Origin of the sequence: Tissierella simiarum (assembly GCF_018917865.1) — a bacterium.
In the GTDB taxonomy this organism is placed as follows: Bacteria; Bacillota; Clostridia; order Tissierellales; family Tissierellaceae; genus Tissierella_C; species Tissierella_C simiarum.
Genome location: NZ_JAHLPM010000009.1, coordinates 57,672 through 114,417, shown reverse-complemented (window position 1 = coordinate 114,417; position 56,746 = coordinate 57,672). Strand labels below are relative to the sequence as shown.

Annotated in this window: 73 protein-coding genes, 1 tRNA gene and 1 other annotated feature (2 of these 75 only partly in view); of the genes, 72 read left to right on the top strand and 2 right to left on the bottom strand. The window is 33.0% G+C overall.

Annotation, left to right across the window (positions count from 1 at the left end; genetic code table 11):
* The 59 genes from KQI42_RS11630 to rpsI all read left to right on the top strand — a co-directional run.
* Positions 1-322: the 3' portion of a Mini-ribonuclease 3 gene (locus tag KQI42_RS11630; protein WP_216519941.1), read on the top strand. Its footprint begins 104 nt before the window's first position; the window shows 322 of its 426 coding nt (coding positions 105-426); the start codon falls outside the window, past its left edge; the stop codon is at positions 320-322.
* 20 nt (positions 323-342) lie between these two features.
* Positions 343-1,104, top strand: coding sequence for an FAD-dependent thymidylate synthase (thyX, locus tag KQI42_RS11625; RefSeq protein ID WP_216519940.1), 762 nt, complete (start codon positions 343-345; stop codon positions 1,102-1,104).
* Positions 1,105-1,150: 46 nt separating this feature from the next.
* Positions 1,151-2,242, top strand: a complete 1,092-nt coding sequence (locus KQI42_RS11620) for a glycerol dehydrogenase (protein ID WP_216519939.1) — start codon at positions 1,151-1,153, stop codon at positions 2,240-2,242.
* Between the two features lie 10 nt (positions 2,243-2,252).
* Complete coding sequence (rlmB, locus tag KQI42_RS11615) at positions 2,253-2,999, top strand: 23S rRNA (guanosine(2251)-2'-O)-methyltransferase RlmB (RefSeq protein ID WP_216519937.1); 747 nt, start codon at positions 2,253-2,255, stop codon at positions 2,997-2,999.
* On the top strand, positions 2,983-3,516 hold the full coding sequence (locus tag KQI42_RS11610; RefSeq protein WP_216519935.1) for an NYN domain-containing protein: 534 nt from the start codon (positions 2,983-2,985) through the stop codon (positions 3,514-3,516). Before rlmB ends, KQI42_RS11610 begins: the two co-directional genes overlap by 17 nt.
* A gap of 80 nt (positions 3,517-3,596) precedes the next feature.
* Positions 3,597-4,241, top strand: a complete 645-nt coding sequence (sigH, locus tag KQI42_RS11605; RefSeq protein ID WP_216519934.1) for an RNA polymerase sporulation sigma factor SigH — start codon at positions 3,597-3,599, stop codon at positions 4,239-4,241.
* 58 nt (positions 4,242-4,299) lie between these two features.
* Positions 4,300-4,375: transfer RNA gene (locus KQI42_RS11600), tRNA-Thr, on the top strand.
* Positions 4,376-4,456: 81 nt separating this feature from the next.
* Complete coding sequence (gene tuf / locus KQI42_RS11595; protein WP_216519933.1) at positions 4,457-5,650, top strand: elongation factor Tu; 1,194 nt, start codon at positions 4,457-4,459, stop codon at positions 5,648-5,650.
* A 229-nt stretch (positions 5,651-5,879) separates the two neighbouring features.
* Complete coding sequence (gene rpmG, locus KQI42_RS11590; protein WP_216519932.1) at positions 5,880-6,029, top strand: 50S ribosomal protein L33; 150 nt, start codon at positions 5,880-5,882, stop codon at positions 6,027-6,029.
* A 30-nt stretch (positions 6,030-6,059) separates the two neighbouring features.
* Entirely contained in the window at positions 6,060-6,266 is a 207-nt protein-coding gene (gene secE, locus KQI42_RS11585; protein WP_216519931.1) for a preprotein translocase subunit SecE, read from the top strand.
* A 36-nt stretch (positions 6,267-6,302) separates the two neighbouring features.
* Entirely contained in the window at positions 6,303-6,854 is a 552-nt protein-coding gene (gene nusG / locus KQI42_RS11580) for a transcription termination/antitermination protein NusG (protein WP_216519930.1), read from the top strand.
* Between the two features lie 95 nt (positions 6,855-6,949).
* Complete coding sequence (gene rplK / locus KQI42_RS11575; protein ID WP_216519929.1) at positions 6,950-7,375, top strand: 50S ribosomal protein L11; 426 nt, start codon at positions 6,950-6,952, stop codon at positions 7,373-7,375.
* Positions 7,376-7,435: 60 nt separating this feature from the next.
* Positions 7,436-8,134 (top strand): 50S ribosomal protein L1, encoded by a 699-nt coding sequence (gene rplA, locus KQI42_RS11570; protein ID WP_216519928.1) that lies wholly within the window; start codon positions 7,436-7,438, stop codon positions 8,132-8,134.
* Between the two features lie 38 nt (positions 8,135-8,172).
* Positions 8,173-8,310, top strand: a sequence feature (ribosomal protein L10 leader region).
* Between the two features lie 17 nt (positions 8,311-8,327).
* Complete coding sequence (gene rplJ, locus KQI42_RS11565) at positions 8,328-8,855, top strand: 50S ribosomal protein L10 (RefSeq protein ID WP_216519927.1); 528 nt, start codon at positions 8,328-8,330, stop codon at positions 8,853-8,855.
* 38 nt (positions 8,856-8,893) lie between these two features.
* Positions 8,894-9,277 (top strand): 50S ribosomal protein L7/L12, encoded by a 384-nt coding sequence (rplL, locus tag KQI42_RS11560; protein WP_216519925.1) that lies wholly within the window; start codon positions 8,894-8,896, stop codon positions 9,275-9,277.
* A 271-nt stretch (positions 9,278-9,548) separates the two neighbouring features.
* On the top strand, positions 9,549-13,253 hold the full coding sequence (gene rpoB, locus KQI42_RS11555; protein WP_216519924.1) for a DNA-directed RNA polymerase subunit beta: 3,705 nt from the start codon (positions 9,549-9,551) through the stop codon (positions 13,251-13,253).
* A 45-nt stretch (positions 13,254-13,298) separates the two neighbouring features.
* The gene (gene rpoC, locus KQI42_RS11550) at positions 13,299-16,841 is read left to right on the top strand and encodes a DNA-directed RNA polymerase subunit beta' (protein ID WP_216519923.1); all 3,543 of its coding nucleotides are present in this window, start codon (positions 13,299-13,301) and stop codon (positions 16,839-16,841) included.
* Between the two features lie 110 nt (positions 16,842-16,951).
* Positions 16,952-17,194 carry a ribosomal L7Ae/L30e/S12e/Gadd45 family protein gene (locus tag KQI42_RS11545; protein WP_216519922.1) on the top strand — a complete coding sequence of 81 codons (243 nt, stop codon included), beginning with the start codon at positions 16,952-16,954 and terminating at the stop codon, positions 17,192-17,194.
* A 27-nt stretch (positions 17,195-17,221) separates the two neighbouring features.
* Positions 17,222-17,638, top strand: a complete 417-nt coding sequence (gene rpsL / locus KQI42_RS11540) for a 30S ribosomal protein S12 (protein ID WP_216519921.1) — start codon at positions 17,222-17,224, stop codon at positions 17,636-17,638.
* 121 nt (positions 17,639-17,759) lie between these two features.
* Entirely contained in the window at positions 17,760-18,230 is a 471-nt protein-coding gene (rpsG, locus tag KQI42_RS11535; RefSeq protein ID WP_216519920.1) for a 30S ribosomal protein S7, read from the top strand.
* 54 nt (positions 18,231-18,284) lie between these two features.
* Entirely contained in the window at positions 18,285-20,354 is a 2,070-nt protein-coding gene (fusA, locus tag KQI42_RS11530) for an elongation factor G (RefSeq protein WP_216519919.1), read from the top strand.
* A gap of 26 nt (positions 20,355-20,380) precedes the next feature.
* Positions 20,381-21,574, top strand: coding sequence for an elongation factor Tu (tuf, locus tag KQI42_RS11525; RefSeq protein ID WP_216519918.1), 1,194 nt, complete (start codon positions 20,381-20,383; stop codon positions 21,572-21,574).
* 334 nt (positions 21,575-21,908) lie between these two features.
* Positions 21,909-22,226, top strand: a complete 318-nt coding sequence (rpsJ, locus tag KQI42_RS11520) for a 30S ribosomal protein S10 (RefSeq protein ID WP_216519916.1) — start codon at positions 21,909-21,911, stop codon at positions 22,224-22,226.
* Positions 22,227-22,281: 55 nt separating this feature from the next.
* Positions 22,282-22,908, top strand: a complete 627-nt coding sequence (rplC, locus tag KQI42_RS11515) for a 50S ribosomal protein L3 (RefSeq protein ID WP_216519914.1) — start codon at positions 22,282-22,284, stop codon at positions 22,906-22,908.
* Between the two features lie 27 nt (positions 22,909-22,935).
* The gene (rplD, locus tag KQI42_RS11510) at positions 22,936-23,559 is read left to right on the top strand and encodes a 50S ribosomal protein L4 (protein ID WP_216519911.1); all 624 of its coding nucleotides are present in this window, start codon (positions 22,936-22,938) and stop codon (positions 23,557-23,559) included.
* Entirely contained in the window at positions 23,559-23,852 is a 294-nt protein-coding gene (rplW, locus tag KQI42_RS11505; protein ID WP_216519909.1) for a 50S ribosomal protein L23, read from the top strand. The genes rplD and rplW overlap by 1 nt, the downstream gene beginning before the upstream one ends.
* A gap of 26 nt (positions 23,853-23,878) precedes the next feature.
* Positions 23,879-24,709 carry a 50S ribosomal protein L2 gene (rplB, locus tag KQI42_RS11500; protein WP_216519907.1) on the top strand — a complete coding sequence of 277 codons (831 nt, stop codon included), beginning with the start codon at positions 23,879-23,881 and terminating at the stop codon, positions 24,707-24,709.
* A gap of 29 nt (positions 24,710-24,738) precedes the next feature.
* Entirely contained in the window at positions 24,739-25,023 is a 285-nt protein-coding gene (gene rpsS / locus KQI42_RS11495; RefSeq protein ID WP_216519905.1) for a 30S ribosomal protein S19, read from the top strand.
* Between the two features lie 21 nt (positions 25,024-25,044).
* Positions 25,045-25,380, top strand: coding sequence for a 50S ribosomal protein L22 (gene rplV / locus KQI42_RS11490; protein WP_216519903.1), 336 nt, complete (start codon positions 25,045-25,047; stop codon positions 25,378-25,380).
* A 17-nt stretch (positions 25,381-25,397) separates the two neighbouring features.
* The gene (rpsC, locus tag KQI42_RS11485; protein WP_216519900.1) at positions 25,398-26,072 is read left to right on the top strand and encodes a 30S ribosomal protein S3; all 675 of its coding nucleotides are present in this window, start codon (positions 25,398-25,400) and stop codon (positions 26,070-26,072) included.
* A gap of 34 nt (positions 26,073-26,106) precedes the next feature.
* Positions 26,107-26,550, top strand: coding sequence for a 50S ribosomal protein L16 (gene rplP, locus KQI42_RS11480; protein ID WP_216519898.1), 444 nt, complete (start codon positions 26,107-26,109; stop codon positions 26,548-26,550).
* Positions 26,540-26,746: a 50S ribosomal protein L29 gene (gene rpmC / locus KQI42_RS11475; protein WP_216519896.1), complete on the top strand. Its 207-nt coding sequence runs from the start codon at positions 26,540-26,542 to the stop codon at positions 26,744-26,746. Before rplP ends, rpmC begins: the two co-directional genes overlap by 11 nt.
* 6 nt (positions 26,747-26,752) lie before the next feature.
* On the top strand, positions 26,753-27,007 hold the full coding sequence (gene rpsQ, locus KQI42_RS11470; RefSeq protein WP_216519894.1) for a 30S ribosomal protein S17: 255 nt from the start codon (positions 26,753-26,755) through the stop codon (positions 27,005-27,007).
* Positions 27,008-27,035: 28 nt separating this feature from the next.
* A complete protein-coding gene (gene rplN, locus KQI42_RS11465) occupies positions 27,036-27,404 on the top strand; it encodes a 50S ribosomal protein L14 (RefSeq protein ID WP_216519892.1) in 369 nt (122 codons plus the stop codon).
* Between the two features lie 15 nt (positions 27,405-27,419).
* Positions 27,420-27,734: a 50S ribosomal protein L24 gene (gene rplX / locus KQI42_RS11460; protein WP_216519890.1), complete on the top strand. Its 315-nt coding sequence runs from the start codon at positions 27,420-27,422 to the stop codon at positions 27,732-27,734.
* Positions 27,735-27,760: 26 nt separating this feature from the next.
* Complete coding sequence (gene rplE, locus KQI42_RS11455; protein WP_216519888.1) at positions 27,761-28,303, top strand: 50S ribosomal protein L5; 543 nt, start codon at positions 27,761-27,763, stop codon at positions 28,301-28,303.
* Between the two features lie 18 nt (positions 28,304-28,321).
* Positions 28,322-28,507, top strand: a complete 186-nt coding sequence (locus tag KQI42_RS11450) for a type Z 30S ribosomal protein S14 (RefSeq protein ID WP_216519886.1) — start codon at positions 28,322-28,324, stop codon at positions 28,505-28,507.
* 32 nt (positions 28,508-28,539) lie between these two features.
* On the top strand, positions 28,540-28,935 hold the full coding sequence (gene rpsH / locus KQI42_RS11445; RefSeq protein ID WP_216519884.1) for a 30S ribosomal protein S8: 396 nt from the start codon (positions 28,540-28,542) through the stop codon (positions 28,933-28,935).
* A 36-nt stretch (positions 28,936-28,971) separates the two neighbouring features.
* Complete coding sequence (gene rplF / locus KQI42_RS11440; RefSeq protein ID WP_216519883.1) at positions 28,972-29,511, top strand: 50S ribosomal protein L6; 540 nt, start codon at positions 28,972-28,974, stop codon at positions 29,509-29,511.
* A 16-nt stretch (positions 29,512-29,527) separates the two neighbouring features.
* The gene (gene rplR, locus KQI42_RS11435) at positions 29,528-29,890 is read left to right on the top strand and encodes a 50S ribosomal protein L18 (RefSeq protein ID WP_216519881.1); all 363 of its coding nucleotides are present in this window, start codon (positions 29,528-29,530) and stop codon (positions 29,888-29,890) included.
* Between the two features lie 17 nt (positions 29,891-29,907).
* Complete coding sequence (rpsE, locus tag KQI42_RS11430) at positions 29,908-30,414, top strand: 30S ribosomal protein S5 (protein WP_216519880.1); 507 nt, start codon at positions 29,908-29,910, stop codon at positions 30,412-30,414.
* 11 nt (positions 30,415-30,425) lie between these two features.
* Entirely contained in the window at positions 30,426-30,602 is a 177-nt protein-coding gene (rpmD, locus tag KQI42_RS11425; RefSeq protein ID WP_216519878.1) for a 50S ribosomal protein L30, read from the top strand.
* Between the two features lie 19 nt (positions 30,603-30,621).
* The gene (rplO, locus tag KQI42_RS11420; RefSeq protein WP_216519876.1) at positions 30,622-31,071 is read left to right on the top strand and encodes a 50S ribosomal protein L15; all 450 of its coding nucleotides are present in this window, start codon (positions 30,622-30,624) and stop codon (positions 31,069-31,071) included.
* The gene (secY, locus tag KQI42_RS11415) at positions 31,072-32,346 is read left to right on the top strand and encodes a preprotein translocase subunit SecY (protein ID WP_216519874.1); all 1,275 of its coding nucleotides are present in this window, start codon (positions 31,072-31,074) and stop codon (positions 32,344-32,346) included.
* Between the two features lie 21 nt (positions 32,347-32,367).
* The gene (locus KQI42_RS11410) at positions 32,368-33,012 is read left to right on the top strand and encodes an adenylate kinase (RefSeq protein WP_216519872.1); all 645 of its coding nucleotides are present in this window, start codon (positions 32,368-32,370) and stop codon (positions 33,010-33,012) included.
* A gap of 66 nt (positions 33,013-33,078) precedes the next feature.
* Complete coding sequence (locus KQI42_RS11405; RefSeq protein WP_216519870.1) at positions 33,079-33,360, top strand: KOW domain-containing RNA-binding protein; 282 nt, start codon at positions 33,079-33,081, stop codon at positions 33,358-33,360.
* Positions 33,361-33,390: 30 nt separating this feature from the next.
* The gene (infA, locus tag KQI42_RS11400; RefSeq protein WP_216519868.1) at positions 33,391-33,609 is read left to right on the top strand and encodes a translation initiation factor IF-1; all 219 of its coding nucleotides are present in this window, start codon (positions 33,391-33,393) and stop codon (positions 33,607-33,609) included.
* Between the two features lie 16 nt (positions 33,610-33,625).
* Positions 33,626-33,739: a 50S ribosomal protein L36 gene (rpmJ, locus tag KQI42_RS11395; protein WP_004833592.1), complete on the top strand. Its 114-nt coding sequence runs from the start codon at positions 33,626-33,628 to the stop codon at positions 33,737-33,739.
* Positions 33,740-33,808: 69 nt separating this feature from the next.
* Positions 33,809-34,177: a 30S ribosomal protein S13 gene (gene rpsM, locus KQI42_RS11390; protein WP_216519866.1), complete on the top strand. Its 369-nt coding sequence runs from the start codon at positions 33,809-33,811 to the stop codon at positions 34,175-34,177.
* 18 nt (positions 34,178-34,195) lie between these two features.
* The gene (gene rpsK / locus KQI42_RS11385; RefSeq protein ID WP_216519863.1) at positions 34,196-34,594 is read left to right on the top strand and encodes a 30S ribosomal protein S11; all 399 of its coding nucleotides are present in this window, start codon (positions 34,196-34,198) and stop codon (positions 34,592-34,594) included.
* A gap of 18 nt (positions 34,595-34,612) precedes the next feature.
* Complete coding sequence (gene rpsD, locus KQI42_RS11380) at positions 34,613-35,236, top strand: 30S ribosomal protein S4 (protein WP_216519861.1); 624 nt, start codon at positions 34,613-34,615, stop codon at positions 35,234-35,236.
* Positions 35,237-35,305: 69 nt separating this feature from the next.
* The gene (locus tag KQI42_RS11375) at positions 35,306-36,253 is read left to right on the top strand and encodes a DNA-directed RNA polymerase subunit alpha (RefSeq protein WP_216519859.1); all 948 of its coding nucleotides are present in this window, start codon (positions 35,306-35,308) and stop codon (positions 36,251-36,253) included.
* A gap of 24 nt (positions 36,254-36,277) precedes the next feature.
* The gene (rplQ, locus tag KQI42_RS11370; RefSeq protein WP_216519858.1) at positions 36,278-36,619 is read left to right on the top strand and encodes a 50S ribosomal protein L17; all 342 of its coding nucleotides are present in this window, start codon (positions 36,278-36,280) and stop codon (positions 36,617-36,619) included.
* A gap of 130 nt (positions 36,620-36,749) precedes the next feature.
* The gene (locus KQI42_RS11365) at positions 36,750-37,571 is read left to right on the top strand and encodes an energy-coupling factor transporter ATPase (RefSeq protein WP_216520099.1); all 822 of its coding nucleotides are present in this window, start codon (positions 36,750-36,752) and stop codon (positions 37,569-37,571) included.
* On the top strand, positions 37,568-38,431 hold the full coding sequence (locus KQI42_RS11360; RefSeq protein ID WP_216519856.1) for an energy-coupling factor transporter ATPase: 864 nt from the start codon (positions 37,568-37,570) through the stop codon (positions 38,429-38,431). The genes KQI42_RS11365 and KQI42_RS11360 overlap by 4 nt, the downstream gene beginning before the upstream one ends.
* Complete coding sequence (locus KQI42_RS11355; RefSeq protein WP_216519854.1) at positions 38,424-39,224, top strand: energy-coupling factor transporter transmembrane component T family protein; 801 nt, start codon at positions 38,424-38,426, stop codon at positions 39,222-39,224. Before KQI42_RS11360 ends, KQI42_RS11355 begins: the two co-directional genes overlap by 8 nt.
* Positions 39,225-39,233: 9 nt before the next feature.
* Positions 39,234-39,968 carry a tRNA pseudouridine(38-40) synthase TruA gene (gene truA, locus KQI42_RS11350; RefSeq protein WP_216519853.1) on the top strand — a complete coding sequence of 245 codons (735 nt, stop codon included), beginning with the start codon at positions 39,234-39,236 and terminating at the stop codon, positions 39,966-39,968.
* Positions 39,969-40,085: 117 nt separating this feature from the next.
* On the top strand, positions 40,086-40,514 hold the full coding sequence (gene rplM, locus KQI42_RS11345) for a 50S ribosomal protein L13 (protein ID WP_216519852.1): 429 nt from the start codon (positions 40,086-40,088) through the stop codon (positions 40,512-40,514).
* A gap of 25 nt (positions 40,515-40,539) precedes the next feature.
* Positions 40,540-40,932 carry a 30S ribosomal protein S9 gene (rpsI, locus tag KQI42_RS11340; RefSeq protein ID WP_216519851.1) on the top strand — a complete coding sequence of 131 codons (393 nt, stop codon included), beginning with the start codon at positions 40,540-40,542 and terminating at the stop codon, positions 40,930-40,932.
* A gap of 386 nt (positions 40,933-41,318) precedes the next feature.
* Here rpsI and KQI42_RS11335 read toward each other — a convergent pair whose 3' ends face one another.
* The gene (locus tag KQI42_RS11335; protein WP_216519850.1) at positions 41,319-42,404 is read right to left on the bottom strand and encodes a M23 family metallopeptidase; all 1,086 of its coding nucleotides are present in this window, start codon (positions 42,402-42,404) and stop codon (positions 41,319-41,321) included.
* Positions 42,405-42,835: 431 nt separating this feature from the next.
* Between KQI42_RS11335 and cwlD the strand changes: the two genes are divergently transcribed.
* From cwlD to KQI42_RS11310, 5 genes are all read left to right on the top strand, one after another.
* Positions 42,836-43,570 (top strand): N-acetylmuramoyl-L-alanine amidase CwlD, encoded by a 735-nt coding sequence (cwlD, locus tag KQI42_RS11330; RefSeq protein WP_216519848.1) that lies wholly within the window; start codon positions 42,836-42,838, stop codon positions 43,568-43,570.
* A gap of 259 nt (positions 43,571-43,829) precedes the next feature.
* Positions 43,830-44,075, top strand: coding sequence for a (2Fe-2S) ferredoxin domain-containing protein (locus KQI42_RS11325; RefSeq protein ID WP_216519846.1), 246 nt, complete (start codon positions 43,830-43,832; stop codon positions 44,073-44,075).
* 22 nt (positions 44,076-44,097) lie between these two features.
* Positions 44,098-44,601 carry a PAS domain S-box protein gene (locus KQI42_RS11320; protein WP_216519844.1) on the top strand — a complete coding sequence of 168 codons (504 nt, stop codon included), beginning with the start codon at positions 44,098-44,100 and terminating at the stop codon, positions 44,599-44,601.
* 2 nt (positions 44,602-44,603) lie between these two features.
* Entirely contained in the window at positions 44,604-45,776 is a 1,173-nt protein-coding gene (locus KQI42_RS11315) for a SpoIIE family protein phosphatase (protein WP_216519842.1), read from the top strand.
* 18 nt (positions 45,777-45,794) lie between these two features.
* A complete protein-coding gene (locus tag KQI42_RS11310; RefSeq protein WP_216519840.1) occupies positions 45,795-47,261 on the top strand; it encodes a 4Fe-4S dicluster domain-containing protein in 1,467 nt (488 codons plus the stop codon).
* Between the two features lie 77 nt (positions 47,262-47,338).
* Here KQI42_RS11310 and KQI42_RS11305 read toward each other — a convergent pair whose 3' ends face one another.
* Positions 47,339-48,475: an aldo/keto reductase gene (locus tag KQI42_RS11305; RefSeq protein WP_216519838.1), complete on the bottom strand. Its 1,137-nt coding sequence runs from the start codon at positions 48,473-48,475 to the stop codon at positions 47,339-47,341.
* Positions 48,476-48,620: 145 nt separating this feature from the next.
* On the opposite strand from KQI42_RS11305, the gene gcvT reads away from it, so the two are divergent.
* The 8 genes from gcvT to KQI42_RS11265 all read left to right on the top strand — a co-directional run.
* The gene (gene gcvT, locus KQI42_RS11300) at positions 48,621-49,715 is read left to right on the top strand and encodes a glycine cleavage system aminomethyltransferase GcvT (protein WP_216519836.1); all 1,095 of its coding nucleotides are present in this window, start codon (positions 48,621-48,623) and stop codon (positions 49,713-49,715) included.
* Positions 49,716-49,734: 19 nt separating this feature from the next.
* A complete protein-coding gene (gene gcvH, locus KQI42_RS11295; protein WP_216519834.1) occupies positions 49,735-50,118 on the top strand; it encodes a glycine cleavage system protein GcvH in 384 nt (127 codons plus the stop codon).
* A gap of 3 nt (positions 50,119-50,121) precedes the next feature.
* Positions 50,122-51,468, top strand: coding sequence for an aminomethyl-transferring glycine dehydrogenase subunit GcvPA (gcvPA, locus tag KQI42_RS11290; protein WP_246566427.1), 1,347 nt, complete (start codon positions 50,122-50,124; stop codon positions 51,466-51,468).
* Positions 51,465-52,919 carry an aminomethyl-transferring glycine dehydrogenase subunit GcvPB gene (gcvPB, locus tag KQI42_RS11285; RefSeq protein ID WP_216519832.1) on the top strand — a complete coding sequence of 485 codons (1,455 nt, stop codon included), beginning with the start codon at positions 51,465-51,467 and terminating at the stop codon, positions 52,917-52,919. Before gcvPA ends, gcvPB begins: the two co-directional genes overlap by 4 nt.
* A gap of 10 nt (positions 52,920-52,929) precedes the next feature.
* Positions 52,930-54,342, top strand: a complete 1,413-nt coding sequence (lpdA, locus tag KQI42_RS11280) for a dihydrolipoyl dehydrogenase (RefSeq protein ID WP_216519829.1) — start codon at positions 52,930-52,932, stop codon at positions 54,340-54,342.
* Between the two features lie 253 nt (positions 54,343-54,595).
* Entirely contained in the window at positions 54,596-55,000 is a 405-nt protein-coding gene (locus KQI42_RS11275; RefSeq protein ID WP_246566424.1) for a ribosomal maturation YjgA family protein, read from the top strand.
* Between the two features lie 226 nt (positions 55,001-55,226).
* Positions 55,227-56,201 carry a metal ABC transporter solute-binding protein, Zn/Mn family gene (locus tag KQI42_RS11270; RefSeq protein ID WP_216519827.1) on the top strand — a complete coding sequence of 325 codons (975 nt, stop codon included), beginning with the start codon at positions 55,227-55,229 and terminating at the stop codon, positions 56,199-56,201.
* Positions 56,194-56,746 carry the 5' portion of a metal ABC transporter ATP-binding protein gene (locus KQI42_RS11265; RefSeq protein ID WP_216519825.1) on the top strand. It continues 185 nt past the right edge of the window, so only the first 553 of its 738 coding nucleotides appear in the window; the start codon lies at positions 56,194-56,196; its stop codon lies off the right edge, out of view. Before KQI42_RS11270 ends, KQI42_RS11265 begins: the two co-directional genes overlap by 8 nt.

The following is a 56,746-nucleotide window of genomic DNA, read 5'->3' as shown; positions in this document are numbered from 1 at the left end:
ATACGAATTGTTTATCCGTACTTATTTATTGAAAAAAGGATTGCCAGTAAAGAATCTTCATAAAGAAGCGACAAAATATGTAAAAGCTAAAGCACAATCGCAAATTGTCCATATATTAGAAGATAATCTTAGTGAAGAAGAAAAAAATATAGTGAAAAGAGGAAGAAATGCAAAAACTAACTCTATGCCCAAAAATGCAGATATGATAGATTATAAATATGCTACAGGTTTAGAAAGTTTAATGGGATATCTATATTTAACAGAACAAGATCAACGATTGGGACAATTGTTTGAAAAAATAGCACACATAGAACTAGACTAAAGATAAAAAGGGGGATAAGTATGGCTAAAGTAGAACTTCTAAGATATACTCCAGATGGAGAGAAACTAATAGCTGCAGCAGCAAAACTTTGTTATTCACCTACTGGTATAAGTCAAATAGAAGAAAACCTAGATGAAGAAAAAACAGAGAAATTTTTAAAAATATTAATAGATTTAGGACATGAAAGTCCCATAGAGCATGTAACTTTTACCTTTGGAGTTGAAGGAGTTTCACGAACTCTAACCCATCAATTAGTAAGACATAGAATTGCAAGCTTTTCACAACAATCTCAGAGATATGTAAAGCTAGATCAATTTGAATATATAATTCCTCCATCTATTAATAACAATCCAAAGGCAAAAAAGTTATTTATTGAAGCTATGGAAGAAGATCAAAAATATTATAATGAAATTACAGACTTGTTATTTAAAGAACATTTTGATAAATATATTAAAGAAGGTTTAGGAGAAAAAGAAGCTAAACTTAAAAGTGAAAAGGAGTCTATAGAAGATTCTAGATACATCTTTCCTAATGCTTGTGAAACCAAAATAGTATTTACAATGAATACAAGGAGCTTGATGAACTTTTTTAAACTTAGATGTTGTAATAGAGCCCAATGGGAAATAAGAGAATTAGCAGTAGAAATGCTTAAAGAAGTTAAGATAGTTTATCCAATTCTGTTTAAAAATGCAGGTCCTAGCTGTTTAAGAGGACCTTGTCCAGAAGGTAAAATGACTTGTGGAAAGATAATAGAAGTTAGAGATAAGTTTAGTAAATTATAAATATAAAAACAAAAAATAAAAAGATAAAAACAAAGGAGTGGTATAAATGGCTAAAATAGTTATTTCACCAAGTAAATATATACAAGGAAATGGAGAATTAAATAGAATTAAGGATCATGTTAACCATTTAGGGAACTCATTTTTTGTTATTATAAGCAAAAGTGGGATGGAAAGATTTGGTCAAAAGATAAAAGAAAGTTTTGGTAATGAAGGAAATTTATATTTTGAAATATTTAATGGTGAATGTTCAAAAAATGAAATAAATAGATTGAGAAAGATATTAGAAGAAAAAAAATCTGATGTTGTAATAGGCATTGGAGGAGGAAAAATTCATGATACAGCTAAAGCGGTTGCTTATTATGAAAAAATGCCTGTTGTTATAGTACCTACAATAGCTAGCACAGATGCACCTTGTAGTGCTTTATCTGTTTTATACACTGATGACGGCATGTTTGAAGAATACTTATTGTTACCAAAGAACCCTGATATAGTTCTTATTGACAATGAATCTGTTGCTAATGCTCCTGCAAGATTATTGGTAGCAGGAATGGGAGATGCTTTAGCCACTTATTTTGAAGCTAGAGCTAGTAAAAGTTCAAATTCTAAGACCATGGCAGGAGGATATACTACAGAAGCTGCTATGGCTTTAGCTAAACTATGCTATGATACATTATTAAATGAAGGATTAAAAGCTAAATTGGCTATTGAGCAAAAAGTGCCTACAAAAGCAGTAGAAAATATAATAGAAGCTAATACTTATTTAAGTGGAATTGGATTTGAAAGTGGAGGATTGGCTGCAGCTCATGCTATTCATAATGGATTTACAGCCATAGAAGAAACTCATAATTTATATCATGGAGAAAAAGTAGCTTTTGGTGTTCTTGTTCAACTAGTATTAGAAAATGCAGATTTAGATGAAATTGAAGAAGTTTTATCTTTCTGTGACTCTATAGGATTACCTATTACACTAGAAGAATTAAATATAAAGGAAGTTTCTAAGGAAAAAATTATGGAAGTAGCAGAATTAAGTTGTGTTCCAGGAGAAACTATTCATAATATGCCTTTTGAAGTAACTAAAGAAGAAGTATATGCTGCTATACTTACAGCAGACGCTTTAGGCAGAGAGTATAGAAAGTAGGAACGAGAAAATGAATGAGCAATATATTGTAGGACGAAATCCAGTTCTTGAACTTCTGAAATCTGATAAAGAGGTAGAGAAAATATATGTTTTAAATGGAGATAATAAAGGGTCCATAAATAAGATTATTGGTATTGCGAAGGATAGGAATATAGTTATTCAACAAGTAGATAAAAACAAGTTAGATAACTTGGCGGAAGGTAATTCACATCAGGGAGTGGCTGCTTTAGCCACTTCCTATAGTTATTCTTCTATTGAAGAAATTTTTTACAGTGCAAAAGAAAAAAATCAAGATCCTTTTATAATCATCTTAGATGGAATAGAAGATCCACATAATTTAGGAGCCATCATTAGAACAGCAGAATGTGGAGGCGCTCATGGAATAATTATACCAAAGAGAAGGTCTGCTTCTGTTACTCAAACTGTATATAAAAGTTCTGCTGGAGCAGTAGAGCATATGTTGGTTGCTAAAGTGAATAATATATCCAGTACCATAGATGATCTGAAGGAAAAGGGGTTATGGATATATGGTGCTGATATGGAAGGAAATGAATATCATTTTAATACCAATTTAACAGGATCATTAGCCTTGGTTATAGGGAATGAAGGAAAAGGAATATCAAGACTTGTTAAAGAGAAATGCGATGTTTTAGTTAAAATTCCAATGCTGGGTAATATATCTTCCTTAAATGCTTCTAATGCTGCCTCCATATTAATATATGAAGTTATAAGGCAAAAATATGGCAGCAAAAAATAAAAAACCTAAAGAGTATCTTTTTGTAGATGGCTACAATATAATAAACTCTTGGGAAAAACTTAAAGATTTAAGTAAAATGAGTTTAGAAGTGGCAAGAAATGAGCTTGTTGAAATAATGGCTGAGTATCAGCATTATTCTGGAATTAAAATTACAGTAGTTTTTGACGCTCATTTAGTAAAAGGGAATAGCGGAAAAAGATACGGTGTTAAAGGAGTAGAAGTGGTTTACACTAAAGAGAGTGAAACTGCAGATCAATATATAGAAAGAGTCTTAGATGAAATAGGCAGGATAAAAAAAGTAAGGGTAGCTACTTCGGATTGGATGGAGCAGCAAATAATATTAGGAAGAGGAGGCACTCGTATTTCTGCTAGAGAATTGGAGGTAGAAATATTTAATGAAAAAAAGCTTATGAAACGTAATCGAACAACCAATAATCAAAAAAATGACTTGTTGATTGGAAGATTAGATGAAGATACTTTAAATAAGCTTAATAATTGGGGAAATAACAGTGAATAAACTTGACTAATTCATAGGTTTTAATTATAATTTAATTAATTGTGTGGGGTGAATTAAATATAATTTGGAGGGGATGCTTGGTGGGGTTAGGCGTATACAATGAAGTAGATGTGATTATCTATGACAACATGGATGATGAAGACATTGTACAAGAAGCAAAAAGTGGCGTTCCTCTTGCGTTAGAATACTTAATCTATAAGTATAAGAATTTTGTAAGATGTAAGGCTAGATCATATTTTCTTATAGGAGCTGACAGGGAAGATATTGTTCAAGAAGGAATGATTGGTCTTTATAAAGCAATACGTGATTATGATAAGGACAAGCTTACGTCCTTCAAAGCTTTTGCAGAACTTTGTATTACTAGACAAATAATTACTGCCATAAAAACAGCCACAAGACAAAAGCATATTCCCTTAAATTCCTATGTATCTCTTAACAAACCTATATATGATGAAGAATCAGATAGGACTTTATTAGACGTAATATCAGGGGTTAAGATAACTGATCCAGAAGAGCTGATAATTAGCAGAGAAGAATTAGATTCTATGGAATCTAAAATTGGCGAACTTTTAAGCGATTTAGAATGGGAAGTTTTAATGGCTTACATAGACGGAAAGTCTTACCAAGAAATTGCAGAAGAATTGGACAGGCATGTAAAAAGCATTGATAATGCATTACAGAGAGTAAAAAGAAAACTCGAAAGATACTTAGAATTTAGAGAATAAAACTTAAGCTTGACAACCTAATAACTAAATAGTAAAATAATTAGCAGTGGTTAAAAATGCCCATGTAGCTCAGGCGGTAGAGCACTTGCATGGTAAGCAAGAGGTCACCGGTTCAAGTCCGGTCATGGGCTCCATAAAAGTTAACTAAAAGAAACACCCGGATGAGTTTTCTTATAACAAATTACTTATATATTTAATTAAGGAGGAGTAAGAAAATGGCAAAAGCAAAATTTGAAAGAAACAAACCACACGTAAATATAGGAACAATAGGTCACGTTGACCATGGTAAAACAACATTAACAGCAGCAATTACAATGGTACTAAACAAAAGATTTGGTTCAGGAGAAGCAATAAGCTATGACAACATAGACAAAGCTCCAGAAGAAAGAGAAAGAGGAATAACAATATCTACATCTCACGTAGAATATGAAACAGCAAACCGTCACTATGCACACGTAGACTGTCCAGGCCATGCTGACTACGTTAAGAACATGATAACAGGAGCAGCACAAATGGACGGAGCTATTTTAGTAGTATCAGCAGCAGACGGTCCAATGCCACAAACAAGAGAACATATATTATTATCAAGACAAGTAGGAGTACCAAAGATAGCGGTATTCTTAAATAAAGCAGATATGGTAGATGATGAAGAATTAATCGAATTAGTAGAAATGGAAGTAAGAGAATTACTATCCGAATATGAATTTGACGGAGACAACACACCAATCGTAGTAGGATCAGCATTAAAAGCAATAGAAGAACCAGACGGACCATGGGGAGACAAAATTGTTAAATTAATGGAAGAAGTGGATGCATACATTCCACAACCAGAAAGAGCAACAGATAAACCATTCCTAATGCCAGTAGAAGACGTATTCAGTATAACAGGAAGAGGAACAGTAGCAACAGGAAGAGTAGAAAGAGGAGTAGTAAAGACTGGAGACACAGTAGAAATTGTAGGATTATCAGAAGAATCCAGACAAGTAGTAGTAACAGGAGTAGAGATGTTTAGAAAACTACTAGACGAAGCTCAAGCAGGAGATAACATAGGAGCGTTATTAAGAGGAGTACAAAGATCAGAAATCGAAAGAGGTCAAGTATTATCTAAACCAAAGAGTATAACACCACATACAAAATTTGAATCAGAAGTATACGTATTAACAAAAGAAGAAGGTGGAAGACATACTCCGTTCTTTAACGGATACAGACCACAATTCTATTTCAGAACAACAGACGTAACAGGAGATATTCAATTAGATGAAGGCGTAGAAATGGTAATGCCAGGAGATAACGCTAAATTTACAATTGAACTAATTACACCAATAGCAATGGAAGAAGGATTAAGATTTGCTATTCGTGAAGGTGGTAGAACAGTAGGAGCTGGAGTTGTAACTAAAGTTATTAAGTAATAAAAAAGACTAGGTCTTTTGACCTAGTCTTTTTTAAGGTTTTATTTGGATAAAAATCTAGAAAACTACATAAAATTATAGAGACTGCCTAATCTGAAGGTATATTTTTTTATTGACATAGATTTTAATTTGTGATAGTTTATATTAAGTAATGTAGTTAATGGTGGGTTATTGTACCCGGAAGCAACTGCAATTAACATATATACTCTGTTGGTAGGAGGTGTTTTAAGTGAGAGATAGAATCACAATGGCTTGTACTGAGTGTAAACAAAGAAATTATATTTCGTCTAAAAACAAGAAGAAAAACACAGAAAGAATCGAACTAAAAAAATATTGCAAATTCTGTAAGACTCATACTGCTCATAAAGAAACAAAATAATAACTATAATTAGATAAGGATGTGAATTAGATGGCAGCTCAGACCGGTGCAAACAAAGGTAAGATGCGCACGTATTTTAGAGGTGTTAAGGCTGAGATGAGAAAAGTAATCTGGCCTACTAAAAATGAACTAGTAAGCTATACAGGAGTAGTTATTCTAATAAGTGTTATTATTGGTTTAGTAGTATGGGCCTTAGACCTTGGTATACACCGTGTTTTATCGTTAATTATTAAGTAATGTGAAGGAGGGAAGGACCATAAGGTCCCCAAGTATATGACGGATAAGGTTGAAAGTAGAGAAAAGAGGGCTATTAATGCTAAATGGTATGTAGTCCATACTTATTCAGGTCATGAGAACAAAGTTAAAGCTAACATTGAAAAAATGGTAGAAAACAGAGGAATGCGAGACGATATATTTGAAGTGGTTGTACCTACTGAAGAATATATGGAAGCTAAGGGCGGGAAAAAGAAGCTTAAAGAAAGAAAACTTTTCCCTGGATACGTTCTTGTGAAGATGATTATTAATGATGAATCATGGTATCTTGTTAGAAATACAAGAGGTGTAACGGGATTCGTAGGACCAGGTTCGAAGCCGGTTCCGTTGACGGATATAGAGGTAAAGGCTTTAGGAGTTCAAGAGACTATTTTACCATCCATAGATTTAAAAACAAAAGATGTGGTAAAAGTTATATCAGGACCTTTTGAGAATTTTATGGGAACTGTAGATAATATAAACTTAGAAAAGAGAAAAGTTAAGGTATATGTATCTATGTTTGGAAGAGAGACTCTTGTGGAATTGGATTTTGACCAAGTTGAAAAGTTATAGTTTTTAAAAGCTAATTAGCTTTTTAAATAGATATACAATTAAGTGGGAGGGTTTATCCCGCCAAACCACAATGGAAATGAGGAGGTGGAACTTTTATGGCAAAAAAAGTCATAGCGTTAGTTAAATTACAAATACCAGCTGGTAAGGCTACTCCAGCACCACCTGTAGGAACTGCATTAGGACCTCATGGAGTTAATATTATGCAATTTACAAAAGAGTTCAATGCAAAAACTGCAGATCAAGCAGGAATGATAATACCAGTTGTTCTTACAGTTTATCAGGATAGATCTTTTACGTTCATTACTAAAACACCACCTGTTTCAGTATTGATTAAAAAAGCTGTAGGACTTGAATCAGGTTCTGGTGAACCTAACAAGAAAAAAGTTGCTAAAATTTCTCAAGCTAAATTAAGAGAAATTGCAGAATTAAAGATGCCGGACTTAAATGCTAGTAGTGTTGAAACTGCTATGAGTATGATTGCAGGAACAGCAAGAAGCATGGGCGTTGTAGTAGAAGAATAATATATAAAGATTTGAAAAGTGGGAGGAGTTTCCGTTAGAACCACAAGGAGGTAATGAATTATGGCAAAAAGAGGTAAGAATTATCAAGATAGCATGAAGCTTGTTGATAGAACAACACATTATGATCCAGCAGAAGCTATTGAATTAGTACAAAAAACAGCGAAAGCTAAATTTGATGAAACTGTTGAGTTATCTGTAAGACTTGGTGTAGACCCAAGACATGCTGACCAACAAGTTAGAGGAGCAGTAGTACTTCCTCATGGTACAGGTAAGACAAGAACTGTATTAGTTTTTGCAAAAGGTGATAAGATTAAAGAAGCAGAAGCAGCAGGCGCAGATTTTATAGGTGGCGAAGAGCTAGTTGCTAAGATCCAAAATGAAGGTTGGTTAGATTTTGATGTAGTAGTTGCAACACCAGATATGATGGGTGTAGTAGGAAGAATTGGTAGAATTCTTGGACCAAAAGGATTAATGCCAAATCCAAAATCAGGAACTGTAACTTTTGAAGTAGAAAAGGCTGTTAAAGAAATCAAAGCTGGTAAAGTTGAATATAGAGTTGATAAAGAAAGTATTGTACACGTACCTATTGGAAAAGCATCTTTTGGAACAGAAAAACTAACGGAAAATTTCGATGCTATTGTTGATGCTTTAATAAAAGCAAAACCAGCAGCAGCTAAAGGTAGATACTTAAGAAGTATTTCCTTATCAAGTACAATGGGACCTGGAATTAAAATAAATTCACAAAAATTAATGGACTAATCTATTGACAACATATAGGTTTACTGATAGAATTATTATGTTAAATAAATAGGCTACCGTAGACAGTAGGGATCCTAAGGGGTTTAAATTTTCCTACCGAGGTGAGATTTAGACTAATCATTAAATTGAAATTAGGGTCTCTCTGTGTCTGCGGAGGGACCTTTATTTATTCGACCTATGGGAGGTGAAGTCGGTGAAGGAACAAACCCTTCAAGCTAAAAGTCAGATAGTTGATGAGATTAAAGAAAAAATTGGCAAAGCTCAAAGTGTTGTATTGGTTGATTATAGAGGATTAAATGTTGAAGAATTAACTGAGTTAAGAAGTCAATATAGAAAAGCTGGTGTTGAATATAAAGTTTATAAGAACACTATGATGAGGTTTGCTTTTAAGGATTCTGGATTAGAAGATTTTAATGAATTTCTTACAGGACCAAATGCTGTTGCATTTGGATATGATGATCCAGTTCAAGCAGCTAAGGTTACAAGTGAATTTGCTAAGGAACATGAAAAACTTGAAATCAAGGCAGGTATAGTAGATGGTAAAGTAATTGATATAAATAGCGTTAAAGACTTAGCTAACTTACCATCAAGAGAAGTACTTATAGCTCAAGTGCTTGGTGGATTCAATGCACCAATTCAAGGATTTGCAAATGTACTTCAAGGTACAGTTAGAAATCTTGTGTATGTATTAAATGCTATAGCTGAACAACAAGAAGCTTAATAATTTAAAAAGAAAATTACTATGGAGGGATATATAAAATGGCAAGTGAAAAAGTATTAAATTTAATTGAAGAAGTTAAAAATTTAACTGTTTTAGAATTATCAGAATTAGTTAAAGCTTTAGAAGAAGAATTCGGAGTAAGTGCAGCAGCTCCAGTTGCAGCAGTTGCAGCTCCAGCAGCAGGCGCAGCAGCTCCAGCAGCAGAAGAAAAATCAGAATTTGATGTTATATTAGCAAGTGCTGGAGGAGAAAAAATTAAAGTTATTAAAGTTGTAAGAGAATTAACTGGATTAGGATTAAAAGAAGCTAAAGAATTAGTAGATAATGCACCAAAAGCTGTTAAAGAAGGAGCTTCTAAAGAAGAAGCTGATCAATTAAAAGCTAAATTAGAAGAAGCAGGAGCAAGTGTAGAATTAAAATAGTTGTTAGAAAATAAAAAAAGGCTTTCAAAGAATCGAAAGCCTTTTTTAATGCCTAAAATTTATTGACTATAATTTAGAATAAATTAAAAAACAACTTGACATAATGATTGTACTATGGTAGTATATCTAAATGCATAATAACGAAATTATGTGCCTTTCTGTATAAATATTTAGTTATATGGCAATATTATAATATATTTAGCTTGGCAGAGTATTACCAAAAGTATTTTATGCTTTTGGATATTTTAGTTTAATAAGGGGTGAATTTTGAATGGTACATCCTGTTACATATGGAAAACGCGTCAGGATGAGTTACTCACGTATCGAAGAAGTACTAGATTTACCTGATTTGATTGAAGTACAAAAAAGTTCTTATGACTGGTTTTTGGAAGAAGGTTTAAGAGAAGTTTTTGAAGATATTTCTCCTATTCAAGATTATACGGGAAATTTAATATTAGAATTTGTTGATTATCACATCGGAGATTCGCCAAAGTATAGTCAAGACGAAGCTAGGGAAAGAGATGCGAACTTCTCAGCACCTTTAAAGGTAAAAGTGAGACTAATAAACAAAGAAACTGGTGAAGTGAAAGAACAAGAAGTATTTATGGGTGATTTACCTTTAATGACAGATAAAGGTACTTTTATAATCAATGGTGCTGAAAGAGTAGTGGTAAGCCAATTGGTTAGATCCCCAGGAGTTTATTTTGTAGAAGAAATCGATAAAGTTGGGAAGAGACTATATTCCTCTACAGTAATTCCAAATAGAGGAGCTTGGTTAGAATATGAGTCTGATTCCAATGATATTGTTTACGTAAGAATAGACAGAACAAGAAAATTACCTGTTACAACACTGTTGAGGGCATTAAAGATTAAAACTGATTCAGAAATAATGGAAGTCCTTGGAGAAACAGAGCAGGTATTAAGAACATTAGAAAAAGATAATACCAACACAGAAGAAGAAGCTTTAATAGAAATCTATAAAAGATTAAGACCAGGAGAACCGCCTACCGTTGATAGTTCAAGAACTCTTTTGAATAATCTATTTTTTGATCCAAAGAGATATGACTTAGCAAAAGTTGGAAGATATAAGTTTAATAAAAAGTTAGCTCTATATAATAGAATCTATGGAAAGAGAGCCGCAGAAGATATTCATAATTTAGAAACAGGAGAATTGTTTGTAGCTCAAGGAGAAAAAATTACTAGAGATCAAGCTATAGAAATTGAAAATAGCGGTATTAATGTAGTAGATTTATTATTAGACGATGGAAGAAAAGTTAGGGTACTAGGCAATAATTTTGTAGATTCAAAGGCTTTTGATTTACCCTTCTCTTTAGAAGAATTTGGACTTAAAGAAAAAGTATATTATCCTTTGATGAAAGAATTAATAGATACCTATGAAGATGCTGAAGATTTAAAAGAAGCTATAAAAGAGAGGATAAAAGAGTTATCACCTAAACATATAATAATTGATGATATTATTGCAAGTATTAACTATGAATTCAATCTATTTAATGGTATCGGTATTACTGACGATATAGACCATCTAGGCAATAGAAGGCTTCGTTCTGTTGGAGAATTGTTGCAAAATCAATTTAGGATAGGTCTATCACGTATGGAAAGAGTAGTTAGAGAAAGAATGACTATTCAAGATATTGATGTAGCAACACCACAAGCTTTAATCAATATAAGACCAGTAGTTGCATCTATCAAAGAATTTTTCGGGAGTAGCCAGTTGTCACAGTTTATGGATCAGACTAACCCATTAGCAGAATTAACTCATAAAAGAAGAATGTCTGCTTTAGGACCTGGAGGTCTAAGTAGGGATAGAGCTGGTTTCGAAGTAAGAGACGTACACCATTCTCACTATGGTAGAATGTGTCCTATAGAAACTCCAGAAGGCCCAAATATAGGACTTATAACATCTTTAACTACCTATGCGAGAATTAATGAATATGGATTTATTGAGGCTCCTTATAGAAAAGTTAAAAAAGGTACTGGAGTTGTAACTGGGCAAATAGATTATTTAACAGCAGATATTGAAGATGAATTTATAATTGCTCAGTCTAATGAGCACTTAAGTCCTGAAGGAGAATTTATTAATAAAAGAGTAGTAGCCAGAGGTAAAGAAGGAGTAATTGATATATTCCCTATTAATGAAGTGGATTATATGGATGTTTCACCTAAGCAGATAGTATCTGTAGGTACAGCAATGATTCCTTTCCTTGAAAATGATGATGCTAACAGGGCGTTAATGGGAGCAAACATGCAGCGTCAAGCAGTTCCGCTTCTTAAAACCGAATCACCTATAATAGGAACTGGAATTGAATATAAAGCCGCAAAAGACTCTGGAGTAGTAGTGGTATCTAAAAGTGCAGGAATTGTAGATAAAGTTAGTTCTAATGAGATACTAATCAAGAGGGATGAAGATGGACAAATTGATAAATATAAACTATTAAAGTTTAAACGTTCCAATCAAGGTACTACTATAAATCAAAGGCCTATAGTGGCTAAAGGAGAAAGAGTTGATAAAGGTACAGTCATTGCAGATGGACCAAGTACTGAACTAGGTGAAATTGCTTTAGGTAAAAACTTACTAGTTGCGTTTATGACCTGGGAAGGGTATAACTATGAAGATGCTATATTAATTAGTGAAAAGATAGTTATGAAGGATACGCTGACATCTGTTCACATTGAGGAATATGAATCAGAAGCTAGAGATACTAAACTAGGACCTGAAGAAATAACTAGAGATATCCCTAACGTTGGAGATGACATGCTTAAGGATCTAGACGAAAGAGGAATTATAAGGATAGGTGCAGAAGTTAAATCAGGAGATATACTGGTTGGTAAGGTGACGCCTAAAGGTGAAACAGAGCTTACGGCAGAAGAAAGACTTCTTAGAGCTATCTTTGGTGAAAAAGCTAGAGAGGTTAGAGATACTTCCTTAAGAGTGCCTCATGGTGAAGCTGGTATTATAGTAGATGTGAAAATTTTCTCAAGAGAAAATGGAGACGAATTACCACCTGGGGTAAACCAAATGGTTAGAGTTTATGTAGCTACCAAGAGAAAAATTAACGTAGGGGATAAAATGTGTGGTCGTCATGGGAATAAAGGAGTTATATCTAGGATACTTCCTGAAGAGGATATGCCTTATTTACCAGATGGAACACCAGTCCAAATAGTTCTTAATCCTTTAGGGGTACCTTCTCGTATGAACTTGGGTCAAGTTCTAGAGGTTCACTTAGGATTAGCAGCTAAAAAATTGGGATGGCATGTAGCAACACCTGTATTTGATGGTGCCAATGAACAAGATATTATAGATGCTTTAAAAGAAGCTGGATATCCAGAGAACGGAAAAATATATCTAAGAGATGGAAGATCTGGGGATTATTTTGATAGTCCTGTAACTGTAGGATATATGTATATGTTAAAGCTTCACCATCTTGTAGATGATAAGATTCATGCTAGATCCACAGGACCTTATTCTTTAGTTACGCAACAACCTCTTGGAGGTAAGGCACAATTTGGTGGTCAAAGATTTGGAGAGATGGAAGTTTGGGCTCTTGAAGCTTATGGTGCTTCTCATACTCTACAAGAAATTTTAACAGTTAAATCTGATGATATTGTAGGAAGAGTAAAAACTTATGAAGCGATAGTTAAAGGAGAAAACATTCCTGAACCAGGCGTACCAGAATCCTTTAAGGTATTAATAAAAGAGTTACAAAGTTTGGCTTTAGATGTTAAAGTTTTATCTGAAGAAGATAATGAAATTGAAATTCAAGAATCGGTAGATGATGAGCTATCAGATTTAGAGCTAATGGGTGAAGATTTAGCTGAAGAAAGAATATTCGTAGCTAATGATGAAGAAGATATTGAAGACGACGAAGATGAAGATGATGATAGAGATGATAAAGATTTACCAGAAGGATTTATTATGGAAGATGATGATGACGACTTTGATGATGACGATTTTTAGTTAGTTTATTTATATAACTTTATTATAGAAAGGAGAGAAAGCTCCTTGTTTGAATTAAATACATTTGATTCAATAAAGATTGGTCTGGCGTCTCCTGAAAAAATTAGACAATGGTCTAAGGGAGAAGTTAAAAAACCGGAAACTATAAACTACAGAACATTAAAACCAGAAAAAGAAGGGCTTTTTTGTGAAAAAATATTTGGACCTACAAAGGACTGGGAATGTCATTGTGGGAAGTATAAAAGAGTAAGATATAAAGGTGTAGTATGTGATAGATGTGGAGTAGAAGTAACTAAATCTAAAGTTCGTAGAGAAAGAATGGGGCATATTGAATTAGCAGCTCCTGTATCTCATATTTGGTACTTTAAAGGTATTCCGAGTAGAATGGGGCTTATGCTTGATATGTCACCTAGAGCTTTAGAAAAAGTATTGTACTTTGCCTCTTATATAGTGGTGGATGGAGGAGATACGCCTCTATATGAGAAACAATTATTATCTGAACCTGAATTTAGAGAAGCTTATGATAAATATCAAAATAGGTTTAAGGCTATGATGGGTGCTGAAGCTATTGAAGCATTATTAGAAAAAATTGACTTAGAAAAAGAAGGCAAAGATCTGAGGAGTCAACTTAGGGATGCTTCTGGACAAAAAAAGGTGAGGATAATCAGAAGGCTTGAAGTAGTTGAAGCTTTTAGAAAGTCTGGAAATAAACCAGAATGGATGATATTAGATGTTATACCAGTAATACCACCAGATTTAAGACCAATGGTTCAGTTGGATGGAGGTAGGTTTGCTACTTCAGATTTAAATGATCTTTATAGAAGGGTTATCAATAGAAATAATAGACTTAAGAGATTGCTAGATTTAGGTGCACCAGATATAATAGTGAGAAATGAAAAAAGGATGCTTCAAGAGGCTGTAGATGCATTGATAGATAATGGGCGTAGAGGTAGACCTGTTACTGGTCCTGGTAATAGACCATTAAAATCTCTATCGGATATGCTTAAAGGTAAGCAAGGTAGGTTTAGACAAAACTTACTTGGTAAGAGAGTTGACTATTCAGGTCGTTCTGTAATAGTAGTTGGTCCAGAACTTAAATTCTATCAATGTGGTCTTCCTAAAAAAATGGCATTAGAGCTATTTAAGCCATTTGTTATGAAAAAGCTGGTAGAAGAAGGTCATGCTCACAATATAAAGAGTGCTAAAAGAATGGTTGAAAGGGTAAAACCTCAAGTGTGGGATGTTTTAGATGCTGTTATAAAAGATCATCCTGTACTATTGAATAGAGCTCCTACTCTTCATAGACTAGGAATTCAAGCTTTTGAACCAGTTTTAGTAGAAGGAAAGGCTATAAAACTTCATCCACTAGTGTGTACAGCTTATAATGCAGACTTTGATGGAGACCAAATGGCTGTTCACGTACCTTTATCTACAGAAGCACAAGCAGAAGCAAGACTTTTGATGTTATCAATTAACAATATTTTAGCACCAAAAGATGGTAAGCCTATTACTACTCCAACTCAAGATATGGTTCTAGGAAGTTATTATTTAACTGTTGAAAGACCTGGAGAAATTGGAGAAGGAAAAGTGTTTAAGGATTTTGATGAAATGCTCCATGCTTATTATACTGGAGCAGTAGGAATCCATGCTAGAGTAAAAGTTAGAATGAGATTAGATGAAGAAGATAAAGGTAAATTAGTAGAGAGTACTGTAGGTAGATTTATACTAAATGAAAATATACCACAAGACTTAGGTTTCATAGATAGGTCTAAGGATAAATACTCTTTAGAAGTAGACAGATTAGTAGATAAAAAAGCTTTAGGAGATATTATTGAGAAATGTTATAGAAAACATGGGAATACAGTTACTGCAACAGTATTAGACCATATTAAAGAAACAGGTTTCCATTATTCAACAATTGGTGCTATTACGGTCTCAATGGGAGATATTATTGTACCTGATGATAAAGGAGAACTACTAGCTAAAGCAGAAGAAGAAGTTGATAAATTTGAAAAATCATACCGAAGAGGACTTATATCTGATGAAGAAAGATATGAGAAGGTAATTGAAATTTGGAATAGGACTACTGAAAATGTAACAGATGCTTTAATGGATAGTTTAGATACTATGAACAATATATACATTATGGCTCATTCTGGGGCGAGAGGTAGTAAAAACCAAATTAGACAGCTTGCAGGTATGAGGGGGCTTATGGCAAGTGCTTCGGGTAAGACTATTGAAATACCTATTAAATCTAACTTTAGAGAAGGCTTAAGTGTATTAGAATTCTTTATTTCTACCCATGGTTCTAGAAAAGGGCTAGCAGATACAGCTTTAAGAACTGCTGACTCAGGATATCTAACTAGAAGATTGGTTGACGTTAGTCAAGACGTTATTGTTAGGGAAATAGATTGTGATACAGATCAATATTTATTAGTTAAAGCCTTTAAAGACGGCAGAGAAGTAATAGAAGATTTAAAAGATAGAATAGCTGGAAGATATTCCTTTGAAGATATAGTACATCCTAAAACGGGAGAAGTAATCGTTAAGAAGAATGAAATGATTTCGGAAGATATGTCAGAGGCTGTTGAAGAAGCTGGTATTCAAGAAGTGAAGGTTAGATCTGTATTAGGTTGTAAAACCAAATTTGGAGTATGCGCTCATTGTTATGGTAGGAACCTTGCTAATGGAGATCCTGTTAGTATTGGAGAAGCAGTAGGTATTATTGCCGCTCAATCTATAGGGGAACCAGGAACCCAACTTACTATGCGTACATTCCATACAGGTGGAGTAGCGGGTGCCGATATTACCCAAGGTTTACCTAGGGTTGAAGAATTATTTGAAGCAAGAAAACCAAAAGGGTTAGCTGTAATTTCTGAAATATCAGGTGTAGTTAGCATTAATGAAACTAAGAGAAAAAAAGAAGTTGTAGTTACAAGTCCTGATGGAGAAACTGGAACCTACACTATAGTTTATGGATCAAGATTGAAGGTAAAACCTGGAGATGCAGTTGAGGCTGGAGATGAAATTACAGACGGATCAGTAAATCCTCATGATATATTAAAGATTAAAGGAATTCAAGGAGTCCAAAATTATCTAGTAAAAGAAGTGCAAAGAGTTTACAGGCTTCAAGGTGTAGATATTAACGATAAGCACATTGAAATAATAGTAAAACAAATGTTAAGCAAGGTTAAGATAGAAGAAGCAGGAGATACAGATATGTTGCCTGGAAGCCTAGTAAGTAGTTATGAATTTGATGAAGCTAATAAAGAAGCAGTGGAAAATGGTGGAAAGCCAGCGGTTGGAAGAAAAACTCTATTGGGAATAACCAAAGCTTCTTTAGCTACTGAATCATTCTTATCGGCTGCATCTTTCCAAGAAACTACTAGAGTTCTTACAGATGCTGCAATTAAGGGTAAAGAGGATCACCTGCTAGGATTAAAAGAAAATGTTATTATTGGTAAGTTAATTCCTGCAGGAACAGGAATGAAAAGATATAAGAATGTGAATATTTTAATAGAAAATGAGGAAGATGAAGAAGATATAGAACTGTCTGAAGAAAATTATGTTGACAGTGAAAATAACTGATGATAAAATAAATGAGTGTGTAAATTGGAAGTGGACTCTTGATGACATAAAGATTATGTGGGCTAAATGTCCACATAATCTTTAAAATGTTTAAAGGAGGAGGAAACTTTATGCTTTCTAAGCTTAACAGTGGCAATAAAATTGTTGGTACTAAACAAGTTAAAAGAGCATTAAACTTAAACAATGTTGAAGCAGTATTTATAGCAAGGGATGCAGAAAACAAAGTTGTAGATGATATAATAGGAATTTGTAATGAAAAGCAAATTCAAGTTATTTATATAGAAACTATGAAAAAACTTGGAGATGCTTGTGGTATTGACGTTAATGCGGCAACTGCTGCATTATTAAAATAATATTAAAAAATAGAAGGAGGTGCCTTGATGCCAACCATTAACCAATTAATCAGAAAAGGCAGGGAAAAAGTTGTTTACAAATCAAAGTCACCAGCTTTAGGAGTTAACTTTAACTCACTAAAAAAGAAGGAAACTACTGTAAACTCACCACAAAAAAGAGGAGTTTGTGTAGCAGTTAGAACAGTTACACCTAAAAAACCTAACTCAGCTTTAAGAAAGGTTGCTAGGGTAAGACTTACTAACGGTATTGAAGTAGCTGCATATATTCCTGGAATTGGACACAACCTACAAGAGCATAGTGTTGTTCTGATAAGAGGTGGTAGAGTTAAAGACCTTCCAGGTGTTAGATACCATATTGTTAGAGGTACCTTGGATGCTGCTGGCGTTGATAAAAGAATGCAAAGCAGATCAAAATATGGTGCAAAGAAACCTAAGAAAAAATAATTGTGCTTAAAATGCAGGGTTTAACCCCGTTTGAATATATAGATGCATTTTGGCGCACAACGGTAATTTAGTTTGCCGAGTACCAATGAATCTACTCTATATAGTTAAGGAGGGAAGTAAAGTGCCAAGAAAAGGACATATAGCAAAAAGAGAAGTTATGCCAGACCCAATATATGGCGATATGGTAGTAACTAAACTGATTAATAATGTAATGCTTGATGGTAAGAAAGGTATTGCTCAAAACATAGTTTATGGAGCTTTCGATTACATTAAAGAAAAAACAAACGAAGATCCGTTAGAAGTATTCTATAAAGCTATGAACAATATCATGCCTGTATTAGAAGTTAAAGCAAGACGTATTGGTGGAGCAACTTATCAAGTACCAGTTGAAGTTAGACCAGACAGAAGAGAAACTTTAGGGCTTCGTTGGCTTATTAATTACACAAGACAAAGAGGCGAAAAAACTATGGTTGAAAGATTAGCAAAAGAAATTTTAGATGCTGCCAATGGAATGGGATCATCTGTTAAGAAGAAAGAAGATACTCATAAGATGGCAGAAGCAAATAAGGCATTCGCACACTACAGATGGTAGACTATCGTTTTTAATGTGTGGAGGGGGACGCAGAATCAGGAAGGAGGAAAAATTGTGCCAAGACAAATTTCACTAGAGAACACTAGAAACATAGGCATAATGGCTCATATAGATGCAGGAAAAACAACCACCACAGAGAGAATATTGTTTTATACTGGAAAAATACACAAACTAGGCGAGACCCATGAAGGGGCAGCCCAAATGGATTGGATGGAGCAAGAGCAAGAGAGAGGTATAACAATTACATCTGCAGCAACTACTTGTATGTGGAGAGATCATAGAATTAACGTTATAGATACACCAGGACACGTGGATTTTACTGTTGAAGTAGAAAGATCTTTGAGAATCCTAGATGGTGCAGTAGCTGTATTCTGTGCTAAAGGAGGAGTTGAGCCTCAATCTGAAACAGTATGGAGGCAAGCAGATAAATATCATGTACCAAGACTAGCTTTTGTTAATAAAATGGACATTGTTGGAGCTGATTTCTATAGAGTTATAGAAATGATTGAAGATAGACTTAAAGCCAACCCAGTCCCCATACAATTACCAATAGGAAAAGAAGACAACTTTATGGGAGTAATTGACTTGGTAAACATGAATGCCAGAATATACAAAGATGATCTTGGTGAAAACCTTGAGATAACTGATATACCAGCTGATATGGTAGATTTGGCAAATGAATATAGAGAAAAATTACTTGAAAGTTTAGCTGAACATGATGAAGACTTAATGATGAAATATTTAGAAGGTGAAGAAGTAACTTCTGAAGAAATCAAAAAAGCTATTAGAGTTGCTGCTACAAAGGTAGCTATAACTCCTGTTTTATGTGGTTCTTCTTATAAGAACAGAGGAGTTCAACCACTATTAGATGCAATAATAGATTATTTACCTTCTCCGATAGATATACCTCCAGTAAAAGGTATTAGTAATAAAACGGATGAAGAAGAAGAAAGAATATCATCTGATGATGAACCATTCTCTGCATTAGCTTTCAAAATTGTAACAGATCCATATGTTGGAAAGCTTGCATATTTCAGAGTATATTCTGGAAGCCTTAAGTCAGGGTCTTATGTATTAAACTCTACTAAAGGTAAAAAAGAAAGAATAGGTAGAATTCTTTTAATGCATGCTAATAAGAGAGAAGATGTTGATGAGGTGTTTGCAGGGGATATTGCTGCTGCTGTTGGATTAAAAGATACATCTACAGGAGATACTTTATGTGGTGATGATAATCCGATAGTATTAGAAACTATGGAGTTCCCAGAGCCAGTTATTCGTGTAGCGATAGAGCCTAAAACAAAAGCATCACAAGATAAAATGAGTACTGCTTTAATTAAACTTGCTGAAGAAGATCCTACATTTAAGACATATACTGATGACGAAACTGGTCAAACAATAATAGCAGGTATGGGTGAACTTCACTTAGAGATAATAGTAGATAGACTATTGAGAGAATTTAAAGTAGAAGCCAATGTAGGTAGTCCACAAGTAGCGTATAAAGAATCTATTACAGCACCAGCTGAAGCAGATACAAAATATGCAAGACAATCTGGTGGTCGTGGACAATATGGTCATGTTAAGATTAAGATTGAACCACAAGAGCCAGGTAAAGGATATGAATTTGTTAATGCTATAGTAGGAGGAGCTATTCCAAAAGAATATATTCCAGCTGTAGATAACGGAATTCAAGAAGCTATGGAAGCAGGTATTTTAGGTGGATATCCAGTATTGGATGTAAAGGTAACCTTGTATGATGGATCATACCATGATGTAGACTCTTCAGAAATGGCATTTAAGATTGCTGGATCTATGGCTATTAAAGAGGCTATAGCTAAAGCGAAGCCAGTACTTTTAGAGCCAATGATGAAAGTTGAAGTTACTACACCTGAAGAATATATGGGTGATGTAATAGGAGATATTAACTCAAGACGTGGTAGAATAGAAGGAATGGAACCAAGAAATGGTGTTCAAGTAATAAGAGGATTTGTGCCTCTAGCACAAATGTTTGGATATGCTACAGATCTTCGTTCTAACACTCAAGGTAGAGCAGTTTATTCAATGCAATTTGATCACTATGAACAAGTGCCAAATAGTATTGCAGAAAAAGTAATAGGTAATAAATAATTTCTTAATTAAGGAGGAGTAAGAAAATGGCAAAGGCAAAATTTGAAAGAAACAAACCACACGTAAATATAGGAACAATAGGCCACGTTGACCATGGTAAAACAACATTAACAGCAGCAATTACAATGGTATTAAACAAAAGATTTGGTTCAGGAGAAGCAATAAGCTATGACAACATAGACAAAGCTCCAGAAGAAAGAGAAAGAGGAATAACAATATCTACATCTCACGTAGAATATGAAACAGCAAACCGTCACTATGCACACGTAGACTGTCCAGGCCATGCTGACTACGTTAAGAACATGATAACGGGAGCAGCACAAATGGACGGAGCTATTTTAGTAGTATCAGCAGCAGACGGTCCAATGCCACAAACAAGAGAACATATATTATTATCAAGACAAGTAGGAGTACCAAAGATAGCGGTATTCTTAAATAAAGCAGATATGGTAGATGATGAAGAATTAATCGAATTAGTAGAAATGGAAGTAAGAGAATTACTATCCGAATATGAATTTGATGGAGACAACACACCAATCGTAGTAGGATCAGCATTAAAAGCAATAGAAGAACCAGACGGACCATGGGGAGACAAAATTGTTAAATTAATGGAAGAAGTAGATGCATACATTCCACAACCAGAAAGAGCAACAGATAAACCATTCCTAATGCCAGTAGAAGACGTATTCAGTATAACAGGAAGAGGAACAGTAGCAACAGGAAGAGTAGAAAGAGGAGTAGTAAAGACTGGAGACACAGTAGAAATTGTAGGATTATCAGAAGAATCCAGACAAATAGTAGTAACAGGAGTAGAAATGTTTAGAAAGCTACTAGACGAAGCTCAAGCAGGAGACAACATAGGAGCGTTATTAAGAGGAGTACAAAGATCAGAAATCGAAAGAGGTCAAGTATTATCTAAACCAAAGAGTATAACACCACATACAAAATTTGAATCAGAAGTATACGTATTAACAAAAGAAGAAGGTGGAAGACATACTCCATTCTTTAACGGATACAGACCACAATTTTATTTCAGAACAACAGACGTAACAGGAGATATTCAATTAGATGAAGGCGTAGAAATGGTAATGCCAGGAGATAACGCTAAATTTACAATTGAACTAATTACACCAATAGCAATGGAAGAAGGATTAAGATTTGCTATTCGTGAAGGTGGTAGAACAGTAGGAGCTGGAGTTGTAACTAAAGTTATTAAGTAATAAAAAATAAGATATTAAAAGAAGGGGTCTCCCTTCTTTTAATATCTATAAAAAAATAAAATATATGAAAAAACTTAGGTTTAATGAAAAAAAGACTTGAGTTTTTCTTCAGTCTGCTATAAAATATAGTAGTGTTTAATTTAAGACATTGCGATGATGCAAAAGGTGGCTGTTTTAAACAGGGAATTTTTGCTGAGAATGTCCGATTCAAAATCGGGCGACTGGAGTTGTCAGGGTGTTTTATTAAAAAAAATTAGCAACACACCCGGAAGAGTGTATCGGCAACCCCAAGTCGCATGTAAAATAACAGCATGCGATAAAAGGAGGGAATTAAATGTCAAACAATGGTAAACAAAAAATAAGAATTAGGTTAAAGGCTTATGATCATGAGCTTTTAGACTCATCAGCTCAAAGAATTGTTGAAACTGCAAAGAGAACAGGTGCTACTGTATCTGGTCCAGTGCCTCTACCAACAGAAAAAGAAATCATTACTATACTTAGAGCTGTTCACAAATATAAGGATTCAAGAGAACAATTTGAACAAAGAACACACAAGAGATTAATTGACATCCTTAACCCAAACCAAAAAACTGTAGATTCACTTATGAAATTGAATTTACCAGCCGGTGTTGATATTGAGATAAAGCTATAATTTCTTAGTATGATTACCAGGTGTAATCCGCTGTAAGACAATAGGAGGTGTAACAATGAAAAATATGATAGGTAAAAAAGTAGGAATGACTCAAATTTTCCAAGAAGATGGTAGTGTTGTTCCAGTAACAGTAGTTGAAGCTGGACCATTAGTAGTGGTTCAAAAGAAAACTGTTGAAAGTGACGGATATAATTCAATCCAAGTTGGATTTGTTAACATTAAAGAACATAAAATTAACAAACCTTTAAAGGGACATTTTGACAAAGCTAATGTTGAGTATAAAAAATATTTAAAAGAATTTTCAGTAGAAAATCCTGATGAATTCCAAATAGGTCAAGAAATTAAAGTGGATGTATTCGCTCAAGGAGATATGATAGACGTAACTGGTACTTCAAAAGGTAAAGGAACTCAAGGTGTTATTAAAAGACATGGATTTGGTAGAGGAAGAGAAACTCACGGTTCAAAATTCCATAGAGCACCAGGTGGTATGTCAGCAGGAACTTATCCTGGAAGAGTTTTCAAAGGTCATAAAATGGCTGGAAGAATGGGTAATGAACGAGTAACGGTTCAAAACCTTCAAGTAGTTAGAGTAGATGTAGAAAAGAATTTAATACTTATTAAAGGAGCTATTCCAGGACCAAAAGGTGGATTAGTGACTATAAGACAAACGGTTAAAAAGTAATAATTCAGGCGGAAAGGAGGATGCGAAATGCCTAAAGTTAATGTTTATAATATATTAGGAGAACAAGTAGGTGAAATTGAGTTAAATGAAGACATATTTGGTATTGAAGTAAACCAACATGTACTTTATGAGGTTGTTAAAAACCAACTTGCAAATAAAAGACAAGGAACTCAATCAACTAAAACTAGAGCTGAAGTAAGAGGTGGAGGAAGAAAACCTTGGAGACAAAAAGGCACAGGTAGAGCCCGTCAAGGTAGTATTAGAGCCCCTCATTGGACTGGCGGCGGAGTTACATTTGCACCAAAGCCAAGAGACTACAGTTATAAAGTGCCTAAAAAGGTTAAAAGGCTTGCTATGAAAAGTGCTTTATCTTCTAAAGTATTAAATAACGAAATAATTGTAATTGACGAACTAAACTTTGGAGCACCAAAGACTAAGGAAATGGCTAATTTATTAGCTAACTTAAAAGCTGATAAAAAAGCTCTTATAGTAATGGATGAAAAAAATGCAAATGTTATTAAATCAGCAAATAACATTCCGAATGTACAAACTGCTCTTGTAAATACATTAAATGTTTATGATATATTGAACCACAATTCCTTTATCATAACAAAAGAAGCAGTAAGAAAAGTGGAGGAGGTGTATGCATAATGCGTATTCCACACGATATTGTCATTAGACCAATAATCACGGAAAAAAGTATGGATGATATGGCGTATGGAAAATATACTTTTGTAGTGGATAAAAAGGCTAACAAGTCTGAAGTTAAGAAGGCTGTAGAAAGTATATTTGGTGTAAAGGTTGAAAAAGTAAATACTATGAACATGCTTGGCAAAGAAAAGAGAATGGGTGTTCATGTAGGAAGAAGACCAAACTGGAAAAAGGCTATCGTTAAATTAACGGAAGATTCTAAGAGAATAGAATTCTTTGAAGGAATGGAATAAAAGTTTCATAGAAGGAGGGAAAAACAATGAGTATTAGAAAATTCAAACCAACTTCCCCAGCAATCAGGCAAATGACTGTTTCCTCATTTGAAGAAATTACCAACAAAGAACCTGAAAAGTCACTAATTATTAATTTAAATAGAAGTGGTGGAAGAAACGCTCAAGGTAGAATCACTATCCGTCACAGAGGCGGCGGTGCTAAAAGAAAATATAGAATAATTGACTTTAAAAGAAATAAGGATGGCATACCTGGAAAAGTCGCATCCATTGAATATGATCCAAATAGAACTGCCAATATAGCTCTTATAAACTATGCTGATGGTGAAAAGAGATATATCCTTGCACCTTATGGTTTAAAAGTTGATGATGTTATTGAATCTGGTGAAAATGCAGATATTAAAACTGGTAACTGTTTACAACTTAAAGATATTCCTGTGGGAACAACAGTACACAATGTTGAGTTGAAACCTGGAAAAGGTGGTCAATTAGTTAGATCAGCTGGTGCTGAAGCACAATTAATGGCTAAAGAAGGCAAATATGCCCAATTAAGACTTCCCTCAGGAGAGTTTAGATTAGTTAGAGTTGAATGTCGAGCTACAATAGGTCAAGTAGGAAATGTAGATCACGAAAATATTACAATAGGAAAAGCTGGAAGAAAGAGACATATGGGCATAAGACCTACAGTTAGAGGTAGTGCCATGAATCCGGTAGACCATCCACACGGAGGTGGAGAAGGTAGAGCACCAATTGGTATGCCATCACCATTAACTCCATGGGGTAAACCAGCTCTAGGATTGAAAACTAGAAAGAAAAACAAGAAATCTAACAAATATATCGTAAGAAGAAGAACTAAGTAGTTTGAAACTATCTGAAAGGAGGAATAATCATGGGTAGATCTCTGAAAAAAGGACCCTTTTGTGATGATCATCTTCTTAAAAAAATAGAAGAGTTAAATAAAAATAATGATAAAAAAGTTATAAAAACATGGTCACGTCGTTCAACTATATTCCCACAAATGGTTGGTCATACTATAGCTGTGCATGATGGAAGAAAACATGTTCCAATATATATTACCGAAGACATGGTAGGTCATAAGCTTGGCGAATTTGTTCCTACGAGAACATATAGAGGACACGCTGACAAGACTGAAAAATCAACAGGCTTAAGATAGAAGGAAAAGGAGGGAATCATAGTGGAAGCTAGAGCTATAGCTAAATATATACGAATTTCACCCTTAAAGGTAAATTTTATATGTAATGAAATTAGAGGCAAGCAAGTAGACGAAGCTTTATCAATTTTAAGATTTACACCTAAAAAAGGTGCTAAAGTACTTGAAAAAGTTTTAAGCTCTGCTATTGCCAATGCTGAAAATAACTTCAATATGGATAGGGATAAACTTTATGTAGCTGAAGCCTATGCTAATGATGGTCCACAACTTAAAAGATGGAGACCAAAGGCAAGAGGAATGGCTTATCCTATACTAAAGAGGAGTAGTCATATAGGAGTCACTGTAAAAGAACGTGATTAGAGAAGGAGGGATAGTTAATGGGCCAAAAGGTTAACCCACACGGTTTAAGGGTCGGAATAATAAAAGATTGGGATTCAAAGTGGTATGCTGACAGCAAAAACTTTAATGAATTCTTAGTAGAAGATTATAAAATCCGTGAATATGTAAAGAAAAAATTATTTATTTCAGGAGTTTCTAGAATTGAAATAGAAAGAGCTGCCAATAGAATAAAGCTTACTGTATATACAGCTAAACCAGGTATGGTAATAGGAAAAGGCGGTTCAGGTGTAGAAGAACTAAGATTAAACTTAGAAAAAATGACTAAGAAAAACGTAGTAGTAAATGTAGAAGAAGTAAAGGTAGCAGAACTTGATGCACAGTTAGTGGCAGAAAATATTGCTTCTCAACTTGAAAGAAGAGTTTCTTTTAGAAGAGCAATGAAACAAGCGATCCAAAGGACTATGAGATCAGGTGCAAAAGGAATTAAGACTTCTGTATCAGGAAGACTAGGCGGAGCTGATATGGCTAGAACAGAAGGATATAGTGAAGGAACAATACCTCTTCAAACATTAAGAGCAGATATAGATTACGGTTTTGCAGAAGCGGATACAACCTATGGAAAACTTGGTGTAAAAGTATGGTTATACAAAGGAGAGGTTCTTCCTACGAAGAAAGTTGAAAAAGTAAAAGGGAAAGACACTGTTGAAAAATAGCTTATAAATAGCTGTAGGAAGGAGGAAGGTAAAAATGTTAATGCCTAAAAGAGTAAAATATCGTAGAGTTCATAGAGGAAGAATGAAAGGTAAAGCAACTCGTGGTAATACTATTACTTACGGTGAATTTGGACTACAAGCCCTAGAACCAACTTGGATAACATCCAATCAAATAGAGGCTGCAAGACGTGCGATGACAAGATATATAAAAAGGGGCGGGAATATTTGGATTAAAGTTTTTCCGGATAAGCCAGTTACTGAAAAGCCAGCTGAAACACGTATGGGTTCTGGGAAAGGATCACCTGAGTATTGGGTAGCAGTTGTTAAGCCAGGTAGAATCTTATTTGAAATGGGTGGAGTACCAGAAGATGTTGCTAGAGAAGCAATGAGACTTGCGGCACATAAATTGCCTATAAAAACTAAATTTGTTACTCGTGAGGATTCTCAGGAAAAGGGTGGTGAAGCTAATGAAGGCTAAAGAAACTCGCCAAATGTCAGAACAAGAATTAAATAATAAATTATTAGAGTTAAAAACAGAATTATTCAACCTAAGATTTCAATTGGCTACAGGCCAACTTGATAACCCTATGAGAATTAAAGCTGTAAGAAAAGACATAGCTCGTGTAAAAACCATCGTTAGGGAAAGAGAACTAGGTATAGGAAAGGAGGTTTAACCTCAAATGGAAAGAGGAAACCGTAAAGTCAGAGTAGGTACTGTTGTAAGCGATAAAATGGATAAAACTATAGTGGTTGCTATTGAAACATTTGTAACCCATCCTTTATATAAAAAGCAAATTAAGAGAACAACAAAATTTAAGGCTCATGACGAAAACAATGAATGCAGAAAAGGCGATGTTGTTAAAATAATGGAAACTAGACCATTGAGCAAGGATAAGAGATGGAGACTTGTGAGTGTATTAGAAAAGGCAAAATAGTTCTTTTGCCTGGAAAGGAGGTATTCTAATGATTCAAACGGAAAGCCGTATGAGAGTTGCTGATAATTCAGGTGCAAAAGAGTTATTGGTTATCAGAGTATTAGGTGGTACAAATAAGAAATATGCTAGTGTAGGAGATATAGTAGTTTGTTCCGTTAAAAGTGCAACACCTGGAGGGGTTGTTAAAAAAGGAGACGTAATAAAAGCAGTAATTGTAAGAACAAAACAAGGTGTTAGAAGAAATGATGGAAGCTACATTAAGTTTGATGACAATGCAGCGGTTATTATAAAGGATGATAAAAACCCAGTAGGTACTCGTATATTTGGTCCTGTTACAAGGGAACTAAGAAGAGGAAACTTCATGAAAATTATATCCTTAGCACCGGAAGTACTATAAGAGGAGGTGTAAAGTATGCATGTAAAGAGCGGAGATACAGTAGTGATTATTTCTGGAAAAGATAAAGGAAAAAAAGGAAAAGTTTTAAAAGTGTTTCCTAAAGCAAATAGAGTAATAGTTGAAGGTGTAAACATGCTTACAAAGCATAAAAAAGCACAAGGTCCAACTCAACAAGGCGGAATAATCCATCAAGAAGGACCAATCCATGTTTCTAAAGTTATGTACTACTGTGATAAAGATAAGAATGGAGTAAGAATAGGACATAAGTTCTTGGAAAATGGAAACAAAGTTAGAGTATGTAAAAAATGTGGAGAAGTTCTAGATAAATAACGTAATATCGAAAGGAGGTAATAGGAATGACTTCCAGACTACAAGAAAAATATGAAAACGAAGTTGTTAAAGCCTTAATGGAAAAATTTCAATATAAAAATATAATGGAAGTTCCAAGACTTGAAAAAGTTATTGTAAACATGGGAATTGGTGAAGCTAGAGATAATCCAAAAACATTAGAAAGTGCAGTAAAAGAATTGGAACTAATTGTAGGTCAAAAACCTGTTATAACAAAAGCTAAAAAATCAATAGCTAACTTTAAACTTCGTGAAGGAATGAACGTAGGTACAAAGGTTACATTAAGAGGCGATAAGATGTATCACTTCCTAGATAAGTTAATGAACATAGCTCTTCCAAGAGTTAGAGACTTTAGAGGAGTAAGCGATACTTCTTTTGATGGTAGAGGAAACTATGCATTAGGTATTAAAGAACAGCTGATATTCCCAGAAATTGAATATGATATGATTGAATCTATTAGAGGAATGGATATAGTTATTGTAACTACAGCAAAGACTGATGAAGAAGCTAAAGCGTTCTTAGAGCTAATGGGTATGCCCTTTAAAAAGTAAAGAAGGAGGGAAAATGTCTTGGCGAAAAAATCAATGATTGCTAAACAACAAAGAAAGCAAAAGTTTAGTACAAGAGAATATAATAGATGTAAAATTTGTGGAAGACCTCATGCGTATTTAAGAAAATATGGAGTATGTCGTATTTGTTTTAGAGAATTAGCATACAAAGGCCAAATCCCTGGTGTTAAAAAAGCAAGTTGGTAGTAATGAAGGTTATGAAAGGAGGTAGCTAAATTATGATGACAGACCCAATTGCAGATATGTTAACGAGAATAAGAAATGGAAATAATGCAAAGCATGATTCTGTTGATATTCCTGCTTCAAATATTAAAAAGCAATTAGCACAAATCCTATTGAATGAAGGGTTCATAAAAGGTTACGATGTAATAGATGATGGTAAACAAGGGATTATAAGAGTAGACTTAAAATATGGAAAACATAATGAAAAAGTTATTAGTGGAATAAAGAGAATTTCCAAACCAGGTCTTAGAGTTTATGTTAAGAGCGATGAGATACCAAGAGTATTAGGTGGTCTTGGAATAGCAATCCTTTCTACATCAAAAGGAATAATGACTGACAAAGATGCTAGAAAAGGCGAAATAGGCGGAGAAGTTATTTGTTACGTTTGGTAATAAAATAACTACACTACAGGAACAGGAGGTGCACTCATGTCAAGAATAGGATTGAAACCAATCAATATCCCAAGTGGAGTTGAAGTTAAAATAAATGATAAAAATTACGTTGAAGTAAAAGGACCTAAAGGACAATTAGCTGAACAAATAAGTCCTGAAATGGAAATTAAAATAGAAGATGGCGTGCTAACAGTTGCTCGTCCAACAGAAAATAAAAAGCATAGATCATTACATGGATTAGCAAGAACCTTAATTGCTAACATGATTGAAGGAGTTACCAATGGATACTCTAAAACGTTAGAAATAGAGGGTACTGGATATAGAGCTCAAAAACAAGGAAATAAATTAGTACTTACTTTAGGATATTCTCATCCAGTAGAACTTGAAGATCCAAAAGGAATTGAAGTAGAAGTTCCACAACAAAACAGAATTATAGTTAAAGGCATAAATAAACAACAAGTAGGTAATTATGCAGCTGTTATCAGAGAATTTAGAAAACCTGAGCCTTATAAAGGAAAAGGTATTAGATACTCTAACGAAGTTGTTAGACGTAAGGTTGGTAAGACTGGTAAGTAGAGGGGAGTGAAGAACGTTGCTAAAAAAAATAAATAGAAATGAAAATAGAAAAAATAGGCATGAAAGAGTAAGACAAAAAGTATATGGAACTCCTGAAAGACCAAGACTTAATGTATATAGAAGTGGAAACCATATATATGCACAAATAATTGATGACGTAGCAGGTCATACATTAGCTTCAGCTTCCACATTAGATAAAAGTTTAAACCTTACTTCAACTCAGAACAAGGAAGCTGCTAAAGTTATTGGAGAATTAGTTGCAAAAAGAGCTTTAGAAAAAGGAATAGAAGAAGTTGTATTCGACAGAGGCGGATTTATTTATCATGGAAGAATAAAAGAACTTGCTGAAGGTGCAAGAGAAGCAGGACTTAAATTTTAATAGAAGGAGGGGAATAAATGGAACGTTCATATATAGATCCAAACGAACTGGACTTAAAAGAAAGAGTTGTTAGTATTAACCGTGTTACTAAAGTTGTAAAAGGCGGTAGAAACTTTAGATTTAGTGCATTAGTAGTAGTTGGAGATGAAAACGGTCATGTAGGCGTAGGAATGGCTAAAGCTTTAGAAGTACCTGAAGCTATAAGAAAAGCAATCCAAGACGCTAAAAAACACATAATCGAAGTTCCCCTTGTAGGAACTACAGTACCACATGAAATCTTAGGAGAATTTGGTGCAGGAAGAGTATTACTTAAACCATCTAAAGAAGGTACTGGAGTTATTGCTGGTGGAGCAGTGCGTGCTGTATGTGAATTAGCAGGCATTAGAGATATAAGAACAAAAAGTTTAGGAACAAGTAATCCAAGAAACGTTGTAAATGCAACAATGGAAGCTTTAAAAGGATTAAAGAGAGCAGAAGATGTTGCAAAATTAAGAGGAAAAACTGTTGAAGAATTATTAGGCTAGGGGGGATTAAAATGACTAAGATCAAAATTAAGTTGGTTAAAAGCACTATCGGAAAACCTGAAACACATAAGAAAACCATAGAAGCTCTTGGATTAACAAAGATCGGTCAAGTAGTGGAAAAAGATGATACCCCTCAAATCAGAGGTATGATAGATCAAGTAAACTACATGGTTGAAGTGATAGAATAAGTTTAGAGGAGGTGTACCTATGAAACTAAATGAGTTAAGACCAAATGCTGGTGGAGGAACTAAGAAAACTAAAAGGTTAGGTAGAGGAACCGGCTCAGGTCATGGTAAAACTTCTGGTAAAGGACATAAAGGTCAAAATGCTAGATCTGGCGGAGGTGTAAGACCAGGTTTTGAAGGTGGCCAAATGCCATTATTTAGAAGAATTCCAAAACGTGGATTTACTAACATATTTGCTAAAGAATATGCCACAATAAATGTGGATGATTTAAATAGATTTGGTGAAAATACTGTAGTTACTCCTGAACTTCTATTTAATGAAGGTATCGTTAAAAGGGGTAAAGCAAAAGATGGAATTAAAATTCTTGGAGATGGAGAACTAAGCATAAAGCTAACTGTAAAGGCACACAAATTTAGTAAAACTGCCGCTGAGAAGATTGAAGCTGCAGGAGGAAAGGTAGAGGTGATATAAATGCTTTCAACCTTAAGGAATGCCTGGAAAATACCAGATATAAGAAAGAGAATTATATTTACCCTATTAATGTTATTAGTTTTTAGACTTGGTTCTAGCATTCCAGTACCATATATGAATAAACAGGCTATAAAAGATATATTTGCAGCTTCACAAGGAGGACTTTTACAATTCCTTGACTTGATGGCAGGAGGTACTTTTAGTAGTTTTAGTATATTTGCTTTAAATATATATCCGTATATTACTGCCTCAATTATCATTCAGCTTTTAACAATTGCTATTCCTAGATTAGAGGAAATAGCTAAAGAAGGAGAAGAAGGTAGGAAAAAAATAGCTAGATATACCAAATATGGTGCTATGATATTAGCATTAATTCAAGCAATAGGGTTTACTTTTGGATTATTTAGATCAGCAATTGAAACAACTAATGTTTTACAAAATACTATAGTAATAATATCTTTAATAGCTGGTACATCATTTTTAATGTGGCTAGGAGATTTGATTACTGAAAAAGGTATAGGTAATGGTACATCTTTAATAATCTTTGTTGGTATTATATCAAGATTACCTCATGAAATAGTTAAGACATTAGGATTAGTTAAAGTAGGTCAATTGAGTGCTATTAAAGTTATACTATTTGGTATAGTGGCTTTAATTATAATAGCTTTAGTTATTGCTTTACAAGAAGGAGAAAGAAGAATTCCAGTACAATATGCAAAGAGAGTAGTGGGTAGGAAAATGTATGGGGGTCAAAGTACTCATATACCAATTAAAGTGTCAATGGCAGGAGTTATTCCTGTAATATTTGCTTCTTCATTATTGGCATTCCCACAAACTATATTTCTTTTCATTAAAGGACAGCAATCACCATGGATAACTAAGTATTTAACACCAGCAGGAAATGTTGGAGTTTGGATATATTCAATATTGAACATATTGTTAATAATGTTTTTCACTTATTTTTATACAGCAATTCAATTTAATACTGTAGAATACTCAAAAAACTTACAACAATATGGTGGATTTATTCCAGGAATTAGACCTGGTAGACCTACATCTGATTATTTAAATAAGGTTGTTACTAGAATTACTTTTGTAGGAGCTATATCATTAGCAATATTGGCTTCGCTACCAATACTTCTTTCTAAAGCATTTGGAATGCAAGTTAACTTTGGTGGAACAGCTATAATAATCGTAGTAGGAGTTGCAATGGAAACAGTTAAACAAATAGAATCTCAAATGTTAATGAGACATTACAAAGGCTTCTTAAAATAAAACTATAGGGAGATGATTATATTGAGACTAGTATTACTAGGACCTCCAGGAGCAGGAAAGGGTACTCAAGCATCAGCTATAGTTAAGAAATATAATATACCACACATATCAACAGGAGATATATTCAGAGCCAATATTAAAGAAGGTACTGAATTAGGTAAAAAGGCAAAAGAATATATGGATAAAGGCCTTTTAGTTCCCGATGATGTTGTGGTTTCAATTGTGAAAGACAGATTGACTAAGGAAGATTGTAAAGAAGGCTTCCTATTAGATGGATTTCCTAGAACAGTTAATCAAGCAGATGCTTTAGATAAAGAACTCTCACAAATGGGTATAAAATTAGACAAAGTAGTAAACATTGATGCAGATAAGGAAATACTAATTGCTAGAGCTATTGGTAGAAGAATTTGTAGAGAGTGTGGTGCCACATATCATATTAAGTTTAATCCTTCTAAAGTTGAAAATGTTTGTGATATTGAAGGAGGACAGCTTTTCCAAAGAGATGATGATAAGGAAGAAACTGTTGCAAAGAGAATAGAAGTATATTTAAAAGAAACTCAGCCTTTAATTGATTATTATAAGGAAAAAGGGTTAATATTAAATGTAGATGGTACTAAACCAATAAATGAAATATTTGAAGAAATAGTTAAAGCTTTGGGAAGATAACCAATGAGAAAGGCTTGAAGCCTTTCTCCAGTTGATTAATCAGGTACCAATAAAGAGGTGAATTTGATGGATTCAACTAACGACATAACCGTAGGACAGGTGGTTAAGTCGAGAGCTGGCCGAGATGAAGGACGTATTTTCTTGATATTGGATATAGTAGATCATCAACACGTTTTAGTTGTTGATGGAGATTTAAGAAAACTAGATAATCCAAAGAAGAAAAAGATTAAACATTTAATTGTTTATAATACGGTACTACCAGAACTAAAGTATAAATTAGATAATAAGATTAAAATTAATAATGCTTATGTTAGAAAATTGTTAGAACCTTTCAATAAAAGTTTCTAAATTCGTTTGAACAGGAGGTTCGAAAATCGAATGCCTAAAAAAGATGTTATTGAAGTGGAAGGTACGGTAGTAGATGCCTTACCTAACGCTATATTTAAAGTAAAACTAGAAAATGGCCATGAAATATTAGCTCATATTTCTGGAAAACTAAGGATGAATTATATAAGGATACTTCCTGGAGATAAAGTAACAGTTGAACTGTCACCCTACGATTTGACTAGAGGTAGAATTACCTGGCGAAACAAGTAGCATAGGAGGGATTTAAATGAAGGTAAGACCATCAGTAAAAAAGATGTGTGAAAAGTGTAAGATCATAAGAAGAAAAGGAAGAGTAATGGTTATTTGTGAAAATCCAAAACACAAACAAAAACAAGGTTAATTTATTTAATTTAATATAGAACGCGGCTGCTTATGTATATTTAGATATAATTAGGAGGTGTAAACATTAATGGCCAGAATAGCAGGTGTTGACTTACCAAGAGATAAGAGAGTTGAAGTTGGTTTAACATATATCTATGGTATAGGTAGACCAAGATCAAACGAAATATTAGCAAAAGCTGGTATTGATCCAAATACTAGAGTTAAAGATTTAACTGAAAGTGAAGTAGCAAGTTTAAGAAGTATCATAGATGGTTATCATGTTGAAGGAGATCTAAGAAGAGATATTGCTCTAAATATTAAGAGATTAAGAGAAATAAACTGTTATAGAGGTATGAGACATAAGAGAGGACTTCCAGTTAGAGGTCAAAGAACTAAGACTAATGCAAGAACTAGAAAAGGTCCAAAACGACTTGTAAGTAAGAAAGGTAAGAAGTAGGTAAAGGAGGGAAACTAAGTGGCAGCTAAGAAAGGTAAAACAACTCGCGTAAGAAGAAGAGAACGTAAGAATATAGAAAGAGGTCAAGCACATATTTCATCTACGTTTAACAACACTATGGTTACGTTAACTGACCTACAAGGAAATGTGTTGTCATGGGCAAGTGCAGGACAATTAGGATTTAGAGGTTCAAAAAAATCTACTCCTTTTGCTGCGCAACAAGCAGCTGAAGAAGCAGCGAAGAAAGCTATGGAACACGGATTAAAAAGTGTTGAAGTTTTCGTTAAAGGACCAGGAGCTGGGAGAGAAGCAGCAATAAGATCTCTTCAAGCAACAGGATTAGAAGTAAATATGATTAAGGATGTTACTCCAATTCCACATAATGGTTGTAGACCACCAAAACGTAGAAGAGTTTAATTTAGGAGGTGCAAATAGATGGCAAGATATACAGGTCCAGTTTGTAGACTATGTCGTAGAGAAGGACAAAAGCTATTCCTAAAAGGGGATAGATGCTATACAGATAAATGTTCTGTAGCTAAAAGAAATTTTGCTCCAGGTCAACATGGACAATCAAGAAAAAAATTAACAGAGTATGGAATGCAATTAAGAGAAAAACAAAAAGTTCGTAGATTCTATGGAATTTCTGAATCTCAAATGATAAAGTACTTTGCTATGGCTGATAAAATGAAAGGTATTACGGGTGAAAACCTATTAAGAATTCTTGAATTAAGATTAGATAATGTTGTATATAGAATGGGTTTTGCTTCTTCAAGAGCAGAAGCTAGACAATTAGTAACTCATGGTCATTTCTTAGTAAATGGGGCTAAAGTAGATATTCCGTCTCTACTTACTAAAGTTGGAGATGTTATTGAAGTTAAAGAAAAAAGTAGAAATAGTGATAAATTAAAAGAATTAGTAGAAAATCACAGTGGAAATACTGCTAGATGGTTAGATGTAAATGTTGAACAATTAAAGGGTAGCATTGTAGCTGAACCAGCAAGAGAAGATATTGATATTCCTGTAGAAGAACACTTAATCGTTGAGTTGTATTCTAAATAATAACATTTATAACAGAATCAGTTGCCCTCGTCCTTTGATAATACCAAAATTTAAGGAGGGTTAATGTTAATGATAGAAATTGAAAAACCAAGAATTGAAATTCTAGAGTTGAGTGATGATGGTAGTTATGGAAAATTTGTAGTAGAACCTCTTGAAAGAGGTTATGGTACCACTCTTGGAAATTCTTTAAGAAGAGTATTATTATCCTCACTACCTGGTGCGGCTGTATCATCAATAAAAATACAGGGAGTACTACATGAATTTTCTACAGTACCTGGAGTTCTAGAAGACGTTCCTGAGATAATATTAAACATTAAGGATATAGCAGCTAAAATATATATAGATGAGCCTATAACTTTAAGAATAGAGGCAGAAGGTTCACAAGAGATAAAAGCTGGTGATATAATCACTGGTCCAGATGTTGAAATTATAAATAAGGATCACCATATAGCTACCATAAACGAAGATGGTAATTTATATATGGAACTTGAACTAGTAAAAGGTAGAGGCTACGTTGTTGCTGAAAGAAATAAGAAAGAAGGTCAGCCAGTAGGAGTTATTCCAGTAGACTCTTCCTTTACTCCAGTAAAAAAAGTCAACTTTGTAGTAGAAGATACAAGAGTAGGTCAAATAACTGACTATGACAAATTGACGCTAGAAGTATGGACAAATGGAACTATGAAACCAGATGAAGCTACTTCACTAGGAGCAAAAATACTTACGGAACATTTAAATCTATTTATTGGGTTAACTGACCATGTTAGTGATGTAGAAATAATGGTAGAAAAAGAAGAAGATAAAAAAGAAAAAGTATTAGAAATGACAGTTGAAGAGCTAGACTTATCAGTAAGAAGCTATAACTGTTTGAAAAGAGCAGGAATCAATACTGTAGAAGAGTTAACTCAAAAATCTGAAGAAGACATGATGAAAGTAAGAAATCTTGGTAAAAAGTCCCTTGAGGAAGTACAAAGAAAGCTTGCTGAATTAGGATTAGGTCTTAGAAAAAGCGATGAGTAACAAAGGTATGAAGGAGGGATAAATGTGACAACATTAAGAAAACTTGGTCGCCCTACGGATCATAGAAAAGCTATGTTAAGAAATCAAGTAACAAGTTTATTGAGAAGTGGAAGAATAGAAACAACTGTTACTAGAGCAAAAGAAACTAAAAGAATGACTGATAAAATGATTACTCTTGCTAAAAGAGGAGATTTACATGCTAGAAGACAAGTTTTAGCATATGTATACGATGAAGATGTAGTTAAAAAACTATTTGATGAAATAGCACCAAAATATGCTGAGAGAAATGGTGGTTACACTAGAGTATTAAAGATGGGTCCACGTCGTGGTGATGGTGCTGAAATGGCTATTTTAGAATTAGTATAAAAGGTAGGGGGATTAAGTTTTTAACTTAGTCCCTTTTATTATATCCACAATATTGAATTGAATGTATCCTTATGTTATATTAGATTATGAAATGATGAAAAGTTGAGGGATAACGATGGATAATGATATTATGATTAAAATAGAAGATGTAACCTATGAATATAACTCAATAGGAGAAGAGGGTCAATTAAGGGCTATAAGGAATTTATCTATAGATGTGAAAAGAGGAGAATTTTTAGTAATTCTTGGACATAACGGTTCGGGAAAATCTACTTTAGCTAAATTAATGAATGGTTTATTAATACCTACTAAAGGTGATATATATGTAATGGGTATGAATACCAAAGATGAAAATAAAATTTGGAATATAAGGGAGAAAGCAGGTATGGTATTCCAAAACCCAGATAATCAAATAGTAGCCACTATAGTAGAAGAAGATGTAGCTTTTGGACCAGAAAATCAAGGTATACCTCCAGCAGAAATTAGGAAACGAGTAGATGAAGCCTTAAGAATAGTAGAAATGACAGAATACAAAAGGCATGCACCTCATTTACTTTCTGGAGGACAAAAACAAAGAGTAGCTATAGCAGGAATTTTAGCAATGAATCCAGATTGTATAATATTTGATGAGCCTACAGCTATGCTAGATCCTACTGGTAGAATAGAGGTAATGAATACTATTAAAAAATTAAATAAAGTGGAAGAAAAAACAATAGTTCTAATCACTCATTATATGGATGAAGCTGTAGAAGCAGATAGAATTTTAGTTATGGAGCAGGGCGAAATAGTAATGGCAGGAACTCCAAGAGAAATATTTAAACAGGTAAAAAAGGTAAAGGAATTAGGATTAGATGTACCCCAAGTAACAGAATTAGTCTATGAATTGAGAAAAGAGGGTATAGATATACAAGAAGATATTTTAACGGTAGAAGAATTGGTGAGGTTGCTATGATAATAAAATTAAATAATTTAAATTATATATATAATTCAGGTAATCCCTTTGAAAAAAAGGCATTAGATAATGTAAACTTGGAAATTAAAGAAGGTGACTTTATTGGTCTTATAGGTCATACTGGATCAGGAAAGTCTACCATGGTACAGCATTTAAATGGACTAATGAAACCTACAACAGGACAAATCATAGTAGACGGTATAGATATTACACAAAAAGATGCAAATTTAAAGGAAGTGAGACAAAAAGTAGGTCTGGTTTTTCAATATCCAGAACATCAATTATTCGAAGAAACCATATATAAAGATATAGCCTTTGGACCTAAAAATTTAGGATTAAGTGATGAAGAAATTCATATACGAGTTAAAAATTCTATGGAGTTAGTAGGTCTAGACTTTGAATACTTAAAGGACAGATCACCTTTCGAATTAAGTGGCGGACAAAAGAGAAGAGTTGCAATAGCAGGAGTAATAGCTATGAAGCCAAAAGTACTGGTTTTAGATGAACCTACAGCAGGTTTAGATCCAAGAGGTAGAGATGAAATTTTAGGTGAAATTCAAAAGTTATATGAAAAAGAAGGCATTACTATAGTATTAGTATCCCATAGTATGGAAGATGTAGCGAAACTAGTAAATAGGATAGTTGTCATGCATAGAGGAAGAGTTGCTATGGATGATGAGACTAGAGAAGTTTTCAAGCGAGCAGAAGAGTTAGAAAAACTAGGATTGGGTGTACCTCAAATAACCCGTTTTATGAAACATTTTAAAGAAAAAGGAAATGATATTAGAGATGATATATTAACAGTAGAAGAGGCAAAAGAAGAAATATTAAGTTATTTAAGGAGAAGAAAAAATGCTTAAAGATATAACTATCGGACAATATTTCCCAGGAGATACTATAATACACAAACTAGATCCTAGAATTAAGATAATAATAATAGCTTTATTTATAACATCTCTATTTTTTATTAATACTTTTTTTCCTTATGTATTTATATTAATTTTTATTTTATTAGCTATTAGATTGTCAAAGGTTCCTGTAAAAATTGTCTTAAAAGGGCTCAAACCTCTATTTTTTATAATATTTATAACCTTTGCTATAAATGTATTCATGACAAAAGGAGAAGTATTATTTCAAATAGGACCTTTAACAGTAACTAAAGAAGGTATAAGTCAAGCTGTATTTATGGCATTAAGACTTATATTTCTTATAACAGGTACATCCCTGCTCACTCTTACTACATCACCAATATCTTTAACAGATGGTATAGAAAAACTGTTATCACCCTTTAAGAAAATTGGGTTGCCAGCCCATGAATTAGCTATGATGATGACCATAGCTCTAAGATTTATACCAACTTTACTGGAAGAAACAGATAAGATAATGAAGGCTCAAATGGCTCGAGGTGCTGATTTTGAAAGTGGCAATATATTGAATAGAGCAAAAAATTTAGTACCTTTACTGGTACCACTCTTTATAAATGCCTTTAGAAGAGCAGATGAACTAGCTACAGCAATGGAAGCTAGATGCTATAGAGGTGGAGACAATAGAACTAGGTTGAATGAATTAAAATTAAAAAGACACGATATAATAGCTCTTGTATCTACAACTTTCTTTTTTGCATTTATCATTTCAATTAGATATATATGGTAGAGGATAGAGATGAAAAATATTAAATTAACTATTGAATACGAAGGAACCAACTATTCAGGGTGGCAGATACAAGAAAATGCAATAACAGTACAAGAAAAAGTAGAACAAGCAATTGAGCAAGCTACTGGTGAAAATATTAAATTAATTGGATCAGGTAGAACTGACGGAAAAGTTCATGCTATTGGGCAAGTAGCTAATTTTCGTACCAACTCAACTATTCCGGGTGAAAAGTTTAAACATGCTTTAAAACATTTATTACCAGATGACATAACTATCGTAGAGTCAGAAGAAGTAGACATAAACTTTCATGCTAGGTTTGATGCTATTAGAAAAAGGTATAAATATGTTGTTTATAATGGAGAAATGCCAAGGGCCTTGTATAGAAACTTTTCATATCATGTGTCCTATGAGTTAAATATGGATAATATGTTAGGAGCTTCAAAGTATTTCCTGGGAACTCATGATTTTTATGCTTTTATGGCATCCAATGCAGAAGTAAAAAGTACTATTAGAACTATTTATAATATCTCCATAGAGAGAAATAAGGATCTTATAGAATTTATTATAGAAGGGAATAGTTTTTTACACAATATGGTAAGAATAATCGTAGGAACTTTAATTGATGTAGGTCAAGGAAAAATAAAAAAAGAAGATATACCTAAAATAATATTAGATAGAAAAAGAGAATGTGCCGGACATACTGCACCACCTCAAGGACTATTTCTTGAAAAAGTTTTTTATTAGTGAAATACCGTCTTGACATTGATAATTACTTGTATTAGAATATATAAGAGTGTTTGAAAAAAAGCCCCGGAACTTTTTTATATAGACTACTCAACGCTGTAATAAGGAGGGAAATTGATGAAAAGCTATATGGCTAAACCAAATGAAATTGATAGAAAATGGTATGTGATAGATGCTGAAGGCAAAGTGTTAGGTAGACTAGCTACAGAAGTTGCGACAATATTAAGTGGAAAAAATAAGCCTATATATACTCCTCATGTAGATACAGGAGATTTTGTAATAATAATAAATGCAGATAAAATAAAATTAACTGGAAAAAAACTAGAACAAAAGCACTATGTATACCATACAGGACATCCAGGAGGATTAAAAGAAATATCTTACGAAAGAATGATTGAAGAAAAACCTGAAAAGATTATTCAATTAGCTGTAAAAGGTATGCTTCCGAAGAATAGTTTAGGAAGAAAAATGATTAAGAAAATGAAAGTTTATAGTGGAGCAGAACATAAACATGAAGCTCAACAACCTGAAATATATGAATTTTAATGCTCACGAGAAAGGAGGACTGTAAGTGGCTAAGGTACAATTTATTGGAACTGGAAGAAGAAAGACTTCAATAGCAAGGGTAAGATTAGTACCAGGGAATGGTAATATTACTATAAATAAAAGAGATATTGAAGAATATTTCGATTATGAAACATTAAGAGTTATAGTTAAAGAACCACTGTTTATTACTGAAACTTTAGATAAATATGATGTATTCGTAAACGTTGAAGGCGGCGGATTTACAGGTCAAGCTGGAGCAATAAGACATGGTATTGCAAGAGCTTTAATCGAATCTGATGAGGAATTAAGACCTATACTTAAAAAAGCTGGTCATTTAACTAGAGATTCAAGAATGAAAGAAAGAAAAAAATACGGCTTAAAGAAAGCAAGAAGAGCACCACAATTCTCAAAGAGATAATATTTCCCAAAATAGGAACCTTGAAAATGTTGAGTTTTCAAGGTTCTTTAAAGTTTTTGACTCTATTTCTTTGATTGTAAGATTTAGCAGAAGAGTTTACCTTTATTGTTTATACTTTTTAATTAGTCTTTTTTATGGCATTTTACTATACATGAAATCTGTATAAAATATAATTTCAAATACAATCATTATATAAAAAATAGGAGTGACTTTGAAAACGTTCTGTCTAATATTACATATTAGAAATGACAGTCGTTTTTATAGCGGTTTTACAACAAAAAACTATGCTAGTTAAGCTATTTAGCATAGTTTTTCACATTTAATTATTTTGGTTTTAATACAGAATAAAGGATACTATGAAGCAAAATAATATATTCAGTTTTATACTATTCAGCAATTATAATCATACCGTCTTCATCTGGTAAATCTATAAATTGATTAAATATATTTTTAATATTTGTAAAATAGCAAGGTAAGCCCTTAGCACTTAAAATATCTTTTCCATCCATAAGATGAAAATGTAAATGTGGACATATGGAGTTTCCTGAATTACCAATTTTTCCAATTACTTGACCTTGTCCTACCCTATCCCCTATGTTAACTGTAAGACTTTCAGGTATCATGTGACAATATACTGAATATTCATCATATAAGTGTTTTATTATAACATAGTTACCACATGTTCTGGCAATTGGTCCATATTTTTCTTCAAGTTTATCATATTCTTCTTTGGACATTTTATTTGGATATCCTAATGAGTGTTCAGGAAATCTGGTAAAACAATCTACAACTTCACCATCTGCAATAGCAACAACTTTTTTTCCATAGTGAACAAAATCTACATTATCCATATAATCTTTATTAATAAATAATAGGTTATTATCAAGTTGTCCAAGATCAAATGCAAATTCAGAGTTGTAACACCACCTATGAGAATCTATTGTTGAATAAATATCTGTAGCTATCCATGTACCTTTTACCGGAAATATATATTTATTTTTATTCTTGTATTCAATTACAGGCATTTTACAATTTAGAACCTTTTCTGTCTCATTTTCTACGTATGTTATTGATATTATTAACTCATCAACTATTGTCTCATTTAACAATTTGAAATGTTCACCCATAAAAACAAACTGTTTTCCACTTTCTATTGTAGTTGATGTAGCAATATTTGAGTCATTCCAAAACTTTTCCATTCCTATACATTCAGATACTATATTTTCTCTATAACAATTCAATTCTTCAATCCCGCTTTTTACTCTATCTGCTAGAATATCTTCCCTATAGGTTATTTCTTTAACATTTTTCCCTTGGGACATAATTTTGAAAGTTAATGTATTTATATTTATTGGAACCGTTAAAGTATTTCTTAATATTAAAAGCCTCAAATAAAAATCAGATTCCACCTTGTCTGCTACGCTTCTAACTACATTTATTATACTGTCTTTTGGACTTGTAAGTATTTCCATAAGAGCTTTTCCCCCTATATTATAATCATATTATGGTTATTACGAATTTTAATACAAATATTCACTACTATTATATCTCAAGCATAAATATAGTACAAATATTTTCAATTACCATATTATAAAAATATTAATTCTTAAGTGTCTACTTTTAAAAATCATCGTAACTATAATACAGAACCAATACTTAATTTATAAAATACTAATTATTACTAGAAAAATAGGATTTAAAATTTTTTAAAAAGTAGTGGGCATTTTGATTTCACAAAATTATTTGTCATAATAACTGCACGGTTAAATAAGGACATGTTAGCTGAGATTTATGTAGGTTTAATAAAATTTCTAATGGCTTATTTCAATGTTTTTTATTAGCTCCTCTATATGGAATATGGACAAATTTAAGATAATATATTTCTATAGAGGGAGGAGATAAAATGAAGGTAATTTATTTTAAAAAAATATATCTATATATAGCTATTATATTAATACTAATACTAAGTTTTTTATTTTACTGGATATTTAATAAATCTACAATTATGCCAGTATCCTATTTGCCAATAACAAATAAAATAATTGGAATAGATCCTGGACATGGAGGAGTTGATCCTGGTACAGTTAGTAGAAACGGAGTTAAAGAAGATGAGATTAATCTACAAATAGCGTTAAAACTTAAAAGGTTTATTGAGCAAAGTAGTGGAATAGCCATAATGACTAGAGATACAGATAAAGGTTTATATACAGATAAATCTACTACGTTAAAACAAATGAAAAGTGAAGACTTAAAAAAAAGGAAAGAAATAGTAGAAAAATCAAATTGTGACATATTTATAACAATTCATTTAAACAGCTTTCCCCAGTCTAAATATTATGGGGCACAAACCTTTTATAAAAAAGATGATGAAAAAAGTAAAAGGTTATCAATTATAATCCAAGAAGAATTAAAAAATGTATTAGATAAAAACAATAATAGAGTACCTCAGCATAGAGATGACTTATTTCTATTGAAAGAAATAGATATACCTACTATACTAATAGAATGCGGGTTTTTATCTAATCCTAAAGAAGAACAACTTTTATCCACAGATAAGTATCAAGAAAAGATTGCCTGGGCTATTTATGTAGGAATAATGAGATATTTCAGTGAATTAGAAGGCGAGTATGGATTTTAATGTGGATAACTAAGTGTGGATAAGCTTCTTAATTGTGGATATTAAAATATTATGTAAAATCGCACTAAAAGCAACTTGTATTTTACAAGGAAGGATTTGTTTACATAAGTTATCCACCTCGAATTGTGGATAATGTGGATAAGGTGGATTGATAAAATATAACCATATTTTAGAGAAAAAAATCACCTAAAAAATAGTCATTGATAAAAAAATAACATAGTAGTATACTTAATATATGAAGTCAATGAGGAGGGATAATGTGGTCACTATACATGTTTGTATTGGAAGTGCTTGTCATCTTAAAGGGTCCTATAATGTTATCAATGGTTTACAAGAAATAATTAAGGAGAAATCTTTAGAGGAAAAAGTTGAGGTTAAAGCAGCTTTTTGTTTGGGAGAGTGTAGTAAAGCAGTTTCCGTTAAAGTAGATGATAGCCCTATTTATTCAGTGAATAAAGATAATATAAAAGATTTTTTTAATACCCAAGTAGTAGGGAGGCTATAATTAGTTAAGGAGAAGAAAGAAGATGGGCAGTAAAAACCAAAGATTGTCTAGCTATGTATTTAAATATAGTCCAAACGCTATAATGATTTTAGATAAGGGGTTAAATGTATTAGGGTTTAATCCTGCTTGTGAAAGGCTATTTAGAATTAAAGAAGAAGAAATAGTTAATAAGTCTGTATTCACTATAATAGCCGATGATACACTAATAGAAGTTAAAGAAAGAAGAGAAAGTATTAATTTGAAAAAAGTAATCTATGAAAAGTATAATATTATACTGCTTCAACATCTTATATATGTGGAAGAAGAAGATATTATATTAGTTATTATGACAGATATTACTTCTTTAGAAAAAAAGAAAGAAATTTCATCCTTATTAAAAGAAGAAACCTTAGAAGCAGCTCAAAACGTAATCGAAAAGCAAATGAGAGTAGCTCAAGAAATTGCTGGATTATTAGGTGAAACTACTGCAGAAACTAAGGTGGTTTTAAACAAACTAAGACAATTAGTCCTTAAAGATGGTGATTAAAAATGAGTTATTTCTTAGATATTTCTTACGGCAGTATCAATAAATTTGGTGAAGAACTGTGTGGTGATAAAGTAGAGGTTATAAAAAGAGAAGATAGTGCTATTATAGTAGTTGCAGATGGTTTAGGAAGTGGAGTCAAAGCCAATATTTTATCAACTTTAACCTCAAAGATTGCAGTCACTATGCTAAAAGAAGGTGCTAGTATATTTGAAACAGTAGATACAATAATAAATACTTTACCTGTATGTCAAGTTAGAAAACTTGCTTATTCTACCTTTACTATTGCTCAATTATATGAAGATGGACGAGCTTATATTTCTGAATATGACAATCCACCTTTATTTTTAATTAGAGATGGAAAACCAATTTATTTAGAGAAAAAAGAAACTTTAATAAATGGTACTTTGGTAAAAGAGAGTGAGACCACTCTTAAAAAAGGAGACCTTTTGGCTATAGTTAGTGACGGAGTAATTCATGCAGGTGTAGGAGGAGCTTTAAATCTAGGATGGCAATGGGAAAATACGGAAGAATATTTAAATAGATTATCTAATAAAGAAAAAAGTGCTAGAAATATTTCTAGAAGTTTATTGGATACTTGTCACTATTTATATGTTGAAGAACCAGGAGATGATACTACAGCAGTAATTGTGAGAGTAAGAGAGCCAGAAGTAGTCAATTTATTTACCGGTCCACCAAAAAATCCTGCTAATGATGTAAAAGTAGTAGAAAGATTTGTGAAAAGCAAGGGGAAAAAAATTGTATGTGGCGGAACAGCTGCTAATATTGTAGCCAGAGAACTTAAAACTAAAATTAATACTAGCATGAATTTTATAGATCCAGAAGTACCTCCTTTAGCAGCTATAGAGGGTATGGATTTAGTAACAGAAGGAGTATTAACTTTATCTAAGACTGTAGAAAAAATAAAGAAATATCTAAATTCTCCTTATAAAGATAATTCCAATAAAATATTTAAAGGAGAAGATGCAGCTTCTAAACTATCAAAGATATTGATAGAAGAATGTACTCATTTAAATTTATGGGTAGGAAAAGCTATAAATCCAGCTCATCAAAATCCTGATTTATCAATAGATTTGAGTATTAAGCTAAGAGTGGTAGATGAGTTAGTAGGAGTAATGAAAGAACTAGGTGCTAAAGTAAATGTAAATTATATTTAATAGAAAGGATGACCCCCATTGGAAAAAGTTAGGAAGTTTGAAAATGATGTTCAACTAATAAAGTATTTAGTTTTAAAAGAAGTATCTAAACTAGCTTTAGAAGGAACTCTAGAAGAAAAAGTAGACACAATACCTAATGTAATTGACCCAGGTCCAGAACCAAGAATAAGATGCTGTATCTATAAAGAAAGAGAAATTACAAAAGGAAGAATAAAGCTAGCTATGGGTGGAGATAAAACCAGTAAAAATATTATTGAAGTTATAGATGCTGCTTGTGATGAATGCCCTATAAATAGATTTTTTATTACAGAAGCTTGTAGAGGGTGCTTAGCTCATAGATGTTCGGAAAACTGTCCTAAAGATGCTATATTCCATGTAGCAGGAAGAGCCTATATAGATCAAAATAAATGTATAGAATGTGGCAGATGTAAAGAAGCCTGCCCTTATAATGCTATCGCTGATGTTATGAGACCTTGTAAAAGAGCTTGCTTAGCAGATGCTATATCTTTTAATGATGCAAAGAAAGCAGTAATCAATAGCGAAAAATGTATTCAATGTGGTGCTTGTGTAATTCAATGTCCTTTTGGTGCTATAATGGATAAGTCTTACATTGTTGATGTTATAAATTTATTAAAAGAAGCTAAAGATAATGATGATGTTCACGTATATGCTGCGATAGCTCCAGCTATTGCAAGTCAATTTACTTATGCACGAATAGAGCAAGTGGTATGTGGTATAAAAGCTTTAGGGTTTCATGATGTAATAGAAGTAGCTTTAGGTGCGGACATGGTGTCTTTGCACGAAGCTAAGGAGTTTGCTGAAACTATTGGAGAAAAAGGAGTTGTTACTACTTCGTGTTGTCCGGCCTTTGTTTCATATATAAAGAAAAATTATCCAATGCTAGAAGAAAAAATATCTAATACAGTATCACCAATGGTTGCCATATCAAGGCTTATAAAACATGTAGATCCAAAAGCAAAGGTAATATTCATAGGACCTTGTACAGCGAAGAAAGCTGAAATGATGGAAGAGGAATTAAGAGGAGATACAGACTATGTATTAACTTTTGAAGAATTAGCAGCTATGCTGGATGCAGCGGAAATAGACCTTGAAAATTGTACTGTTGGAGAATTAAACAATGCTTCTTACTATGGAAGAATATTTGCACGTAGTGGAGGAGTTACCGAGGCAGTAGAGCATGTCGTTGCAACAAAAGGAATTGAAACGGACTTTAGACCTGTAAAATGTAATGGATTAAAAGAATGTGATAGAGCATTAAAGATGGCTAAAGTGAATAGATTAGATGGAAATTTCATAGAAGGTATGGCATGTCCAGGAGGATGTATTGCAGGTCCAGCTAGTTTACATCATGGACCGAAGGATAAAAATGAAGTAGACAAATATGGTCAGTTAGCAATTGAAGAAGATATCAATAGTTCTTTAAGAATATTTGAATTAGAAGATATAAACTTAGATAGAAAATAAAGTAACTATTTCTAATTATGGTATTTAAAACCAAAATAGAAGTTATTATAAAAAACATTAGTAGAAAAGAGCCAAATTTACTTGGCTCTTAAAACTATATCCGCCTTTTTAAGCTGTTCTCTAATATTTATATGTTGAGGGCATGTTTCTTCACAAGCTCCACATTCAATACATCTACTAGAATCTTTCTCAAGCTCTATGAGTCTATTATATGCATTTTTCGATTCCTTTTCAGTACCATAAACATAAAGGTTATTATAATATTCAAATACATCAGGAATAACTACATTTTGAGGACATGGTAAGCAATATTCACAAGCAGTACAACCTACTTTTATACTTTCAGTATAAACTTTTGTTACTTCATCAATAAGAGATAGCTCTTTTTGTGTTAATGAGTTAGATAATCCTTCAGAAGCAGTTTTAATATTTTCCTTTACATGGTCTAAGGTAGACATACCACTTAAAACTACGGAAATTTCTTCTTGGTTAAAGAGCCATCTTAGTGCCCATTCAGAAGGTGTTCTTTTAATATCATTTCTATTCCATATTTCCTCGATTTCTTTGGAAGGATTAGACAATTTTCCACCTTTTATAGGCTCCATTATTGCCACGGAAATACTTTTTTCTTTGGCATATTTTAATCCCTCTAATCCTGCCTGATATTGTCTATCCATGTAGTTTAATTGTATCTGACAAAAATCCCAAGAATATGAGTCTATTATTTCTTTAAAAACTTCTACTTTATCGTGGAAAGAAAAGCCCGCATATTTTATTTTTCCTTTTCTTTTAGCTTCATCTAAGAAGTGAAGTACATTTAAGTCTTTTATTTTGTTCCAAGTTTTTTTACTTAAAGTATGTAATAAATAAAAATCAATATACTCTGTTTGCAATCTTTCTAATTGCTCATCTAAATATTTTTCAAAATCTTCATAGGAATTAGTTAGCCAAACAGGAAGCTTAGTAGCTAAATATATCTTTTCTCTATAGCCGTCTTTTAAGGCATTTCCAACAAAGACTTCACTATTTCCCTTATGATAAGGATAGGCAGTATCGATATAATTTACTCCATTATCAATGGCATAATGGAGCATTTCTGTAGCCTTTACTTCATCAATTTGACCTGAGTCCTTATTTAGAATAGGAAATCTCATACATCCAAATCCTAATTGTGATACTTTTAAATTATCCCTAGTAAAATAACGGTATTGCATTATTTTTCCTCCTCTTGTATAATAAAATCGATGCTACTTTTATAAACCCTTTAATTAGTTAGATAAATAAAGTTAGTTTATTTAGATGCTTATAAGGGTATTTATATTTGTAGTATAACATAAAATTTTAGGAAGGAGTGGTTTAATGGAAACAAAAAAAACCCCATTATACAATGAGCATGTTAGCCTTGGGGGGAAAGTAGTTGATTATGCAGGGTGGTTCCTTCCAGTACAATACGAGGGTTTAGTTGCAGAACATGAAGCAGTTAGAAACGCTGTAGGTTTATTTGATGTATCACATATGGGTGAAATCACAATTAAAGGAAAAGACGCTTTAGCATTTGTAGATTATCTTATGACAAATGATATATCCAAAGTTGTAGATAATCAGATAGTCTATACCTTTATGTGTGCACCTGATGGTGGAGTAGTAGATGATTTACTAGTATACAGATTTCACCATGATGACTTTTACCTAGTAGTAAATGCTTCAAATACTGAAAAAGATTATAAGTGGATTCTGGAACAGAAAGGCAGCTTTGACGTAGAAATTGAAAATATTTCTGATACCGTTGGAGAAGTCGCAATACAAGGACCACTTGCACAAAAAGTATTACAGAAATTAACTAAGACAGATTTAAATGAAATTACTTTCTTTACATTAAATAGAAGTGTAGACATAAATGGAGTAGAATGTATGGTATCCAGAACAGGTTATACTGGAGAAGACGGCTTTGAAATATATACTACAAATGATGGCATAGTAAAAGTTTGGAAAGATTTACTTGAAGCAGGAAAAGAAGAAGGAATTAAGCCTGCAGGTCTGGGATGTAGGGATACTCTTAGATTTGAAGCTTCATTACCATTATATGGCCATGAAATATCTCAGGAAATAACACCACTTGAAGGTGGATTCAAGTATTTTGTAAAACTTGATAAAGAATCAGATTTTATAGGTAAAGAAGAACTTAATAAACAATGGAAAGATGGACTTAAGAGAAAGTTAGCTGGATTTGAAATGATTGGAAGGGGAATCCCTAGAGAAGGATATGAAATCCAAAAAGATGGTATGAAAATTGGACACGTTACTACTGGATATATGTCACCAACTCTTAAGAAAAATATTGGTAATGCACTTATAGCGCCAGAATTTACAGAATTAGGTACAGAAGTTGATATAATGATAAGAAATAAGCCAGTTAAGGCTGTTATAATTAGTAAAAAATTTTTAAAAAAATAATAATTTAGGAGGGTTAAAAATGAAGGTAGCTAAAGATTTACTTTATACAAATGATCATGAGTGGGTTAAAGTTGAGGGAGAAGTGGCACTTATAGGTATCGCAGATTATGCACAACATCATTTAGGAGATATAGTGTATGTAGAACTTCCAGAAATCGATGATGAAATAGCTAAAGAAGATTCTTTTTCAGCAGTAGAATCAGTTAAAGCAGCTGCAGATATTTATATGCCAGTAAGTGGTAAAGTTATAGAGGTAAATGAAGAGTTAATTGACGATCCAGCACTTCTAAATGCCGATCCATATGAAAATTGGATGATTAAGATAGAAATAACTAGCAAAGAAGAACTAGAAGAATTAATGACAAGTGAGGAATACGAAAAGTTTTTAGCTGAGGAGGAATAAATTATGTTTCCATACATTCCAACTACTTATGAAGAAGAGCAGGAGATGTTAAAGTCCATAGGATTAAATTCTGCAGATGATCTTTTTAATGATATTCCAAAAGATATTCAGTTAAATAGAGAATTGAACCTGCCTAAAGCAAAAAGTGAACTTGAAGTTAAATCATATTTAACTTCATTAGCAAAAAAGAACTGTTCTTTAAGTGAATTGACTTGCTTCCTTGGAGCTGGAGCATATGATCACTATATCCCTTCAATAATTGACCATATTATTTCAAGATCTGAATTTTATACATCATATACTCCATATCAACCAGAGATTAGCCAAGGAACATTACAATATATATTTGAATTCCAGACACTTTTATGTAGATTAACTGGAATGGATGTTGCAAATGCTTCGTTATATGATGGCGGTACAGCTGTTGTTGAGGCTGCTTTAATGGCGGCTGCAATGGCTAAGAAAGATGAAATAATAGTTTCAAAGACAGTAAGACCAGAAACAAGACAAATTCTTGAGACTTATGCTCATATTCAAAACTTAAAAGTTATTGAAGTAGATATGAAAGATGGAGTTACTGATTTAGAAGCATTAGATAAGCTAATGAACAATAACACTGCAGCAGTTATAGTCCAAAGTCCAAACTTCTTTGGTATAATCGAAGATTTAAAAGCAACTTCCGAGATTGCTCATAAGGTTAAAAAAGCTTCTTTCATAGCTTCAGTTGATCCTATATCACTAGCTATTTTAAAAAGACCTGGAGACTTAGGTGTAGACGTAGTTGTAGGAGAGGCGCAAGGAATGGGTATACCGTTATCATTTGGTGGACCATATCTAGGATTTATGGCTGCTAAAAAAGGCTATATGAGGAAGTTACCTGGTAGAATAGTAGGAGAAACAGAGGATAAGGATGGAAAGAGATCCTATGTACTTACTCTTACAGCTAGGGAGCAGCATATTAGAAGAGAAAAAGCCACTTCCAATATTTGCTCAAATCAAGGACTAAACGCCCTTGCAGCAACTATTTATATGGTTACCATGGGTAAAGAAGGACTTAAAGAAGTTGCTATGCAAAGTACAAAGAAAGCTCATTATGCCTTTGAAGAACTTACTAAGTCTGGCAAATATAAACCTCTTTTCAATAAGCCATTCTTTAAAGAATTTGCCATTACTTCTGATATAGATGCTGAAAATATAAATATCAAGTTAAGAAAAGAAAATATTATAGGTGGATATCACCTAGGTAAAGATTATCCCCAATTTAAAAACTCTATCCTATATGCAGTAACAGAAAAGAGGACTAAAGATGAAATAGATAAATTAAGTAGTGTATTGGAGGGGATAAAATGAGAAAATATGATAAGCTAATATTCGAGGTATCTAAGCCAGGAAGAAAAGCTTATAATCTTCCAGCTTTAGATGTAGAAGATAAATGTATAAAGAGTTTTATTCCAGAAGAATTTTTAAGTGACACTGAACTTGATTTTCCAGAAGTATCTGAAGTTGATGTAATTAGACATTATACAAATCTATCACATAAAAACTATGGTGTAGATACTGGATTTTATCCATTAGGATCATGTACAATGAAATATAATCCAAAGATTAACGAGGATACAGCAAGAATGGATGGCTTTGCAAATATTCATCCATATCAAATGGAGGGCTGTATTCAGGGTTCACTACAATTAATGTATGAGCTAGACAAGGCACTTGCTGAAATAGCAGGCATGGATAAAATGAGTTTACAACCAGCAGCTGGAGCTCATGGTGAATTAACTGGTATTATGGTTATAAAAGCATACCATGAAAAAAATGGAGATTCAAAGAGAACTAAGATTATAGTTCCAGATTCAGCTCATGGAACAAACCCAGCTACAGCAGCAATGGCAGGATATGATATAGTAGAAGTCAAATCAACTAAAAATGGTCTAGTAGACCTAGAATCATTAAAAGCTGTAGTTGGAGATGATACAGCAGGATTGATGCTTACAAATCCAAATACTTTAGGATTGTTTGAAAAAGATATTAAAGAGATAGCTAAGATTGTTCATGATGCAGGTGGTCAATTATATTATGATGGAGCCAATGCAAACGCTATCCTTGGTCATGCAAGACCTGGAGATATGGGTTTTGACGTAGTTCACTTTAATATTCATAAGACTTTCTCTACACCCCATGGTGGTGGAGGACCTGGATCAGGGCCTATTGGAGTAAAGAAACATCTTATGGAATTTCTACCAGTTCCATTAGTAAACAAAGATGAAGATAGATATTATCTAGATTACGATGTACCAAACACTATAGGTAAAGTTAAAGATTTCTATGGACATTTTGGTATATTGGTTAGAGCTTATACCTATATCCTTACAATGGGTAGTGATGGACTAAAGAAAGCTAGTGAGATGGCTGTTTTAAATGCCAATTATATGGCTAATAAATTAAAAGAATATTATTATTTACCAATAGATACTCTATTTAAACATGAGTTTGTATTAGGTGGATTAAAAGACACTTTATCTGAAGTAACTACACTAGATATAGCCAAGAGATTACTTGACCATGGCTATCATCCACCAACAGTTTATTTCCCATTGATAATCAACCAAGCAATAATGATTGAGCCAACAGAGACTGAAAGTAAAGAAACTCTTGATGAATTTATTGATGCTATGATTAAAATTTCTAAAGAATCTAGCGAAAATCCACAAGTAGTAAAAGATGCACCTCATAACACAATAGTAAGAAGACCTGATGAAACAAAAGCAGCAAGAAATCCTGTACTTAAATACGAAGGGTAGGTGTAACCATTTGTCTAAAAATATAGCGGTTATAGGAGCTGGACCAGGAGGATATGTAGCGGCTATAAGAGGAGCTCAATTAGGTGCCAATATATTTCTAATAGAGAATAGAGAAGTAGGGGGAACATGCCTCAATCGAGGCTGTATCCCTACTAAAACTTATTTTAGAAATGCAGAAATCATGTCTACTTTAAGAAGGTCAGAGGAATTTGGTATTCAAGTAGATGGATTTAAAATGAGCGGAAGGGCATTGCAAGAAAGGAAAAATGAAGTAGTAAGCACCCTTGTTAGTGGTATTGAAAAACTTATATCTTCTTATAAAAATATTGAATTTATTTCTGGAACAGCTACTTTAAAAGATAAAAATACGGTTTCTATTGAATTAAAAGATGGTGGAAGTAAAGAAATCACCGTAGATAATATAGTTATTGCTACAGGGTCTAAACCGATGATGACAGAAACTAAAGGAGTAGACTTAGAAGGAGTTATAACTAGTGATGATTTACTTGAAATGGAAGAAATCCCTGAAACTTTAATTGTAGTAGGGGGAGGAGTAATTGGGCTAGAGTTTGCTAGTATTTATCAGGAATTAGGTTCACAGGTAATACTACTAGCATCAAGAATATTAAAGGATGCAGATAAAGAAATCTCAAGACGGCTTACTCCAATGCTTAAAAAACAAGGTATAGAAACCTATGTAGATATTAGAGCTAAGGAAATAATTAAAGAGGGGAAAAAATTAAGAGTCGTAGCAAGATATAAGGAAAAAGATGAAGAAATAGAAGTAGTAGGAGATAAAGTACTTATTGCTTCAGGTAGAGGTCCTGTAGTTGAGGGCATTAACCTAGAAGGAATTGGGGTAGACCATGATCATAAAGGAATCAAAGTAAATGATGATTTTGAAACTAGTATAGAAGGAATATATGCAATTGGAGATGTTAATAGTAAAGGTATTCAGCTTGCCCACGTAGCTTCAAGTCAAGGAGTATACGTGATGGAAAAGATAATGGGTCTTACTCCAGATATTAACCTAGATGTTTGGCCAAACTGTGTATTTACTATGACAGAAGTCGCTCATGTAGGTTTAACAGAAGAGCAGCTTAAAGAAAAAGGAGTAAATTACAAATCCAGCAAGTTTATGTTTGGAGCTAATGGGAAAGCTTTGTCTTTAGGAGAAGGAGAAGGTATTATAAAAGTCTTGTCTAGTAAAGAAGATAATAAAGTCTTAGGAGTACATATACTCGGACCTCACGCTAATGATTTAATTCATGAGGGAGCGTTAGCTATATCTAACGATTTAGATATTCAAAGTATAATAAGGACAATACATGCTCATCCAACTCTTAGTGAAGCTTTTTATGAGGCGGTATTAGGATTAGAAGACCAAGCAATTCATATAGCACCACCGAGAAAAAGAAGATAAAAATATGTAAGATAGATTTAAAATAGCAGGATGAAGAAATTCCATCCTGCTATAATGTTTTTATTGTTGAATTCTATAAAAATATATATAAATATGAAAAATAAGATGCTATAATTTTTTATAACATGTATTCCAGAAAAATTAAGAAAACAATTTAGTTCATATTAGAAAGAATTAGAAACATTCTTTCATGCAAATTTTCATTTAACAAGAAAAATCATATAATGAATTCATAAAGGAGGAACTATTAAATTTGAAGGCTAATAAACGAAATAGAATAATCTATGCTGTTGCAGTTGTTATTGTAATATTGCTAGGACTAGGTTCTAGGTATTATTCAAACATCATGCCTAAATGGATAGGAGATTATGCTGGAGACACCCTATGGGCTTTAATGGTTTTTTTAGGTATAGGATTTTTATTTAAAACATGGTCAACATCAAGGATAGGAATAATTGCATTGTTATTCTCTTTTTTAATAGAAATAAGTCAGTTATATCATTCACCTTGGATTGATCAAATAAGAAGAACAACTTTAGGATCCTTAGTATTAGGCCATGGATTCTTGTGGACTGATTTAATATGTTATATTATTGGAATTATAATTGGTATTTTTATTGATAAGTTAATTATTAATAGAGCACAAAAAATAAGGTAATTAATTATAAAATTATTTTAAAACTATTGACCATATTTAGAAATTTGCATATAATAAAATAAAAGTACATAATTATATAAGGAGAAACCTTGCCGTTTGAGAACGGCTACTCTTAACAATATTCATGTTAAGAGATTTTTTACAAATATTTTTAGTTGCAAATGATATGCATTTGCATATGTTGTTTGAATAATTATTATATAGTTAAGAATGAGGAGGTCTTTTTATGAGAAAAGTAAGAAATTTTATCACAGGATTGGTGATTTCAGTAATGCTTATATTAGTTTCTGGATGTAATATTATTGGTAATAAGAAATCTATTGATAATGAAAAGCTGAAGGTTATTACTACTTTATTTCCTCAATATGACTTTGTTAGAGAAGTCGCCAAGGATAGGGTAGATGTAAGTTTATTACTGCCACCTGGAGTGGAATCCCATGCTTATGAGCCTACTCCACAAGATATGACAAATATAAAGAAAGCAGACATATTTGTTTATACAGGTCAATATATGGAGCCTTGGGCAGAAAAAATTGTAGAAATATCTAAAGATGGAAAGTTAGTTATTGTCGATACAAGCAAAGGTATAGAACTTATAGATGAAGAAGACCATGACCATGAAGAAGAACATGGTCACGAAGAAGAACACGATCATGAGCATGGTGGGAAGGATCCTCACATATGGTTAGATCCTGTATGTGCACAGAAAATGGTAGATAACATAGTAGAAGGTCTTATAAAAGTAGATAAGGAAAATGAGGAGTTTTATAAGGAAAATGGAGAAGAATATAAGAAAAAATTACAGCAACTTGATGAAAAGTTCATGGAAACTTTTAGAAAGACAAAATATAATAAGATTATGTATGGAGGACATTTTGCTTTTGGATACTTTGCGAAACGTTATGGTTTAGAACATATTTCTCCTTATAATGGTTTTACACCTAATGCAGAGCCAACTCCTAAAAGAATTGCAGAATTAATTAAAAATATAGAATCATCAGGAATTAAGGTAATTTATTATGAAGAATTAATTAATCCAAAGGTTGCAAAGATAATATCAGACCAAACAGGTGCTGAAATGTTGTTATTACATGGAGCTCATAATTTATCTAAAAATGAATTAGAATCTGGCATATCTTATATTGAAATTATGGAACAAAATTTAGAAAGGTTAAAGCAGGGGTTAGGATATTATGAATAATATTTTAAGTATAAAGGATCTAACTTTGAAATATGGAAAAAATGAGGTCTTGACTAATGTTAGTTTTCAAGTGCAACAAGGAGACTATATAGGTATTGTCGGGCCCAATGGTTCAGGAAAAACTACATTTATTAATGCTATATTAGGTCTTAAAACTCCTTTTAAAGGTGAAATTGAGTTTAATAAAGATATTGTAAAACAGAGTTCTATAGGATATCTTCCTCAAAGATCTATTAGAAATGATAAATTATTTCCAGCAAAAGTAAGAGAAGTTGTAGCCACAGGGCTACTCGCTGAGAAAAAGGAGCCAAAGTTTTATGTACAAGAAGATTATAATAAGGTAGACAAAATTCTTGAGAAGCTGAGAATAGAAGAACTAAAAAATAAAAAAATTGGAGACCTATCTGGAGGACAGCAGCAAAGAGTGTTATTAGCTCGTGCTATGGTAGCTTCTCCTAAAATTTTAATTCTCGATGAGCCTACTAATGCTTTAGATTCTAAAACCAGAGAGGAACTTTATGATATTCTGAAAATATTAAATATAG

Coding starts and splice junctions, on each gene's coding strand:
- thyX (WP_216519940.1), top strand. CDS start 343: ATGGCTAAAGTAGAACTTCTAAGATATACTCCAGATGGAGAGAAACTA.
- KQI42_RS11620 (WP_216519939.1), top strand. CDS start 1,151: ATGGCTAAAATAGTTATTTCACCAAGTAAATATATACAAGGAAATGGA.
- rlmB (WP_216519937.1), top strand. CDS start 2,253: ATGAATGAGCAATATATTGTAGGACGAAATCCAGTTCTTGAACTTCTG.
- KQI42_RS11610 (WP_216519935.1), top strand. CDS start 2,983: ATGGCAGCAAAAAATAAAAAACCTAAAGAGTATCTTTTTGTAGATGGC.
- tuf (WP_216519933.1), top strand. CDS start 4,457: ATGGCAAAAGCAAAATTTGAAAGAAACAAACCACACGTAAATATAGGA.
- secE (WP_216519931.1), top strand. CDS start 6,060: ATGGCAGCTCAGACCGGTGCAAACAAAGGTAAGATGCGCACGTATTTT.
- nusG (WP_216519930.1), top strand. CDS start 6,303: ATGACGGATAAGGTTGAAAGTAGAGAAAAGAGGGCTATTAATGCTAAA.
- rplK (WP_216519929.1), top strand. CDS start 6,950: ATGGCAAAAAAAGTCATAGCGTTAGTTAAATTACAAATACCAGCTGGT.
- rplA (WP_216519928.1), top strand. CDS start 7,436: ATGGCAAAAAGAGGTAAGAATTATCAAGATAGCATGAAGCTTGTTGAT.
- rplL (WP_216519925.1), top strand. CDS start 8,894: ATGGCAAGTGAAAAAGTATTAAATTTAATTGAAGAAGTTAAAAATTTA.
- rpoB (WP_216519924.1), top strand. CDS start 9,549: ATGGTACATCCTGTTACATATGGAAAACGCGTCAGGATGAGTTACTCA.
- KQI42_RS11545 (WP_216519922.1), top strand. CDS start 16,952: ATGCTTTCTAAGCTTAACAGTGGCAATAAAATTGTTGGTACTAAACAA.
- rpsL (WP_216519921.1), top strand. CDS start 17,222: ATGCCAACCATTAACCAATTAATCAGAAAAGGCAGGGAAAAAGTTGTT.
- tuf (WP_216519918.1), top strand. CDS start 20,381: ATGGCAAAGGCAAAATTTGAAAGAAACAAACCACACGTAAATATAGGA.
- rpsJ (WP_216519916.1), top strand. CDS start 21,909: ATGTCAAACAATGGTAAACAAAAAATAAGAATTAGGTTAAAGGCTTAT.
- rplC (WP_216519914.1), top strand. CDS start 22,282: ATGAAAAATATGATAGGTAAAAAAGTAGGAATGACTCAAATTTTCCAA.
- rplD (WP_216519911.1), top strand. CDS start 22,936: ATGCCTAAAGTTAATGTTTATAATATATTAGGAGAACAAGTAGGTGAA.
- rplW (WP_216519909.1), top strand. CDS start 23,559: ATGCGTATTCCACACGATATTGTCATTAGACCAATAATCACGGAAAAA.
- rplB (WP_216519907.1), top strand. CDS start 23,879: ATGAGTATTAGAAAATTCAAACCAACTTCCCCAGCAATCAGGCAAATG.
- rpsS (WP_216519905.1), top strand. CDS start 24,739: ATGGGTAGATCTCTGAAAAAAGGACCCTTTTGTGATGATCATCTTCTT.
- rpsC (WP_216519900.1), top strand. CDS start 25,398: ATGGGCCAAAAGGTTAACCCACACGGTTTAAGGGTCGGAATAATAAAA.
- rplP (WP_216519898.1), top strand. CDS start 26,107: ATGTTAATGCCTAAAAGAGTAAAATATCGTAGAGTTCATAGAGGAAGA.
- rpmC (WP_216519896.1), top strand. CDS start 26,540: ATGAAGGCTAAAGAAACTCGCCAAATGTCAGAACAAGAATTAAATAAT.
- rpsQ (WP_216519894.1), top strand. CDS start 26,753: ATGGAAAGAGGAAACCGTAAAGTCAGAGTAGGTACTGTTGTAAGCGAT.
- rplN (WP_216519892.1), top strand. CDS start 27,036: ATGATTCAAACGGAAAGCCGTATGAGAGTTGCTGATAATTCAGGTGCA.
- rplX (WP_216519890.1), top strand. CDS start 27,420: ATGCATGTAAAGAGCGGAGATACAGTAGTGATTATTTCTGGAAAAGAT.
- rplE (WP_216519888.1), top strand. CDS start 27,761: ATGACTTCCAGACTACAAGAAAAATATGAAAACGAAGTTGTTAAAGCC.
- rpsH (WP_216519884.1), top strand. CDS start 28,540: ATGATGACAGACCCAATTGCAGATATGTTAACGAGAATAAGAAATGGA.
- rplF (WP_216519883.1), top strand. CDS start 28,972: ATGTCAAGAATAGGATTGAAACCAATCAATATCCCAAGTGGAGTTGAA.
- rpsE (WP_216519880.1), top strand. CDS start 29,908: ATGGAACGTTCATATATAGATCCAAACGAACTGGACTTAAAAGAAAGA.
- rpmD (WP_216519878.1), top strand. CDS start 30,426: ATGACTAAGATCAAAATTAAGTTGGTTAAAAGCACTATCGGAAAACCT.
- rplO (WP_216519876.1), top strand. CDS start 30,622: ATGAAACTAAATGAGTTAAGACCAAATGCTGGTGGAGGAACTAAGAAA.
- secY (WP_216519874.1), top strand. CDS start 31,072: ATGCTTTCAACCTTAAGGAATGCCTGGAAAATACCAGATATAAGAAAG.
- KQI42_RS11405 (WP_216519870.1), top strand. CDS start 33,079: ATGGATTCAACTAACGACATAACCGTAGGACAGGTGGTTAAGTCGAGA.
- infA (WP_216519868.1), top strand. CDS start 33,391: ATGCCTAAAAAAGATGTTATTGAAGTGGAAGGTACGGTAGTAGATGCC.
- rpmJ (WP_004833592.1), top strand. CDS start 33,626: ATGAAGGTAAGACCATCAGTAAAAAAGATGTGTGAAAAGTGTAAGATC.
- rpsM (WP_216519866.1), top strand. CDS start 33,809: ATGGCCAGAATAGCAGGTGTTGACTTACCAAGAGATAAGAGAGTTGAA.
- rpsD (WP_216519861.1), top strand. CDS start 34,613: ATGGCAAGATATACAGGTCCAGTTTGTAGACTATGTCGTAGAGAAGGA.
- KQI42_RS11375 (WP_216519859.1), top strand. CDS start 35,306: ATGATAGAAATTGAAAAACCAAGAATTGAAATTCTAGAGTTGAGTGAT.
- KQI42_RS11365 (WP_216520099.1), top strand. CDS start 36,750: ATGATTAAAATAGAAGATGTAACCTATGAATATAACTCAATAGGAGAA.
- KQI42_RS11360 (WP_216519856.1), top strand. CDS start 37,568: ATGATAATAAAATTAAATAATTTAAATTATATATATAATTCAGGTAAT.
- KQI42_RS11355 (WP_216519854.1), top strand. CDS start 38,424: ATGCTTAAAGATATAACTATCGGACAATATTTCCCAGGAGATACTATA.
- truA (WP_216519853.1), top strand. CDS start 39,234: ATGAAAAATATTAAATTAACTATTGAATACGAAGGAACCAACTATTCA.
- rplM (WP_216519852.1), top strand. CDS start 40,086: ATGAAAAGCTATATGGCTAAACCAAATGAAATTGATAGAAAATGGTAT.
- KQI42_RS11335 (WP_216519850.1), bottom strand. CDS start 42,404: ATGGAAATACTTACAAGTCCAAAAGACAGTATAATAAATGTAGTTAGA.
- cwlD (WP_216519848.1), top strand. CDS start 42,836: ATGAAGGTAATTTATTTTAAAAAAATATATCTATATATAGCTATTATA.
- KQI42_RS11320 (WP_216519844.1), top strand. CDS start 44,098: ATGGGCAGTAAAAACCAAAGATTGTCTAGCTATGTATTTAAATATAGT.
- KQI42_RS11315 (WP_216519842.1), top strand. CDS start 44,604: ATGAGTTATTTCTTAGATATTTCTTACGGCAGTATCAATAAATTTGGT.
- KQI42_RS11305 (WP_216519838.1), bottom strand. CDS start 48,475: ATGCAATACCGTTATTTTACTAGGGATAATTTAAAAGTATCACAATTA.
- gcvT (WP_216519836.1), top strand. CDS start 48,621: ATGGAAACAAAAAAAACCCCATTATACAATGAGCATGTTAGCCTTGGG.
- gcvH (WP_216519834.1), top strand. CDS start 49,735: ATGAAGGTAGCTAAAGATTTACTTTATACAAATGATCATGAGTGGGTT.
- gcvPA (WP_246566427.1), top strand. CDS start 50,122: ATGTTTCCATACATTCCAACTACTTATGAAGAAGAGCAGGAGATGTTA.
- gcvPB (WP_216519832.1), top strand. CDS start 51,465: ATGAGAAAATATGATAAGCTAATATTCGAGGTATCTAAGCCAGGAAGA.
- KQI42_RS11270 (WP_216519827.1), top strand. CDS start 55,227: ATGAGAAAAGTAAGAAATTTTATCACAGGATTGGTGATTTCAGTAATG.